Genomic DNA, 57,671 nt, shown 5'->3' on the forward strand with positions numbered 1-57,671 from the left:
GTCCACGGAAGGCTTCGCCCGGCTCGGTATCCAGACCAAGTCCTCCGGCGGCAGCAATCTCGATCTCGGCGCCCTGCCCGCGCCCATCGCGACCATCGTGCGCGCCGCCTACGGCGACGCGACCGGGCGGATCTTCCTCATCGCCGCGGGCGCCACGGTCGTCGCGCTCATCGCGGCGGCGCTGCTGCCCAACCGCCCGCTGCGCCGCACGATCGACATCGATCCCGCTCTCGACCCGATGCAAGCCGACACGCACCCGACCCGGCCCGAGTCCGAGGGTGCCGCGAAGCAGGACGGCGCCAGACAACCGGCTCTGCTCGACTGAGCCACCGATTCACCCGCAGAGCCCCGAAGCCATCGGGGCTCTGCTCGTCTGCCGGGTGCGACGGCGTGATCAGTACGGCGGACGCTCGGCGGAGCGCAGATCCACGGTCGTCGCCGAGGTCAGGGCCACGGCCAGGCAGCGCAACTCGCCGGGAATCAACACCGATCGGATCGCCCCCTGGAAACACTCGAGCACGGCGCCGTCGGGCCACCGCACGTCGTAGCGGTACCAGCACCGGCCCCCGCCTCCGGCGCGCTGGATGTCGCGCTCGACCCGGACGGCCAGTTCGCTGAGCGCGGCACGAACCTGCCCCGGCGCGCCGGTGCTCGCGATCTTCCACCACGGCCGATTGAAGTAACCTGGTTCGGAGATCTCGACCAGGTAGAGCAACGGCATCCCCACGACGTCGGAGGCGGTCATACCGCTCAGAGTGCCGCAAAACGGACTGGACGGATGGGTGAAACGCCGGAGGTGTATCAATGCGAGACCGACTTCCGGGCGCCGACCGCATCACGGCCCCAGGCGGTCCAGCAGCCAGTTCGGCCCCACCGTCTCCGCCCCCGCGGCCGCCACGCGGGCACGCAGTCCGCGGTCGGCCGTCACCACCGTGATCGGACGGCTGCTATCTTCCGCCCGAGCCGCTTCGACCAGGCCGACGATCGCGTCGTCGCCCGAGCCCTCCGCACGCACCACGCGCACGCCGCCGAAGCCCGGATTCGCCGCCGCGTCGACCGCGGCCTTCGCCGCTCCCTCGAGCACCACGATCACCTCGGCGGGCTCGGTCGGCTGCGCCCACGATCCGGTGATCCGCTCGAGCAATCGCCGGGCTGCGCCGGCCCGATCGCGCCACCACCCGTCGGGCCGTGCACCGACGACGTTCGCGGCGTCGACCACGATCAGCTGCACACCATCGGCCGCCACCGCCTCAGTCTCCCACGGTGACCACCGCACCGGTAGCGGACTCGGTCTCGGCGGGCCGAGCCGCCCGCACGGCGGCGAGCGCGTTCAGCCTGCCGTATCCGTACTTGTCGCTGTGCCCGTCCGCCCCGTACCCGCCGCCCGGCGGATCGATCTTGTCGCAGGAGTCTTTCAGCAGGTTCTTCACCTCGGCCGAAGTCAGGTCCGGATTCACCGACAGCATCAATGCCACTATTCCCGCGGCGCCCGGGCACGCGCTGGAGGTTCCGCCGAAGTCGTTGGTGTAGTCACCCGCCGCGTCGCCGGCCGCCACCGTGCCGGGGTTGTAGCCGTTCGCCCCGTGCCGATCCACCGTCCAGATCCCGGGCGTGAGGGCGTCGGGATGCCCGAAGGGCCGGTGCCCGAAGTCGCTGCTGGGGAACGCGCACCACACCGCTTTGCCGAAATCGCTGTAGACACTCCGCTTGCCGGTGTCGTTGCATGCCGCGACCGCGATCACCTTCGCGAAACCGGCGTAGCCGTCGTTGTCGACGGATTCGTTGCCGTTGCCCGCCGCGAACAGCACTACGCAGCCCTTGCCGCCGCGTCCGCTGGTGACCGCGTATTCGATCGCCAGCCTGGTACTCGCGGGCAGCGCCACCACCCGGTTGTGCGCCGGATCGTCCGGCTGGAACCACCTGCCGTCGGCCGGGCCCCAGCTGCACGAGATGACGTCGGCCCCGTGATCGGCGGCCCACCCGAACGCGTCCGCCTCCGCCTGCGATCCGAGGCCCGAGGCGAGCCGGATCGGCATCAGCGCGGCCTCCGGCGCCACTCCGGAGGCTCCGGCCGTGCCGTTGGCGCACGCCACGCCCGCACACGCGGTGCCATGGTTGTCACCGTTGTCGGGGCCGGTGCCGAAGGAGTCCTTCGGACGCGGATCATCGGTCTTCGCCGTGACATCCCGTGGCGCGACGATCTTCGCGGCACCGGCGAACTCGGGATGGTCGATGTCGACACCGTCGTCGATCACGGCGATCGTCACCCCCGCCCCGCGGGTGAGGGCATGCGCGGCTTCCACCGCAGCGTGCGCGTCGATCGTGACACCGCCGATGGTGGTCTTCTTCAGATGCCACTGCTGCGGGAAGATCGTCTTCCTGGCCCGGTGCCGGATCAGCTCCGGATGGCAGTACTCGACGTCGTCGCGATTCAGCAGGGCGGTGGCGATGTCGAAGACCCGCTGGCCGGTGCCCTCGGGCGCCGCCGTGAAGTAGGCGTTGGTTGCGTACGAAACCACCTGCTTCACAGTAAGATTCGCCGCGGCAAGGACGGCGAGACAATGTTCGCGGTCGACGTGGTCGACGAACTTCACGAAGATGTTCTCGGTATAGAGCACCGGCTCCCCGGTCACCGGGTCCACCAGCACATGTCCGGCGAAGCGCACCTCCGGCGCGGCCTCCAGCGCAGGCGTGCGTTCCTCCACCGATCTCGATCCCGCGGGCAGGCGATAGACCTCGACTCCTGCCTCCGGATAGGCCTGCACGAGTGTCGCGTCGTCGAGTTCACCGCTCAGCGGTGTGCGCACCGAGCCCGATTGCCGCCGGATCCCACGACCGCTGTGCGTGCGCACCACGATCAGATCGGGACTCTGCTCCAGCTCGAAACCAGGATCGTCCTTCGTACCGAAATTGGCGGTTGGCACCATGATCTCCTTAGCCGTGGGGACCCGAGCACCAACTATGAACTACATTCCGGCGAACGACGAAATATGAGCCGCCGACCCGCCAACTGTGCGACCGGGGTCGCGGGCCACCTCGACGGGATGACCGGCGACCAGGGGTCTCGCCGTGGATTCGGATTCGAATCCACGGCGAGAGAGCGGCCCGCGAGGATGATCAGCGGAAGGCCCGCCGGTACGCCTGCGGCGTGATCCCCACGGTCTTGCGGAAGACCTTCCGGAACGCGGCCACCGAGGCGAATCCCGTTTGGTCGGTGATGCACTCCATCGTGAGGATGGTCGTCTCGAGCAACACCTGGGCCTTGCGCACCCGGACGGTCTGGAGCCACTCGTTCGGCGTCATCCGGACCTGCTCGTGGAAGCGCCGGATCAGCGTGCGCTTGCTGACGCCGGCTCGCTCCGCGAGATCCAGCACGGTGATCTTCTGACCGAGCATCGTTTCCGCCCATTCCAAGGTGGGATTGAGCGACATGCTGTCCGCCTCCGAGCGCGGACGTTCCGCGATGAACTGCGCCTGTCCCCCGTCGCGGGTCAGTGGCATCACCGAGAGCCGGGCGGTATCCGCCGCCACGGCGGTCCCGTAATCCATCCGGACCATATGGAGGCACAGATCCAGCCCTGCCGCGGCCCCCGCCGAAGTCAGGATGCTCCCGTTGTCGACATACAGCACCGTGGGGTCCACGCGCACCCGCGGATAGCTCCTCGACAATTCGGTGGCGGCCATCCAATGCGTCGTCGCCCGCCTTCCGTCGAGCAGCCCGACCGAGGCGAGGGTGAACGCGCCGAGACAGATCGATGCCACCCGCGCGCCCCGCTCGTGTGCCCGCACCAATGCCTTTCGCAACCGCTCCGTTGGCCGAGACCGGTAGCTCATCGCTCCCGGAACGATGATGGTTCCGGCCTCCTCCTCGAGATATTCGATGTCACCGAGACACGAGATTTCGAAGAACTTCGACGGGACGTCGGAGTTCACCCCGCAGACATGGACCTCGTACGCCGGAGTTCCGTCCTCCTGCTGGGCCCGCCCGAAGATTTCCAGCGGCACCGAGAGATCGAACGGAATCACGTCGTCGACGGCCAGAACAGCCAATGATCTCATGCCCTCGACCTAGCCGGCCTGCTGTAGCGCTTCCGGCCCTGCCACCACCAACCCGGCGCGGAGCAAGCGCTTCAAGGCGCGTCCCTGCAGCACCGTCAACCGTGGCGCCAGCTCCGACCACCGTGCCGGACCGCGGTTCAGCGTTTCCCACAGCTCCTTGCCCCCGTCTCGATCCAGGCACCGCACCTCGTTGCCCGGATCGGACGCGGCGTAGATCCGGTGGCAGTCCACGGTATCGGCGAGCGGCGACGGCGCGGCCTCGCTGTTGGCGATGGGATCTCGCCAGTACGCGGCCAGTCCTTCGCGGGCTGCCTGCGGAATCTCGAACGGCGGCGACATCCCTTTGAAGCCCGGGATGTCGGCCGCCACACCGGTGCGGATGCGTGCGTCCGGGGACAGCGTCACGATGTCCTCCGGTGCCAGCTCGACCGCGTCGGCGGCGGTGTAGGCCCGCAGATAGGGCCCCTCGGTGGCCAGGTCACGCGGGTCGCGGGTGCCCTTCGTCATGATGTTCAGCAGATCGGGCACCAAGGCGGTGTTCAGCAGCGCCTGGAAGGTGCCCTCGGTGGCGTTGTCGACCTCCACCCGCCGGCCTTCCGCGCTCCAGTACGGGCTGTCCGGATGCGAGCGCGAGATCTCGTGATACCACTGGTCGATGCTCAGTGCCCAGGTCTCCGCCATCCCGCGCCACTCGACGTCGTAGTCACGCCAGAGGTCTTCCTTCGATTGCTCGTCCAAGTCCTTGTCGAAGGTCTTGCGCAGCACCAACGCGGCCGCCCAGGCCTGCGTGACGGCGAAGGACATCCCGGAGGAGAACAGCGGATCGACGAAGTACGACGCGTCCCCGACCGCCATCCAGCGATCCGCGTACGAACCGAAACAATCGCTGACCCGGGAATAGTTGGTCGCGGTGAGCATTTCCCGACGAATCGGTTCCGCGTTGGCCACCAGGTCCTGCAGCACCGGGATCGATTTGATCGTCTTCAGGAAGATGTCCGGATCTCGCAGATCCACGCGAGCGATCGACTCCGGATTGGTCACGATGCCGATCGACCACACGGTTTCCCGAGTGCCGTCGACCAGCCGCGGCGTCGGGATGTACCACACCCATCCGTGCTCGAAGGCCACCGCGTAGATCGGCGACAAGTTCTCCGCCCGGAAGACGTTCCAGTCACCGGCCGCGCGTTGTGCGGGTACGCAGTTGCGGTAGTGCGACCAGACGGCCACGTTGCGGTAGTCCGAGAGCCATTGCTTGTCGCGCTGCGATCCGCGGGCGGCCACCTGATTCGCCCGCCCGGACGCATCGACGAAATAGCCTGCCTTGACCTCGGTTCCGTCTTCCAGGACCACCGTGGCCGCACCCCCGTCGAGGAGGAAGCGCACCACCCGCACGCCCTGGAAGACGTGGGCGCCGCAGGACTCGGCGTGCTCGAGCAGCACGGTGTCGAATTCCGCGCGGTTGACGTGGACGGACCAGCGGTACACGCCGTCGGCCAGGTAGTCCGCGTGCTCGAAGAAGCCGACGAACGGCCGGTCGGTGTCCCACTGGTAGATGCCGCCGTACTTCTGGATCCAGCACTCGCTCGCGAGCACCTTCTCCAGCGCCCCGCTCGCTTGCAGGACGGGGACGAGGGGATGCGCGCCCGATTCGCCGATGTGCTCACGCGGGAACACCTCGCGATCGAAGATCGCCACGCGCAGATCGGTTTCGCGGCAGAGCATCGCGGCGAGCGTGGATCCCGCGGGACCACCGCCCATGATGACGACGTCGTACTCGGTTGCTGGTCGAGAGACCGGTGCAGCCATTGATATTCCTCTCTGATGGCCCATTGCTCAGATGATCTGAATGCGCTGGAGGTGTCGGGAAACCGATTCGGTGAACGCATTCCGGCCGTGCAGCAAAGCGTGGTTCTCGGCCACGACGATGTCGCCGGTCCGCCACTCGTGGGCGTAGCAGTAGCGCGGGTCGTGCAGCCGCTCGCGCAGGTCCTCCATCACTCGGACGCCGTCCTCGGCCGATATGCCCTCGACGGTCAAGAACAGCGGATTGGCGTAACGCGCGGGATCCAAGGGTTCGGCGTATCTGATCGTCGTCTCGCCGGTGGCCGGATGAGTGCCCAGCAGCGGCCATTCGGCCAGGCCGCCGTAGTGCGCGAGTTTGTCCGTCCGGTAGGTGATCGTGGTGCGGGCCCACAGCTCTTTCAGGTCTTCCGGCGCGTCCCGATAGACCTGGACGCTGTCACAGAACACGGTCTCGCCCCCCGCGCCCTCGCCCTGCACGCATTGGAACAGGAAGAACCGCGGTACGTGCTCGGCGAACGCGCCATCCCAGTGGAACGGGACATCGCCTTTGTCGAAGAGGTAGTTCTCGGCGGTGTCGCGAACCACCAGATCGAGGATCGAACCGAAGTTCCATTGCAGGATTTCTCCGGCTGCGCGGCAATAGTTTTCGAGTTCCGCCTTGCTGAGAAGGCCGAATCCGCGCAGTACAGACACTTTCGCGCCGAGTGTCAGTGCGAGCAGTTCCTCGATCGGCACTTCGGCGAGCGTCCGCCCCGGTACATCGGAGGCCACCAGACGGCCGAACGGCCGCAGCGGCTCGCCCTCGAGCAGTACCTCATTCAAGCTTTTCGTCATGAGTTTCCTAGGTCTTGCCGTGATTCGGTCTCTGCTGTTCGCCCGAGGACGAAATGACTGGGGCGACTGTTGCGCCACACCAAGCGAGCGCCCAGTTCCTCGGCATGCATCCGCTTGACCAGCGTGTAATTCGTTCCGTCGTCGAGCACCACGCCATGCCACGGAGTCAGCCAGCTGTCCTGGGTCCGCAAGAGATGGAATCCGATCTTCTCGGAGTGATTCGTCTGCGGATGGATCGACAGCCGCACCGCGTCCGGGAAGATCTCCGCCATCAGACGGCTCCACGCCTGACTGCGCTGCACCACTTCGTAAGCCGTCTCCTTCGATCGGTTCCGCCGCTGTGTGGCCGACAGCCCGGGCAGCAGCACGGCATTGTCCTCGACCATGAACCGATGGATTCCGTTGAACATCCGCCGGGCCGCCGCCTCGGTCCGGACCGCCTCGCGCAGCACGTCGATACCGTCGGAGTACTCCTTCAGCAGGCGCAGCCTGCGTTCGTCCCAGCTCATTTCCGGCATGGCGTCGCGCAGCCCGTACAGCCCGATCGATCCGCCGCCGGTCGACCGGATGATGCGGCGCAGCTCGTCACCGTAATGGTCGACGTGCAGGTCCGGGATGCCCAACGTGTCACTGAAGACATGCCCGTCGGAACAGATCGTGACGATGGCGCCCGGCCGGTAGACGGCCGAGACCTGGTCGCAGAATCCTTGCAGGGACTCGATCGCCAGCGTCTCCGCCATATCGGGCAGACGCCCCAGCGTCTTGCGGCGGTTGCGCGACTTCGCCGGGAACGCGGGGATGATGAAATGGACCGGCACACCGGCTTCGATGTACCGGCTCACCTTGCTCAGATGCGGTGCGAAGCAATCCGGGCACGGAGCCGAGTCGCACAGCGACTCCGGGTCGGCACTGCGCCGGCGCGCGAAGACCATGCGAAGTATCTGCGTGGCAACCGATCCGACATCATCGGCGGGATTCGGGTTCAGCTGTGGTTGTCCGAGCTCCTGAACATGCTCGGAGCCATTGTCGACAGTCGTACTCATCACTACCTTCCGGGCACACCAAACGAGCGCATGCAACCGGACCGCACGGCAAAAGTTCCGCAATCAGCGCGGATCCAGTCGGCGATGGTTGTCTGCGATCAGAACGTCGTAGTAGGACACGGATTCAGGCGTCGGATTCCATACGATATCCGGTATCGGCGAGCCCCGATGCTCACAGCCAGATCTGAATCACGTAGTCCATTCGATCGAACACCCCCCACGTTCACAACCGATTCTGTGGTTTATAACACTCCCAGGATACCTCCGAACAGACTGCCGGGCAACCACATTCCGGCACACCGCGACAAAAAAGAATCCGGAGGCCCGTGGCAACGCCACGAGCCTCCGAACAGGCATTTCGAAATTTGTCGGTCGTGCAGCTGGATCGCCTAGCCGGCCACCCTTTCTCCGACCACCGTCGACCGTTTCGGCCGGGCAAAGCGGCGCATCGCCGGAGATTCCACGAAAGTGAACAACAACCATGCGGCGAAGAGATTCAGGCAGAACAACAGGACGATCAGCAGCACCGCGACCGGAGCACTGAACGTAGCGGCGTTCATCAACCGGCGGACGTAGAACACGGTCACGCCTTGACAGATGTAGAAGGCGAACGAGATCTCGCCGAGCCGGATCGCGAGCCTGCTCGACAGGAACTTCGACGCGCCCTCGATGTCGGACTGGGCCGCGGCGCCGATCAGCAGCGCGAGCGGAACCGCGGTCGCGAGGACGAAGCCGACGTAGAACGGCGTGTACATCGCCACCACATATCCCGCGCCGACCGCCGCCACCGCCGTCCAGAGCGGAATGCGCGGCCAGCGCCCCTCCGCCACTATCCGGGCGATGAACACGCCGAGAAAGAATTCGAAGAGACGCGTCGGCGGAAAGAGGTATCCGAACCACAGTTGCAGCACGGGTATCGGCGTGAGTTCGGATTTCTCGGAACTCGGGATGACGAACGCGGTCAGCAGGACGATCACGCCCATGCCGGCCACCATGGCCGCAGCGCCGTACCACAGATATTTCGCGTCGATGCGCAGGACCGCCGGAACAAGGAAAGGAAAGAGTACGTAGAAGAGAAGCTCACAGGACAATGTCCACGACGGTGTGTTGACGCCCGCATTGATATAATTCTGCGGAAACCAGGCATGCAGCAGAAAAAGATTCGGCAGCCACGCCTTCCACGGTGTTATCGCCGCCGCGAACAACACCATCGACGCCACCCAGAGCGTCAGATGATTGGGAAAGATCTTGACCACTCGACGCCGGATGAACTGCAGCTTGCTCGCTCCCGGTTTCCACGACCAGGTCAGCACGAAGCCGCTCAGGATGAAGAAGAACGACACCCCGAGGAATCCGGCTTTGCCGACCACCCACGCCGCGTCGTACGCGATATCCGGATCGGAGAAGAGGTTCACCGGCTTGTACGGAGGTATCGGCGAGTTGGGCAGCATCACATGGAAGACGAAGACCGAGAATGCCGCGAAGAACCGCAGTCCGGTCAACGACGGCAGCCGTTTGCGCTTGTCGAGATCCATCGCGATCAGCCCAGTCCGACGACGAAGGGGAATTCCGGTCTGCCGCCCAGCACGAAGGCGCCCGTGGACTGGATCACCTGGTCGTGCGCGATGATGTGCCGGGCCATCGTGTTCGTGTCACGCAACCAGATGTCGAGCGGATTCGGCCGGTAGATCGATTCGGTGCCGACGAGTTCGCACAGACGGGTGACGATGCGCTGCGCTGCGCGGAACGCGTTGGTCCTCGCCAGCGCGCTCGCGATCCTGAGGTCGGCGGGCAGCTCCGCGAAACGCTTGCCGTCCAGCGCGTCCCACAGTTCCGTCAGCGTGTTGACGACGGCGCCGCGGGCGACGATGTACTCCATCTCGCACTCACCGAGCAGGTACTGGGCACGGTAGTTGTCGGCCCACTTCTGACCGGTGGCGGTCACCGTCTTTCCGTCCGCGATGCCACGGACGTAGTCCAGGGCCGCACGAGCCGTTCCCAGGGGTACACCCGGCATGATCCGGGCCAGAGCCTCCGGCTCGGACAGCTTTCCGCGACCGCTCTTCCTTTCGCCGAACGCGAAGGAATGATGCTCGGGCACGAAGAGATCCTCGACCGCGTAATCATTGCTTCCGCTGCCGCGCAGACCCGTGGTGTCCCAGGTGTCGAAGACCGCGACCTGATCGCGGCGCATGTAGAACAGCCGCACCAGCGGGCCGCCTTCCGCGGTCTCCTCCATCCGGCCGCCCGAGGTCACGAAAGCGCCGCCCATGACCAGGTCCGCGTGCGTGATCGCGCTGCCGAACTTCCACCGGCCCGTCAATCGGTAGCCATCGGCCACCCGCTCGGCGCGACCGGCCGGGAAGATCAGTCCCGCCGTGATCAGGTCCTGCGTCGGCATCAGCTCCGCGATGGCCCGCTCGTCGAGATAGCCGGCGTAGATGCCGGTCGCCGCGCCGATCATGGCGCACCAGCCGGTGGCCGTGTCCCCGTAGGACAACGCCTCGACGACCTCGAACTGCTCGAGCGAGGTCAGACCCGGGCCGCCGATCTCCGCGCTGAAACACATTCGATAGACGCCGATCTCACGAAGCCGCTCGACGATGTCCATCGGAAGCCTGCGCTCGGCGTCGATCTCACTGCGACGTGCCGCCAGGTCGGGCGCCAGCGAACGTACCGCCGACAGCAGGGAGGTGGCCGAAATTGTTGCTGCAGTCATGTCCTGATTCCTAAGCCAGAGAATTTGCCTGCGACTCGCACAGGAGAAGCTCGATCGCCGAAGTGGTCTGCTCGGGACCCAGCGCCGAATAGCCGCCGTCCACGGTCCACTCGGCGCCGGTGACGAAGCTCGCCTTGGACGAGGCGAGAAACGCGGCCACCTCGCCGATTTCGCGCGCGTCACCCGCCCTGCCCAGCATGTGGAACCGGGATGCGATCGCGTCGGTGCGGGCCCGGTCCCCCTCGGTGATCTCGTCCATCACCCGCGACCAGGTCCAGCCCGGCGAAACGCTGTTCACCCGGATTCCGTCGCCCGCGTACTCCAGGGCGAGACTGCGGGTCAGCTGCAACAACCCGGCCTTGCTGACGGGGTATCGAAGTCGCCCGGCTTGAGCGACACGTCCACTGGGAGAGGTGAAGTTCACGATGGACCCCGAGGTGTCCCGCAACGCAGGTCGCGCCGCTTCGCACAGCATCGCCGTACCGACCACATTCGTGTTCAGCACCTCGAGCCACGCTGCCCGCGCATCCCCGCCCGGCCCGTCGTCACCGTAGACGCAGGCGATATTGACCAGCGCGTCGATCCGTCCGTGCCGGTCGACCGCTTCCGCGACGAACGACTCGATCGACGAATCGCTGCGCAGGTCGACGGGCACGAAGACAGCTCGGTCGCCGATCTCGGCGGCCGCCCCCTTCCCCCGTCCGTATCGATGTCACCCAGTACGACATTCGCGGAATATTCGGCGAAGACCCGAGCGACTTCAGCGCCGATGATGGTTGCCGCACCGGTTACGAGTACCGTCTTATCTTCGAACAACGTCGACTCCCCTCGGCTGCGCCCTCGACCGGCGCACGCCACGGCTCGAAGTATTCCGAACGGAAAGAGCGACCAGCCAGTACCATTCGCGACAGAGATGCACCACTTTGCGCCAGTCGCCCCGGCACCATGACGGGCGTGGCGTAGATCACTCTGCACGCTCGGTCGCCGGGCGGATGCGATATCGTCTCAGTGCAGGCAGTCCATGTTTCGGGGGTTCCGCGCTGCGGTCGATGCGTGACGGCGATGTCCCGTGCGAGCATCGGATCCGGTCCCGCGATGTCCTCAATGTCGAACGGAGTCGAGGCGTTGCCGAGCGACCAAATGATCTTCTTGTTACTGGACCTCGTACTGATCGTCGGCGCGGCACGCCTGCTGGGCTGGCTGGCCGAGAAAGTGGGGCAGCCCGCGGTGATCGGCGAGATCGTGGCGGGCATACTCGCGGGGCCGACAGTTCTCGGGGCACACTTGTCCGAGACGGTCTTTCCGCACGACACTCGTTCGTATCTGACGGCATTCGCGAACGTCGGCGTGATGATCTTCATGTTCTCGGCGGGTCTCGAGATGGATCTGCGATCGGTCGCCGGACGGCGGCGGTCGGTCGCGGGGATCGCGCTCTCGGCCTATCTCGTGCCCTTCGCGCTCGGTTCCGTCATCGCGCTGTGGGCGCTGGCCCGGCACGACGGCGGCAACCGGCTGAACTTCGCGCTGTTCATCGGTTGCGCGTTGGCCGTCACCGCCTTTCCGGTGCTGGCCCGGATCCTGCACGACCGCAAGCTGCTCGGCACCCGCCTGGGTCAGTCGGCCATGACCTGCGCCGCGCTGGACGACGTCCTCGCCTGGTGTGTCCTTGCGGTGGTCATCGGCATCGCCCGGCCCGGACTCGATCACCACTGGCGGCTGCTGCTGTTCGTCCCGCTGGTCGTGGTGTTGTGGTGGGCGGTGCGTCCGGCGCTCGACCGGCTCGCGGGCGCCGGTTCCGAGAAGAACACGAGCAACATGGTCTTCCTCGGCGTCGCGGGCGCACTGTTGCTGGGCGCCACCACCGAATGGCTCGGACTGCATCTGATCTTCGGCGCGTTCCTGTTCGGGGTCGTGTTCCCCCGGCGGCTGCGCGCGGCCGTCGACAGCGGCGCCCAACTGCTGAGCAGCATCTTCCTGCCCGCCTTCTTCGTGGTGGCCGGCCTGCAGGTCGATCTCGGTGCCATCGATCGCGCCGGCATCGCCGAATTCGCCGCGATCATGTTCGCCGCCCTCGTGGGCAAACTCGGCGGCACCTATCTGGCCGCCCGGCTCGGCCGCAGCGACAGGGCGGAGGCAGCGGCCCTCGCGGCGCTGATGAACACCCGAGGCCTGACGGAGCTGGTGATCCTCAACATCGGGCTGACGATCGGCGTCATCGACGAGCGGCTGTACTCGTTGCTGGTCATGATGGCATTGATCACCACCGCGATGACAGCGCCGTTGCTGAAGCTCTGCGGTATCACCGCCCCTCGCGGCGACCGGCCGCCGGAGACGACGAAAGAACAGCGGCGCAGCGATTCCGCCGTCGAGGCCGAGGCCACGGCCCCATGAGGCAACGCGGAGCAACCACGGGCCGCACCCACACGGATCGGCCCGCGAGGCCGGGCGGCGGCGAGGAATGCACTGTCCCAGCGGCTTTCGTGGATGTCGACGAAACATTGGTCCGCTGCGTCACTTTCCTGTCCTTGTTCGTGTTCGACGCGCGGCGCCATGGGCGCGGCGCGCAGGCCGATGGCGTGGTCGAGGAGTTCCGGGCGCTGCGGGCGGCGGGGATGAGCCGTGCCGAATCCCATCGGTGGTTCTACCGGCAATGGGCCGGCCGCGACCTCGCCGACGTCCGACACGTCGGCGAGGACTGGTTCGCGAGCTGCGTCGCGGACCCGGCGTTCTTCAATCTCGCGGTACGACGCAGGCTGGACGAACTGTCTCGCACCGGGACTCGCATCATCCTGGTATCGGGCTCGTTCACCCCGGCGCTGCGCCCGATCGCCGAAGCCGTCGGCGCCACCGCGGTGCTGTGTACGACGATGGAGACGGCGGCCGGTAAGTACACCGGCGAGGTCCTGGCGACGATGGTCGGTGCCGACAAGTCCGCAGCCCTGCTCCGCTACGCCGAGCGGGCGGCCATCGACCTGTCGTCCTGCACGGCGTTCGGCGATCACCACTCCGACACCGCGATGTTCGAGCTGGTCGGTCATCCGGTCGTCGTCGGCGACTCCGATCCGCGACTGCACGGCTATCCCGCGCAGCGGCTACCCGGCTAGGTCCCCGGCATCCGCCGGTTTCCGATCGTGAACGTGCGCCGGTACTGCGCCGGACTGACCCCGAGGTGACGCTTGAACACCGCGCGGGTGTTGGCCGGATTTCCGAGGCCGACGCGATAGCCGATCTGGTCGACGGGCAGTTCGGTCGTCTCGAGCAGTTCCCGCGCCTGGTTCAGGCGGGCGCTGGTGATCCAGACGTGCGTCGAGGTACCGGTCTCCTCCCGGAATCGCCGGATGAAGCTGCGGCGCGAGAGATTCGACCGCTTGGCGAGATCTTCGAGCGAATGCCGGTGGTCGAGGTTGGCGAGAATCCACGCCCGTGTGTCGGAGAGCAGGCCGGTGGACGTCTGCTCCAGGAACTGCCGGGTGTACTGGGCTTGACCGCCCTCGCGCACCGGTGGCGCCACCAGGTCGCGGGCGCGTTCGTTGGCGGCCGCCGCGCCGATGTCTTTGCGCACCACGTGCAGGCAGAGGTCGATCCCGCTGGTCACGCCCGCGGAGGTCAGCACGTCACCGTCGTCCACGAACAGGCGATCGGCATGAACCTCGACGTTCGGATACCGGCTCTGCAACAGCGGTGCGGCCCGCCAATGCGTCGTAGCGGGCCGGCCGTCCAGCAGTCCCGCGGCGGCCAGAGCGAAAGCACCGGTACAGATCGACAGCATTCGCGCGCCTCGTGCGTGGGCGTCGCGCAGCGCTCGCAGCACCGATTCCGGCGGCGGCTCCCCGTACGACGCGTAACCGGGCACCACCACCGTGCCCGCGTGCCGCAGAGCCTCCAGCCCTGCCGTCGCCACGCAGGACAACCCCGGCACCGAGGTCGTCGCCATCGGCGAGACCGCGCACACCTCGAGCCGGTAGTTGGGGTCGGAGCCGAACACGTCGATCGGAATCGCGGCATCCAGAACAACCACTTCGTCGGGTATGACCACGGTGACCCGACGCGTTCCCCCATCCGCTTCCATGGCCCGATCGTAGCGGTGATCGGCACTCGGGCTACTACCCCGGCCTTCCGGCGCGCACATAGCCTCGCTTGAGCGTCCGAGCCGACAAGCCGAAAGAAGGGGTTTGATGTCCGATATCACGGACTTCTCCACCACCAACGGAGGGTTCCGGAGTGTGGTCGTCACTGCTATCGAGATGTCGACCGCTGTCGGCGCCGACACCGATGCGACTTGGAAAGGACTGCTCGCCGGGGAAACCGGGATCGCGAAGGTACAAGACCCCGACTTCGAGCGCTTCCAGGTTCCCGTCGACATCGGCGGCCAGTTCAAACTGGATCCGACCGACGAACTCAGCCGCGTCCAGAAGCGCCGCATGTCCTATGTCCAGCAGATCGCCTATGTCATGGGCAATCGGATCTGGGACACCGCTGGCAGGCCGGAAGTCGATCCGGATCGTCTCGGCGTCTGCATCGGCACCGGCCTCGGCGGCGCCGACACGATCATCGAGTCCAACGACCTGATGCGCGAGGCGGGCTACCGCAAGGTGTCTCCCTTCGCGGTGCCCATGGCCATGCCGAACGGCGCCGCCGCGGTGGTCGGGTTGGAACTCGGTGCGCGAGCCAGCGTGATCACGCCCGTCTCGGCCTGCGCTTCGGGATGCGAGGCGCTGGTGCACGCGTGGCGTTCGATCATCCTCGGCGAGGCCGACATCGTCGTCGCGGGCGGCGTGGAGGGCCGCATCAATCCGCTGGCGGTAGCCGGATTCTCGATGATGCGGGCGTTGAGCACACGGATCGACGAACCCGAAGCCGCGTCGCGCCCGTTCGACCGGGATCGCGACGGTTTCGTGTTCGGCGAAGCCGCCGCGTTGTTCGTGCTGGAGTCGGAGGAGCACGCGCGGGCACGCGGGGCGAAGCCCCTGGCTCGCCTGATGGGCGCGGGCCTGACCGCGGACGGCTACCACATGGTGTTGCCCCATCCGGACGGCGCGGGGAACATTCGAGCGATGCGCCGCGCGATCGAAACGGCCGGCGTGAGCGCCACCGATATCGACCACGTCAACGCGCACGCCACCGCCACTCCGTTCGGGGACCTGGCGGAAGCGAGGGGGATCCGAGCGGCGGTAGGCGACCACGCCTCGGTCTACGCGCCGAAATCCGCGTTGGGACACTCGGTAGGCGCGGTAGGCGCGGTGGAAGCCGCCCTGACCGTGCTGAGCGTCCGGGACGGGGTGGTGCCGCCCACTCTGAACCTCGACAATCAGGACCCCGAGATCGATCTCGACATCGTGCACGGCAGCGCGCGCACTCAGAACATCGAATACGCGCTGAACAACTCCTACGGTTTCGGTGGCCACAACGCGGCCGTCGTCTTCGGCCGCTGCTGACCGCAGCCATGCGTGGCCCGCCATCCGTGCGGGTCACGCATGGCGGGCGCGACTCCCGGAATCCTCTTCGCCGGGCCGACCGGCCCCGGCACCGCGGCGAGCGCGTTTCCCGCGGGCGATCTCCGTCGCGAGCGCGTCCAGCGGTTGAGCGAACTGATGCAGCGGGTCGACCAGTCCGGTGAGCCATGCCCTCGCGGCATCGATGCCCTCCGAATCGAGGGCGTACAGCCGTCGCGTGCCTTCGGCGCGAACCCGCACCAGCCCGGCGTCGCGAAGCACCTTGAGGTGCTGGGAGACGCCGGGCTGAGAGATCGGCGTGTGCTGCCGCACGGCGGCGACCAGCGCGCCCGCGGGCTGTTCGTCGGCCGCCACCACTTCGAGGATGAACCGGCGGACCGGATCGCCGAGCGCCTCGAAGATCTTCGCCGGAGAACGGTCCATCAGCCCTCGGAGCGGTGTGCGGGGTCGATGGTGTAGAAGTCGACGGTCCGCAGCGCCGCCGCGTTCGCGGCGGCCGGGTCGTCACCGTCGCCGACCGCCGCCTCCGCCCAGCCGAGCGCCGCCGTCCGCACGAATGTCACGCCCTCGGGCGTCGTCGGGAAGGCCATGCCCTCGGCGGGGTCGACCGGATCTCCGCTCGCCAAGTGCAGCCCGAGGCCCATCAGGGCGAGATCCCAGCCGACGCCCACCGCCCCCGGTCCGAATTGCGTCCAGAACTCCGGAGCGACCGGCGCCTCGTGCGCCAACTCCAGCTCGGTGCCGTCCTCGGCGGGGGTGAGACGGACCGTCAGCCAGGAGATCTGCGGTCCCATCTCCCAGGTCACGGCGAACCGTTCCGGCGCATCGCACTCTTCGACGACACCGTTGGCGTTGCCCTCCAGCTGGTAGCGCCCGCCGACGCGCAGGTCACCACTGACGGGCAGGAACCAGCGCGGGATCCGCTCGATATCGGTGAGCGCGTCCCACAGATCCGCCTGATCGGTCGGGTAGCGGCGGCGGGCGACGGCGATCCTCGTCGGCGCGCCGTCGCGGGAGCCGGTGCGGACCTCGCGGGTGACGAGCCCGGCGATGGCTGCGGGATCGGTCAACAGTGGCATGACAACCTCCTTGAATAAGTTTTGACTTATATTAGCGTCCTCGGGGGTGACCGCAACACCACTCCGGCGTTTGCACCCGCTCCCCGCCCGGACGGGACGCGGCGGCCACCGTCCGATCAGCCGTTCGGGGGCAATCCCGCGATGGCACGCAGTGCGGAGATCATCCCCGCGACGGGGATGCCGGGATCGATCGAGCGGAACAAACCCAGCCCCACGCCGAGCGCCAGCACCGCGACGGCGGCTTCGGCCCTCGGCATCGGGGTGTCGAGATCCTCCGTCGCCCGCAAGGCCGCGCCGACCATTCCCGCGATGCCGGCGAGCCTGCTCGCCAATTCGGCGCGGAGGTGCTCGTCGCGTCGCGCGTGAACGCTGAACTCGAGTTCGAGTTGCGTCCAGTCGGGGTCGCCGACCACCCGCTCGGCCCACTCCGTCATCCGCTTCAGGCGCGCGGCGGCCGTGGGCGCGGCGATGATCTCGGCGACCTCCGCCGCCCGCTCGGCGTGGATTTCATCGAGCACGGCCAGACACAAGTCGTCTTTGGTGCGGAAGTTCGAATACACCGCCCCTTTGGTGAAACCCGCGGCTTTCGCGACCTTGTCCAGAGTTGTCGCCTGATAGCCGTCCTCCAGGAAAAGCCGCTTGGCGGTCGTGATCAATACAGTGCGCGTCCGCGCTTGGCTCTGCGCTCGAGTCGGCCGCGAACGCCCTTCGCCCTGAAGCCGCCGACACTCATCGCTATTCCCGGACAATCTCTACCCCTTACAGATACTCTCAGTATCCGATTCTAGATGCCATGGGTATCCCAAATCGCAGGAAGGATCGCATCGTGAGGAGCCGAATACTCAGATTGGCCACAGCTTTGACGGGAACCCTCATCGTCGTCGGAGCCGGGGCGGTCGCCGCCCCCCACGCATGGACGGAACCGGCCGCGGAAGCCGTGGCCGGCGACGATTTCTACATTCCACCCGCGTCGGCGGACGGCGCACCGGGCTCCATCATCCGCACCGAATCGTCGCGACTGGCGCTTTCGGTCCCCGGACAGCCGGGACAGGTCCCCGCCACGTCCACGCGCATCATGTACACCAGCAGCGATACCCACGGCGAGCGGGCAGCCGTGGTGGGGACGTACCTCGAGCCCGCCCAGCCGTGGACGGGCCCGGGCGAGCGCCCGCTGATCGCCTACGCGGTCGGCACGAAGGGACAAGGCGATCAGTGCGCGCCTTCGAAACTGCTGGCGCAATTCATCCAATACCAGCCTCCGTTCGACGTAATCGTCGAATACGACGTGCTGGCGTTGTACACGCTGCTGGCCCGCGGCATGGCGGTGATGGTGACCGATTACCACGGCCTGGGTACGCCGGCGGTGCACGACTATCTGAACCGGAAATCTCAGGCCTACGCGCTGCTCGACTCGGCGCGAGCGGCGCTGCAATTGCCGGGCACCAGCGTGCATCCCGGCTCGCCCGTCATTCTGTACGGATACTCCCAGGGCGGCATGGCTTCGGCCGGCGCGGCCGAACTGCAGCCGAGCTACGCCCCCGAGTTGAACGTGCGGGGCGCCTACGTCGGCGGCCCGGTCGTGGACGACGAGTATTTCATCGGCTTCAACGACGGCCGTCCCGCGCTCGGACCCGCCTTCGCGTGGATTCTCAACGGCATCGCCGCCAATTATCCCGAAACCCGCCCGGTGCTCGACGCCGAACTCAACGACACCGGCAAGGCGATCCTGCGCGAGTCGCTGGACAAGTGCGCCGTACCGCTCGGACTGGCCCAGCAGTTCCCGAACACCTCGCAGTGGACCACCAGCGGGCAACCGCTCACCGCGGTGATCGATCAGTCCCCGATCCTGAAGGCGGCGTTCAACGATCAGCGCGTCGGGACGCTCACTCCGGGAGTGCCCGTGCTCATCGCCTCCAGCCCGATCGATGAGGGCGCGCCGTACGTGCCCGTCCGTGAACTGGCGGCCGGGTGGTGCGGCGGCGGCGCTCCTGTCCAGCTGAACGCGAACGGCGAGTTGCCCAGCGTCATCAGCGGATTGCGGGCCACCCACGTGCTGGCGTTCTTCCCGTCACTGGTGGCCTCCCAGCAGTGGATGACCGAGCGGCTCGCGGACCAGCCCGCTCCGACCAACTGCGGTGCGCTGCCCTGATTTGCGAAAGCGTGACCCGCTCGGATACCGTCGGTATCTCGATCGGAGACTCGGCACGGCGCCTCGCGCAGCGATTCGGCTCGTAGTGCCATGATCTCCATGCACGGTGGTCGGCCGCGGTTCGGTCCCACGACCGAACCGCGGCCGACCTGCCTGCCCGGCACAGCACAGATCCCCCGTGCGGCGGGCGAGTTCCACCCCCACGATCGTCCCGCGGCTCCCGACCCCGGGGCCGGCGAGTCTACTTGCACCGAATTTGCTGTCTCACCGTTCGTCAGCTAGGTCGATTTCGGTACAGAAAGGTTCGAATGTCGGAGTTGGCTCATCCCCGCCTGCCCGAGCCGCTCAGGTGCGCGCAGCGGTGATACTCGCAGATCCGGCACGGATCGTTTCGTACCCGACGCGGCGGCGCCTGCCTCGAAGGCGCGGGCCGATCCGCTCAGCGGTGCGCCATCGCCGGGCGGACGTCGCCAGCTCAGACTACGGTTTCGACGGTTCGACCCTACATAGCGAACTTCTAGCTATCCTGGATAGACGTGCACGTTGTAGGTGTTGTCCGCAGTCGGAACTGTCGGTTGAGTGTCGTCCTGACGGATCGGCGAGATGACTATGACAATCTTCGAGCACACGCGAGCCCGCGACCCCAAGCGCTACCTCTGGATTCTGGGCTTGATCGCCCCTGGTTGCGCGCTACTGCCCTCACAGCTGGTGTTGTACACCGGGCTGGAATTGTTCTGGTGGATCGGCCCGATCATCATCCTCGGGGTGATCCCGCTGCTGGATTTCGCCATCGGCGACGATGGGAGCAATCCCCGCGACGAAGACTACGAAGCGCTGTCCAACGATCGCTATTACCGCTGGTGCACCTTCCTCTTCCTGCCCATGCAGTTCATCGGGCTGCTGATCGCCAGCTACCTGTGGGCAAGCCATGAGCTGAGCCTGGTCGACAAACTCGGCTTGGCCGTCACACTCGGCTTCGTCTCCGGGATCGGCATCAACGCCGCGCACGAACTCGGCCACCGCGCCGAACGTCTCGAACGCTGGCTGGCCAAGATCGCACTCGCCCAGTCCGGTTACGGGCACTTCTTCGTCGAGCACAACCGCGGTCACCACGTTCGCGTCGCCACCCCCGAGGACCCCGCCAGCGCCCGTTTCGGCGAATCGCTGTGGCAGTTCCTCCCCCGCACCATGACGGGCGGGTTCCGCTCCGCCCTGACGTTGGAGCGCCAGCGCCTTGCCCGCAACGGCAAACGATGGCTGAGCCCCAGCAACCATCTCCTGCAAGCCTGGGCGATGAGCGCGACGTTGTTCACCACCTTGATCGTGGTGTTCGGCCCCGCCGTCATCCCCTACCTCGCCCTCCAAGCGCTCATCGGCGCGGGCCTGCTGGAGACCGTGAACTACGTCGAACACTACGGATTGCTGCGCGCCCGCCGCCCGGACGGCCGTTATGCCCGCTGCTCGCCCCGCGACAGCTGGAACAGCGACCACTTGGTCACCAACATCTTCCTGTTCCACCTCCAGCGCCACAGCGACCACCACGCCAACCCCGGCCGCCGCTATCAGACCCTGCGCAGCTGCGATGTGGCGCCCCAGCTCCCCGCCGGTTACGCCACCATGGTCCTGCTGGCCATCATCCCGCCGCTGTGGCGCGCGGTCATGGATCCCCGGGTCCTGGCCCACTACAACGGCGACATGACGCTCATCAACACCAAGCCCCGTAGACGCAGGCTCACCCTGCCGATCCGCAATCCACGCCCGCGCGAGAACGTACGGCGGGCCGCGCAGCGCCGCACCCACAGCATGAGCCCGTCGACCGGCGCGACGGAGGTCCGGTTCTGATCAGAGCGGATCGCTGACGCGTCGGTCCGCGACTCGCCCGGGGCCACAGCACAGTGCGCGGTTTGCGCTCGACGCGTCGGGCAGATGCCGTGGCGCCATGCGCCACCGCCGGCGGGTGGACTCAGCGCAGCAGCGGCGACCGGTACCGTGCGTCGGGTTTGAGGCAGGCGAACTGTATGACGTCGATATGCCCACGACGGAAGTACTCGGCCGAGCCGGTGAGATACCGGATGTAGGCGTTGTAGGTGTCGCGCCCGGCGAGCTCGATCGCCCGGTCTCGGTGTTCGTGCAGGGCGTCGGCCCAGCAGCCCAATGTGGTGGTGTAATGCGGTCCCAGCGACTGGACGTCGGCGACGGTGAATCCGGCGTCCTGCGCGTATTCGGAGATTCCTTTGGGGTAGTGACCGGACGACAGCGGGAGCTGACCGCCGGGGAAGATGGTCTCGCGCAGGAACCGCAAGAAGGCGAAGTCGTCGCCGGTGATCCGGGTGCCGTGCGCCCGAAGATGCTCGCGGCTGTGGCTGACCACCGTCTGCAACAGCAGCACTCCGTCCGAGGGCATGATCTGGTAGGCGAACTCGAAGAACTCCCCGTAGCGGTCCACCGGCAGGTGTTCCATCGCCCCGACGCACACGATCCGGTCGGCACGCCGGTCGAAATCCTCCCAGCCCTGTACTCGCACCCCGCCGTAGGGGCGGCCACGGATCAGCCGGTCGACGAGCATGTCCCGCACGTAGCGGTACTGGTTGCGGCTGCGGGTCAAACCGATCGTGTTCACCCCGTAGGTGTCCATGGCGCGCAACATGGTCGATCCCCAGCCGCAACCGACGTCCAGCAAGGTCATCCCCGGATGGAGATCACATTTCGCCAAGGCGAGATCGATCTTCGCCGTCTGGGCTTTTTCCAGGGTGTCGTCGGGGTGGGTCCACAACGCGCAGCTGTAGGTGCGGGTCGGGTCGAGGAAGAGTCCGAAGAACTCGTCCGGCAGTTCCTCCCGCGACAGGACCTCGTGGTAGAGGGGGGCGTGCACACTCATGACGGCGGATCTTCCTCGCGAACCAGCACTGCTGCTCAGCGGAAGCCTCCGGCCTGACGACTTCCGGCCGGAACGACCACGAGGTTCCGAAGACGCACCGACAACGCGCTGCCGCCACGGCCGCCACGCCGTCGATCACGTAGCCGACCCCGGCCGACGCCTTCATGTTACCTCGCCCACTCCGCGCAGTCCTCGCGAACCAGCCACCCAGCAAACACGAGGACAGCAGCAGCTCGATTCCCCGCTGCGCGGACGCCGAGCCTTACCCTGTGCGGCCGAGCGATGCGCAGTGGCAAGACCTGCGCGAGTATGCGCGACCGGGCACACCCACGCCTGACCGACGACCGCCCAGGTCGGGTAGCGCACTACTCGGGTCACGATGCCCACAGATAGCTAGGTTTGGCCGTACAACACGAAGTCCGCAGCGCCTGGCACCCGGCCTCGGACGGGTAGGTCGGCACTCGGCGCGGAGTTCGGCACGCCACCGCGACAACGTCGTCACGGCGTGCGCGCGCGACCACCCGGCAGGCGCTCGGCACGAATTCGACCGCAGGGTTCCTTCGATGCCCGCGCAGCCCACGCCCGGGCAGGCCGAGGTATTCATGACGTCAGGAACGCGCTCGCCAGCTCATTGAAAAGCTCCGCGCGCTCCCACTGCACCCAATGGCCGGTCTTGGCCGCCATGTACAGATCGGAATTCGGCATCCTCTCGGCGAGCATGCGCCCACCGGCGGGCCGGTTCACCTTGTCTCCGGCGCCCCAGATCACCAGCGTGGGATGGCGCACCTGCGACAGCCGCGAGTCGCGGGTGCAGTCCGTCCGCCACAGCGTTCGCAACGCCGACGGGCCAGAAGGTCGCCGCAGGGGAGGGTCGGCCACCACCTCGGGATCGAGACTGGTTTGATAACGGCCGTCGATGATCTCTTCGCTGACGCCACTGGCGTCGAAGACCAGATACTCGCGGATGAACTCGGCCAGCTTCTCCCGGCTCGGACCGGTACCGCTGTAGTAGGAAAGCAGCGATTGCAAGCCCTTGGTCGGCAATGCGCGCGTAGTACCCACCCCACCGGGTCCCATGAGGATCATCCTCCCCACTTTCTCGGGCCGGTCCATCGCCAACCGCAGCGCTGCCGCTCCCCCGAGGGAGTTCCCGACCAGGTGTGCCGAGTCGATGCCGAGAGCGTCCAGCAGGCCGCCGACCGAGGCGGCCAAATCGCCGAACGGGTCGGCATGGTCGATGTGTTTTGCCGACCGACCGTAACCGGGCATGTCGGGCACGATCACGCGGAACCGCCGGGCCAACGCCTCGGTGTTGCGGGAATAGTTCGACATGCCGCTGGCACCGGGGCCGCCGCCGTGCAAGAGCACCACGGCGTCTCCGGTGCCGGTCTCACTGAAGAAGATCTCCCGATTGCCGACCCGGATCATCCGCCCGGTCTCGGCGGCGTTGTCGATGGCCACTACTACCTCCCAGATCGCCGTCTATCTGATGCAATCATCAGTTATGCGGATTCACTCTGTCAAGCAGAAATGATGAAACCATCAGGATTGGTTGGTAACGAGCCGGGCTGCGCCATGCGGGTTCGGACCTCTTCGGCGCGGCGTCGAAGGCGGCTGGCCCGGAGAAAGGACGGCTTCATCAACCGTGCAGACGTGCATGAGCACCTGATACCGCCGGACTACGCCGAGGCACTGCGCGCCGCTCCGGGAGGGCGCTGCCCGCGAGTGGACCCTCGAGGCGGCGCGCGCTGATGGCACAGACCGGGATCACATCGGCGGTGGCCATCCCACCGCGTTGTCGGCTAGCGCGGTGGCGCTGCTCGCGTTCGCCGAACGCGGGCTCCACGGCAGTGACCGGTCCCGGCAGCCATAGCGGTCAGCTGCTCAGGCGCTCGAACTCCGTCGCGCAATGCGCGGAGAACACCGTCACCGCGTCGCCGTGGTCGCTGACGAGTTCCCGGAGCCGCTGCTGGTTCTCGATGCGGGCCCGCCGCCCGGTGTCCACGTACCACTGGAAAACCCGCGTTCCCAAGGGCATCGACGGTTTCGCACGCATTTGGCCGTGGTGGGTGTAGGCGTCCCCGGCGTGCAGCAGCCAGCCGTCCCCGGTGTCGACGGCGACGCCGACGTGACCGCGCGTGTGGCCCGCCAGCGGAACCATGAGTATCTCCGGGGGCAGGCCCCGCAATTCGCGCACCGCCTGGAAATCGAACCAGCGCTCCGCGCGAGTGTCGGACTCTCCGTAGACCGACCACTCGGGTCCGTGCTCGAACTGCACCGGTCGATACCGGAACTTCTCGCGACGGCCGAAGGGCCCTTCGACGGCGTCCAGCTCCGCTCGGTGCACATGCACGGTGGCCCGGGGGAAGTCGGCGAGACCACCCGCGTGATCGAGATCGAGGTGCGTCACCACGATGTCCCGGACGTCATCGCGGGAGAAGCCCAGCGCCTCGACCTGCCGGGCGATCGGCAGGTCGAGAACCGGGTGCGATTGCCGGATGAGTTGCCGCCCCACCCACACATCCGGCCGGACCAGCGCCTGCTCGCCGTAACCTGTGTCGACCAGGACCAATCCGGCGGAGTGCTCGATCAACAAGCAATGACACGCCCCGGCCGCGTTGCGCCGAAACCCCGGCCTGCCGTCGAACAAACGGCCTCCGAAAGGACGGGTTCCCCCGGCATCCAGATGATGGACACGCACCAGTCCCGCTCCTATCCGTGCCGTCCGGCCACCCTACCCGTCTACGCTTCCGGCTGCGACTCACTCCTACCACGTTCGCCCCCTCGAACGCTAAGGGCACGAACGTATTCCACGGCGTCGCAGCCGGAACGCGAAGACTCCCCCGGCAGCCGAATTCAGGCGATCTTCAATGTGCCGCCGTCGATGACGTAGTCCGCACCGACGATATTGGCGGCTTTGGGTGATGCGAGGAAGGCGACGAGGGCGGCGACCTCCTCCGGTTCGCTGATCCGGCCGGAGGCGATGCCGAACTGCTCCGGCACGGCCGCGAGCAGCTCCTCCTGCGAAAGGCCCTGAGCGGCGGCGAACTTGGCGCCCACGCCGTGCGGTCCGCGCCACATCGGCGTGCCGACCACGCCCGGTGAGACGGTGTTGACCCGCACCCCGCGCGGCCCGAACTCCTCGCTGAGCCGCTTGGTCAGCGCGGTCAGCGCGGCCTTGGCCTCGCTGTAACCGACCGGCCCCGCCGCCGGAAGATGTTTGTTGATCGACGAGATGGTGACCACCGCGCCGCGCCGCTCCAGCAGGCTGGGCAGTGCCGCGCGGGTGACCCAGATCGCGCTGAACAGATTCAGGTCGAACAGCTCTCGCCATTGCTCATCCTCGACGTCGAGGAAGCCGCCCAGTTCCAGACGCGCGGCGTTCACGGCGCCGACGTTGTTGATCAGGATGTCGATGCCGCCCAGTTCGTCGAGTGCGGCGCCGATCAGCCGAGCCGCTCCCTCCGAGGTGGAGAGGTCGACGGGAACCGCTGCGACGCTCGCCTTTTCGAGCTCGGGCGTAACGGTGCGCGCGGCCCCGACCACCCGGACGCCCTCGGCGGTCAATGCTTCCGCGACGGCCAAGCCGATGCCTCGGCTGGCACCGGTGACGACGGCGGTCTTGCCGGACAGTTCTAGATCCATGATGGAACCTTTCTTTCTTGAACTACAGGTCAAAAATATGGGCAGCGAACGAGCCCACGGCGGGCAGTTCGATTCAGAGGGTGGTCAGAGCGGTGTCGATGATGCGACGCAGAGTGGGCGCATCGTAGGTCTTGGCCATCACCCGTAGGCCGACGACGGTGTTCATCAAGAATTCGGCCAGCGATCGCGGATCGGCGTCGGCGCGCACGTCACCATCGCGTTTCCCCTGATCGATCCGGGTCTCCAACGCGGCGATCATATGATCCTGTGTCGCGCGGACCGCCCGGGCGATCTCCGCGTCGTGCCCCGCCATCTCCACGGCGGTGTTCACCGCCAGGCAGCCGCGCCGAACGGGCTGCGCGAGATCGGAGTCCGCCAGTGCGCACAGGAAGGCGGTCAGGCAATCGCGAGTGACACCCGGTCGGGTCAGGATATCCGCGGCCAACTCGACGCCCAGCCGGTCGTAACGGTCGAGAGCCAGGTCGAACAACGCACGCTTGCTGCCGAAAGCGTTGTACAGACTACCTTTTCCGATGCCGGTGGCCTCGGCCAGCTGCGCGGGCGAGGTGTTGGCGTACCCATGGGTCCAGAACGTCTCCATGGCCCGGTCCACCACCGTGTCCGGATCGAAGTTGCGCGGCCTGCCCATGACCCGAACCGTAATCGTTTTAGACCGACAGGTCAAGAAGACCTGCAACCGGCGAGCCGCAGCTCCGACGCCCCGGCAGGCAACGGTGCCGGAATCTCGTTGAGCGCAACCCGTGCTCGTCGGTCGTGCGTCTCGCTAACGTTCTCGGGTCGGACGCTGTTGTGGAGGAGTGCGCGGTGACCACTGAGTCGACCATCGACGTCGATACCTCGCTGCACCCGCTGGACGACCCGGTGCGGGCGTCGTTGCGCGGCGAGCACCGCCGGTTCGCCGGCTGGGTGGGGCGGATCGGCCGCTACGACCCGGAGGTCGCCCGGTTCGTCGGCCACCCGCCGGTGCTGGACGAACAGGACTGGGCCGACCTGGCCACCCTCCTCGGACCGGGCGGCAGCACCGCGTTGCGCGGCCACGGCCACGTGCCCCCGGACGGCTGGACGGTGCTCGACGAAGTGGACTCGGTGCAGATGGATGGCACCGCCCTGCGCGTCGCGCACGACCCGGAACTGGAAGTCCTCACCGCGGCGGACGTGCCCGAGATCCTGGCGCTGATCGCCCGCACCGAACCCGGCCCCTTCGCGCCACGAACCATCGAAATGGGCAACTACCTGGGCCTGCGGGTCGGCGGCCGACTGGTGGCGATGGCCGGAGAGCGCTTGCATCCGCCCGGCTGGACCGAGATCAGCGCCGTATGCACCGACGCGGACTTCCGTGGCCGCGGCTTCGCCACACGCCTGGTCCGCGCGGTCGGTGCGGGCATCCGCGCGCGCGATGAGACACCGTTCCTGCACGCGCTCGCCCGCAACGCGACGGCGATCGGTTTGTACGAGACGCTCGGGTTCACGCTGCGCAAACGTTCGACCTTGACGGTCGCGCAGGCGCCGCCCGTCCGTCGCATGCCATGATGCGCGGCGGCTGATGCTGCGTCGCAGGTCGCGGAGCACGTGATTGCCCCATTCACGGGACGCGCGGCGCCCGAAGCGAGTAGTTCACCACGCATGCCGTTCTGTCGGGAAATGTTCGGCTGGACAACGCCGATCGACTTTCACCCCACCTCGGCGGCCACCGGTATGTCGCGCGATAGCGCCGTGTCGCCCGCTGATCGCCCGGCCGAGAATTCGACGTCGGTAACCACCTGACTCCAATAAGAGCGGATGCGTCGATCCGCGCGTTTTCGACCGGCAATAAGTTCACGCACATTTCACGTCCCGTAAAGGAAAATGTCGTGTCGGATCGAATTCTGTTCCACGGCGGGCCAACCGGGCGCGGGATCGGCGACTCGACCGACGACACCATTCAGGATGACCGAGTCATACCCGAGGACCGATTCGCCTGGAACCGACCACCGGGCTCTGACCGAGCAGGCCCTGATACGGCGGTGGCAGGGCACGCCAACGTGCCCGGTTGACGTTCCCGGCGGCGCGAGACCAGTTGTGCCGCTGCCTCTGCCGGATGGTCACCAGATCTTTGCCGTCTCAGATAGTTCGCGCTGCGAACGATGACGGAGCTGAGTATGCTTCCTCAAAGTTAGTCGAATTACGCTGCGATCGAACACTTTTGGTAGACCGGTCGGTTCGACGGCCGGGTTGGATCGTGGCGCCGAATGCCGGCGACGTACGCAGGGGAGTTCAAACGTGTCGAGGTGGCACCGGACACACGGATCGCCAGGAACGGCCTGGCCGGTAGGCCCGCGACTATTTTCGCCTCTCGCGTGTCACCGGCCGCTCCCCCGCACCTTCCTTCGGTAGCCGACCCGGCTATTCGCCCAGAGTCGATCCGCCTACGCCAGAGCTGCCGTGCGGATCCCGGCGTCGATTTCACATCCCGTTCCAGGAGCTTGTCTTGATTATTTCCCCACGTCTTGTATTGCCCTTCGATCGCTACGGTGCGCGCGGGTGAAGCTGTATTCCGACGAGTTCGCAGCCGACCCCCACGCGGCATATCGGCGGATGCGCAGCGATCACGGCCCGGTCGTCCCGGTGGAGGTAGCGCCGGAAGTGTCCGCGACATTGATCATCGATTACCGCACGGCGTTGGACGTTCTCACCGACTCCGCGCATTTCTCGGCCGATCCGAGCGAGTGGGAACAAAGCGCGCCGACGCGGTGTCCGGTGCCGTGGGCGATGCGGTGGCGGCCGGACGCGTCGCGGACGGCGGGAGACGAGCATGCCCGCTACCGGAACGCCGTCACCGCCGGCCTCGATCGGATCGATCTGCACACACTGCGCGACACGGTGGAACGCACCGCCGTGTCGCTGATCAACGGTTTCTGCGCGGCCGGATCGGCGGATCTGCTCAACGAGTACGCGATCCCGCTCACCGTCCGGGTACTGGAGCAGGTGCTGGGGTTCCCGCCCGAGGTCCGAGAGGACGCGTACACCGCGATGATGAGCCTGCGCCACGCCGTCGACGCGGCGTCGGCGGAAGCGGCGCATCGAACGCTCAGCGCGGCGATGCTCGAGGTGGTCTCGGCCAAACGGGCCGCACCGGCGGGAGACGTGGCCTCCTGGCTGGTCCAGCAGCCGGCGCGGCTGAGCGAGACCGAACTCGTCCATCAGATGGCCATGCTGTACACGACGGGCGCCGAACCGACATGGAATCTGATCGCGGGCACTGTGCTGCTGCTGGTGACCGATGAGCGGTTCGGCGGCGAGCTGCTCGGCGGAGCACTGTCCACTCGCGACGCGATCGACGAGGTGCTGTTCAGCGATCCCCCCGCGACCAATTCCTGTGTCAGATATCCGATTCAGCCGCAAATCGTCGGGAATGTGTGGCTGCCGCAGCATCAACCGGTGCTGATCGGCTTGGCGGCGTGCAACAACGACCCCGCAGCGGTGGCCGGTGACCGCCAGGGCAACCGTTCCCACTTGGCCTGGGGCGCCGGCCCGCACACCTGCCCCGCACAGTCGGTCGGCATGGTCATCGTCCAAGAGGCGCTCGACCAACTGCTGGATGCGCTGCCGGAGATCCGACTGGCGATCCCGGCTGCGGAAATGAAGTGGCTCCCGAGCTCGTTCCACCGCGCACCGGCTACGGTCCCGGTCACCTTTCCGGAGTCCCCGCCCCTGAGTCTTCTCTGAGCCGGGCGCGAGGGTGGTCTGTTGCACTGCGGACCACCCACTACTTTTCATCTGTCTAAAACAATTAGCCATTTGTAAAACCGGGACTACCCTGGGGCAGGTGCCGACTCATCGCACCCCGGATCCCGCCCATCGCGTTCGCGACGCCGGACGCACCAAACGCTGCCTGCTCGAGGCGGCCTTGGACGAGTTCGCCGCGAAAGGTTATGCGGGGGCACGGGTCGGCGACATCGCCGACCGGGCCGGCGTCAACAAGCAGTTGATCACCTACTACTTCGGGGGAAAGGAAGGGTTGTATCGAGCGCTCCAGCAGAGCTGGCTGGAGCGCGAGGCCACCTTCAGCGATCCGGCCCTGCCGCTGGCGGAGGTGGTCACGAGCTATCTGCGCGATGGGCTGCGCGATCCGCGCGGCATCCGACTGCTCATGTGGCGGGGATTATCCGATGCCGCGCCGTCGGGTGAGCAGCCGACCTCGGAGCACGATCTCGCCGAGACCAGACGCCGTCAGGAGCGCGGTGAGATCGCCGCCGACCTCGACCCGGCCGCCTTCCAGCTCGCGGTGATGGGCATGGTCGTCGCCCCTCTGCTGCTACCGGTCCAGGTGCGCGAGCTGTTCGGCATGGAAGCCCAGACCGCGGAATTCGAGCGACACTACGGCGAACAGTTACGCCGGATCCTGACCCATCTCACCGATTCTCGTTCCGAAGAGATTCCATGACCTACCTTGTCACCGGCGTTCGCGGCATCGTCGGCCGAGCTGTCGTCGATCAACTGCGCGCGGCCGGAAAACCGGTGCGGGCGGCCAGTTCTCGGCCCGCCGACACCACCGTGCCGGACGGTGTCGAACTCGTCGGGCTCGACCCGACCGACCCCGGATCGGTCACTACCGCCCTCGCAGGTATCGAGAAAGTCTTCTGCTACGCCGCCGCCGAGGGCATCGATAACTTCATCGACGCCGCGAAGGCCGCCGGAGTCGCCCACATCGTGCTGCTGTCCTCCATCGCGGCGGCGAACGGGCACAATCCCATCGGCGCAGGCCATCTCGCGGTGGAGAACCCCCTGCGCGCATCCGGACTGCCGTTGACCGTCCTGCGGCCGGGCGCCTTCGCCGCCAACGCCCGCACCTGGTTTCCCACCATCAGAGCCGACCGCGTCGTCCGCGTTCCCTTCCCGGGCCTGCAACTGACGCCGATCCACGAAGACGATATCGCCGCCGCAGCCGTCACCGCCCTCGACGACCCGTCCCACGCGGGCAAGATCTACCCCCTCACCGGCCCCGAATCCCTGTCGCATCGCCAGCAGGTCGCCGCCATCTCCGCCGCCTTGGGCGAGCCGATCGAACTGATCGAGCTGAGTTACGAGGAAGCAGCCGACATCTACTTCCGCCCAGTCCTCGATATGTGGGCCGAAGCCGGAACGGAGCCGAGCCCGGTGGGCCCCACCTCGCAGTCGATCACCGGCACACCCGCCCGCACCTTCGCCCAGTGGGCGGTCGACCACGTGAACGACTACCGCTGAGAACATACCTATCCCCCTCCACCCCGCACCCCCTCTGACCAGGCGATTAGCACCGCTCCAGCCTCGTGCGGTAATCTCTTCGAGCGCCCGCACAGCGGACGCAACGGGCTGTGGCGCAGTTTGGTAGCGCACTTGACTGGGGGTCAAGTGGTCGCAGGTTCAAATCCTGTCAGCCCGACACAGAAAAATCCCCTCCGACCTGCATCGGAGGGGATTTTTTCCTTACGGTACCGCCCGCAGAGTTGGGGCCAATCTGGGGCCAGACTTGCCCCGCAGGTGCCGCGACAGCTGATTGCCGTCCTCCTGCAATGCCGCGATATCCGGGTGTAGGTACCGCTGCGTGATCCTGGGATCAGTGTGCCCGGCGATCCGCTGAAGCCGATGCAGCGGAACCCCGGCATCCGCGAACCATGTCAGCCCGGTATGCCGGAGATCGTGACGCCGCAGATGCTCATATCCGAGCTTCGTCACAACCTCGTCCCAATGGGTCGCATCCCGCAGCACTCCCGTTTGGATGCGACCTCCCCGAGGCCCGACGAACAGCCGAGCATCCAACAGCGCCTCTCGCCGCTGCTTCTCGCTCGCCTCCTGCGGGCCACGTTCAACGCGGGCGCGCGCCTCGTTGATCCGCCTGAGGATCAGCGGACGAATCTCCTCGATCAACGGAATCGGACGTGACCGCTTGCCCTTCGTGCCCTTGTCTTGCAATCCACCCGGCCCCGGCGTTGTCTGCCGCCGCAACGTCCACACCCACTGCTCGGTGTCGATATCCCGGACCCGGCAACCCGAAACCTCCCCGATCCGGGTCGCCGTGCAGGCCGCGAACATCACCACATCGCCCCAGCCGCGAAATCGGCCGGCCGATGCTTCCGTGAGCGCCGTCGTCAACTGCTCGAGCGTGGCCCAATCCGGCAACGCCAACGCGCGCGGATCGTCGAGCTCGTCCTCGCGCCGCGCCAGCTGCCGACGCCACCCGCTCACGTCGACCCGGTTGCGATCGATCACTTCGTCGCGCACGGCTTGATCCAGGATCCGCGCCAGTGGATGCTGGCCGCGCCGCAAGCCACAGCCCGAAGCCGCCAGCATGGTGGCGCTCGGCGCAGCCCGCCGAGTTCTACCTACTCGCCGGCAGCCGCGACGAGTTCTGCCTGCCCTGTCGAACGGGCGACGGCGTACGGCCCTTTACCGCCACGACATTCATGCACCAAGCGGCCGACCTGTTCGTGCTTCCACCCCGAGAACTCGGTTCCCGCTGCCGCCTCGACCCGAGCCGATTCCCTCCTGGTGGCCGCGCCGAGCGTCGCGCCACTCGTCTGCTGGACCGTGGCGGCCAATTGGTCTGGCACAAGCCGGGCTTCGCCCCGGCAGAGATGTGGGCGAAGTGGTGGTTGGTATTTGCTGACCGTGTCGCTGCGCCGGTCACCTGGGAGCCCGAGAATGCCCGCCATCCACTGCTCGTGCTAGGCCTGGTGGACGCCCGTCCCTGGTGGCGGCGTCTGCTCAGCTAGCAGCGACGCCAGCTCGAGCAATGCGACGCCCATGCACGAGAGGGGACAATGCAGAAGGCCGAGCCGCCGACCGGCAGTGCCAGAGAACAAGCGCCAACCGGGCGTTGCGCTGCACAGCCGCAACGGCCGAGGCGGCAGCGCGTATCACGGGGTCGTAGCCAGCCCAGGTGGGCAGGTAGCGGCCCCGTTTCGGTGCGGCCGAGATGATCGTGGACCCAGTGCCCGGTTCGTGGGCGTGCAGGGCGTTGAATCTCACGGCAACCGCCGCACGATGGGCAAGTCACAGCCGCTATGCGGGTTTGGCGGGTTGTGTAGTGCAGCAACCCGCGCGGGCGACCGGTTGATTCATTGCTTTCAATGAGGCTCGGCAACGTCCATGCCGAAAATCAGCGAGCGCTTTCGCCACCACAGTTGCGGAGGCCGCAGGCAGCGCCCGCCGTGACGACGTCGCGTGGTCTGTCAAGGGGCGCAAATCTACCGCAATGGCTTCGTGTACGTTATCGTCCGCAGCTGTGGAACCCGAGGCCGACCCGTTTGCCGGGATGACAAACGAACAGCGCAAGCGCATACAAGAACGCATCATGCTGGAGTTCGTCTACCACCCAGACCACTTCGCCGTGATCCAAGAGCAGGAGCGCCCCGACTTCGCGCTCGCTTTCCGCGATGACTCCAAATGCTTCGGTGTCGAGGTCACCCAGCTGTTTCCCAACGAGACATACGCGCGGCTTCACTCGATGCCCGGATACATGCAATCGCTATGGGACAAGACTCGATCGCCAATCAAGGAAGACGCGGCTGTACTTGACGTGACCGATGTAAGGGTCACAGGCCCTGATGGAGTCGTCAAGTACGAGGCCATGCCTGTCATCATCACCAAGCCCCATACGCGCGCGGACTTCCACGCTGGATTGGCGAAGATCATCGAGCACAAGTCTGGGCTAGATTACGACTTCAGTGACTTTTCGCACATCAATCTCGTCGTCCTCGACTGGTTCCACGTGGATTTCAACGCGCAGAACTACTCGACGGACTTGCTCCTCAACAGCAGGGTCCGTTCTGCCTTGCGCGCCACGCCATTCCGCGAGGTCCACCTGCTCATCTATGACACCGGCCCCGACGGCAGGTCGGCCGAACCCGCGGCGGAGGAATCGGTATCGCCAACTCACCGGCGTCAGCCCATTCTCAAGCGGGTAGCACTAAAGAAACTCCTGCTTGTCGAGCAGTTCTGTTTGGCCTATCTGCTGATCACCGAGCGCATGGCAGGAACCGGCCGCGAGCAGGACGCTGCCTACATCAACGAACTCACCTGCGGCTTAGTGACCCGATCCCTGGGGATCGGCACCGCCGTAATCCTGAGAGGCATTCCGCACGTCCGATTCGGCGCTGCTGCGATTGGACTGTCTGAAAGTGGCATTACATTGCTCGATGACGAAGACTGGCCCCTGACGAATGCCGAGCCCGCCGACATTGCTGAGCGCTTGCTACCTGAGCAGGAGACAGAGTTGAGAGAGAGCCTCGCACGGCTTGCATTTATGCCAGGTACCTCGATGGACACGCACGAACCACCTTCGCGAGCACGTCTCCTGCGGCATCCGCCCGACTAGGAATGATCAGCGACCTTCCGCGTGCGAGGCGGGGAATAAGAGCCTAGTGCTGGACTCAGCCTGGCACTGCGTTCGCGGTGGCCTCCATAGCGACCCCTGAACCGACAAGCGCAGTTGCGGACAACACGGCCTTGAAGTTGCGAGAACTGATCATCCCCATCACCTTCCCTCCTGTGCGACCGACCCGAAATCGGGCCGCCAAACGCGGAACGAGGTAGAGCATCACAGCCAACGCGAACATAGGCAGTGCCAGAACCGGGCTAACCCGGCTCAATCCAGCTACGGCAGAGTCTATCTCATGGACCTTCAACTCATCCGGGTACCTCGTCGGTGTTGCCACGCAGGACTCCTTCCTGGCCCTATCGAACCATGCTCAGAGCCCCTTCTAAGAAGCGGGGAACCTCAGTGCGCCTAACCGACTAAGCCGCCGGAAAACCCGGCGGCCCTCTCGCGTATGCCATCGACATCGTGACGCACCTGATATCGCCACACGTCGGCGGACGGACGCAAACCCACCGTTCGGCGGAACACACGCAGATCTCTGACGGATCCACGCACGATCCCCGCAAGCGGCGCGGTGCACCGTGATCATGCCGTACAGGTTCCGATTTCATGGTGGTGATCGTCGGTAACGTGCTGTACTGATCAGTCGATGGGTTTGACGAACGGCACGCTCTCAGCCGAGCCGTCTGATTACTAACCAGGGGGATGTGGTTGACGATGTCGCAAGACACTGCCCTTGTGGCGGAATCATCAGCCGCGGGAGTGCCTGCTGGCGAGGCACGCATCAACTTCGCCGCGCATCAGGTACGTGCCAACGCGCATGGTGCCAGGCAGGACTTCGAGGAAATGATCGGCCAGCTGGTCCGAGCGGTCCGACCAGGAGTGGTGGTGCCCAGGGTGGTCGCGGCGAATCCTGGCGATTGGGGCATCGATGTCTTCGTCGGCGACCTCGGCGGCGCGGTGACGGTATGGCAGTCGAAGTACTTTTTCCCGGAAGTTACCAAAAGCCACCAAGCAAAGATCCGCGAATCCTTCGACTCGGTTGTCAAAAACGCCGCGAAGGAGGGCTTCACGCTGGCGCAGTGGATCCTGTGCGTCCCGTCGAGCATGGACGGTCCCACCACCAGTTGGTGGGACAGGTGGAAGAAGAAGCAGGAGCGCGAGTTCCAGATCGTGGTCGAGCTCTGGGATGAGACGGAGTTGCGTAGCTTGCTGATCTCTCCTGATGCCGGGGCGGTGCGCAGGCATTACTACGAGCCAGTCCAGGCGGCACGGCCCGGAGCTGAGGTCGTTGGCCTTGCCGACGAGGACGCCGACAGGTTGGAGACGGCGCTGTTCGTCCGCCAACTGCGGGAAGCTGGCCACGTTGAAGTCACGTCGTCCAAGCAACAGTTCTTCAACGCCGAACTCATGGCGCGGGAGGTAGTGGACAAGGGTGTCCCCGTCGAAGTCGCTGCGCTCGCATCGGCCGACGCCGTAGTGCACAGTCTGTGGGAGGACCACTTCAACGAGGCATGCCAAGCCCACGAAGACGCGCGTCTGCCTGGTTTGCACAAGTCGGTGATGGGCGAAATCCGGGCGCAGCACGCGACCCTGGGAGCTGGTCTCCCAGGCGGTCCTGTACACACCTGCGGATTGATGCACCGTGTGGTCGACAACCGCAGAGCAGGCTGGGTAAGGCACTGGCGTCAGGTCGCCGATGAACACGGGCGGGCCGACGAGGCGCAACCACTCGATGACACCACCAGCGCGTCCAAACCATCTGCGACGGAGACGTCATGAAGACACCTCATGTTCTCGCCGAAGATGCCAGAGATCCCGCACCGGTGGTCGTGCCCGAGGACGACGTCGTCTTCCGTCTGGCGCAGTTGCTTCTCCTGCTCGCGGCGTTGCAGCGTCTGCGACAGCCTGGTATCTCGTTGGAACGGTTGGGCTGTTACGACTTTTTGGTCGCCAACCCTCTTCTCGTGCTCACCGATGAGGACGACGCCGACCGCAAGCGCCTGCTGATGGCTGGCTTCGATGGTCGCGCATTGAGCTACGCGAGTCCGGCGCACCGCTTCACCACACGCCGAGAACGTCTCCAGCATGATCTGGCGCTGCTCATCGCCTACGGTTTGGTCGCGCCCGCCGTTGACAAGAGCGTCCTATACCGGATCACTCCCGCCGGGCTGGACCTCGCAGGGAGGTTCACTGCCGTCTATGCGCGGTCCTACCGCTTGTCGGCGGACCTCCTCATCCGCAAGCTGGCCCGCTTGAGCGACAAGCGCCTCCGTGAAGCAATCCGTGCATGGACCACGGTAGGAGCCGACGGCCCGCGACCCGAGGCGCTCAACCTCCTCGACGCCGTCGATCTGTTGCAAGATCGCCGACCGATCGAGCCGTGGCTTGAGAGCACGGCAGCGTCGAACTCTGTCGACGGACAGGCCACATGAGCACAACAGACGAGCCGGCAGAGACCGACTCCACCAAGCCCGTACCAGCAGAGGTCGATGCAGAGCCAACCTCCGGCACACGTCTGGGACAGGGCCAGAGGCAGGGCATCCGGGTGCTACGACTTCGCCTGAAAGGCATTGATCGGGACTACGAGGTCGACTTCCAGGACAAAGAAGTGGGCGGCCCGAAGTCCCTTTCAGTGATTGCTGGAGCGTTCAGTACGGGTAAGTCCTCCGTACTGGAGTTCATCGCCTATTGTCTTGGCGCCGGAAGTCACCCCCAGCACCCAGAAATCCTGCGCAAAGTCAGGTCTGCACTGCTGGAGGTAGAACTCGGCGGCCAGCCGCACGTCATCGAGCGCGCTGTGGGCGAAGCCTCGACCGCTGCCTTCGTCCGGCCGGGACGTCTTGGCGAAATCGAAACCCCGCCGATGGAAAAGCGTGTGATCAAACCCGCTGGCGATCCACAGAGTCTTTCCAGCCTGCTGCTTTCCTACTGCGGCCTCGAGGGAGTAGAGCTGCGGGAAGCACCCACGCAGGCAGATTCCGATACCGACCCGCTCAGCATCCGAGACCTGCTGTGGCTGTGTTACATGCCCAACGAACGCCTCGATGACAAGAACCTCTTGTTCGAGAAAAGCGCTCACATGAAACGGTTCAAGCTACGTCAGGTTGTGGACGTGGTGTTCGGGGTTCACGACGACAAAGCCATCGAACTCGGTCGCCGCGTTAAGGAACTGGAAACGAGGCTGAGTCGCGCACGCAACGAGTACGACACGAACCAGGCATTCCTCGATGAGCAAGAGCTCGGTACACGTATCCAACTCGAACTGACCCGCGACGAAGCCGAGAGGGCGTTCGCAGCAACGATTCGCGCGCTGAACGAGCTGGACAGCCAGATCCGTGCCGCCTCCAGTTTCGCTACGGAGTTGCGTTCAAGGCACCGCGACGCCGCGCGCCGCGCCCAACAAGCCGCTGCCTTGCTCCGCGACCGCGAGACACAGCTGCGCAGGTTCATCCCCCTACGCGCTCAATACGCGGACGACATCACCAAACTCACGATGCTCGCCGAAGCGCGGATGCTCTTCGACCCCCTCCAGGTAAAGGTGTGTCCGGCGTGCCTGACCACTCTGCGGGAAGCGCCCCACATCGCCGACGGCCACTGCACGCTGTGCACCTCCGAGGTCACAATGCAGCAAACCGAACAAGTCGAACCGGACAACGCCCAAAACGGGAACACCCAGGCAGCCCCCACCAGCTCTGACCGTGCCATGACGGAGGCTAAGTTCGATGTCTCGTCGGAACTGAGGGCAACGAAGAGCCGTCTGGCGGAAATCACTAAATACGTCGAGGAACTCGACGCGGAGCTAGGTCGGCTGCGGACCGCCGCCGAGGTAGCCGATACCGCCGAGGCCGAACTGGCGCGCGCAGTCGATGCGGCCACTAACAAGGCCGTCAGCCCGTTCCTCAGTCAACGCGATGACCTGATGCGCCAGCAACAGGCCGCAGCCGCCAACCTTGAACGGGCACGAACCGCCATCAAGATGCTCGACAGCCTCGACCGCCGCGCCACGGCAGTCACACGACTCCAAACCGCCCTCAACGCCCTCCGCAGGGAGCTGGAACAAGCCACAGTGCAACCCGACCGAAACGACGTCATCCATCGCATCAGCGAACGGTACGCGGGGATCCTTACCTCCTGGCGGTACCCCAAACTCGAACAAGCCTTCGTCGACAACAACCTCGTCCCCCACATGCGAGGTGCGAGCTACATCCACACCTCATCAGGTGCGCGGACCTTGATCTCTCTGGCCTGGATTTTGGCCATCTTCGAGATCGCCTGGGAGACCGGCAGCGCCCACCCCGGTTTCCTCATGATCGACAGCCCCCAGAAGAACCTCGGCCAAGGCGGCGACCGTGACGCCGAGTTCGCCGACAGCGTCGCTGTTGCGGACTTCTACAAGCACCTCCACGACTGGCTGACAGGGCCGGGCGAAGGCGCTCAAATCCTCGTGGTCGACAACGCCCCACCGACCTCAGCCGACGACGACGTAGTCGTCCGCTTCTCCCGACGAGCAGACCAGCCACCATACGGACTAATCGAAGACGAGGTGGCCTGAGTCCCACGGGTGGTTCCATTTCGAGGATGTTCATGCAGGGTGAGCACGGGTGGGTCGACTCGCCCACGGACAGCCCGTCAATGAAAATGGACAGTGCCAACCGACACTCGCCACCAGGCCGTCCATGTGCAAGCCACCACCCGACAGGGCCGACCTCTCGTCTACACGTATGAGGTGTCGGCCCTTGGTGGCACACTCATCTGCACTAGCTATGCAAGGATGCTGTACGGACGGCCGGTGCTTGCCGCACAGCAGCCAGACCTATGAGGTCGCTGATAAATATCGCGATAAAGGAAATCATGACCAAGCGTCCACGCAGCCACGAGATTGCTTCCCTTGCCGTAGCTGCGGTATCCAAAATGTGGATAGAGCAGGGCGCAGCAGTCGAGGAGATCAGGAATGATTACGGCGATGATTTGCTTATTCAGACATCATGGAAGGGCGAGATGGATGAGTCGCGAATCTGGGTACAAGTAAAGGGGCACGATTACGTCACCCTCTCAAGCAAAACGCCCGCTCCCCGCTCCCTTCGAGTGAGTTCAGGTCACGCGTTCAGATGGGCAAACACCTCTGACCTCGTAGTGATTGCGCAGTGGGATGTCCACACCAATACCGGATGGTATACGCTACCTCAGTACTCTATCAGCTCGCACAGCCTACTTCAGTCCAGGCGGGAAAATATTAGCTTAAGGTTTCCCGCTGACCATATCCTCGATTCAGCGTCCGTACGGCGAATAATCTGGCAGTCAAGATTACGGAGTGCCAATCTCCTGGTATCGTCTTTGCGATTTGCGCACTTAAATAGTTTTGAATCCCCAACCAAAGAAAGTGCAGTTCATTTTCATAATGAAGCTGTAGCGGTTATCTTCATGCTGTGGCTGAAGTTGGGCGCTTCGTTTGACGACGACGGCCGTCCCTGTGGCGAGTTCCACGATCTGGTCTGCGATAGTTACGACAACCTTTGCGACCCAGACGATGAACTTCTCCGCGATCCACCAGAGAGGCTGGCTGGTGCAATAGCACTTTCACTACTTAAGAGATTGGATGATCTAGGTGAGATCCCCATTGAAGAAATCCTGCTGCTCGAAATGAGCGAGGTAATGATCGATATATACGAGGGGGCATACGCTAATACATCGGAGTGGGAGGACTATCTCCGGCACAGGAAAGCTGTCAACTACTGACTGCTGTCCTCCCAGCTCGAACTACATCGCGCGCGCCGCTAACACTGCCGCGACCTGGAACGGGGAAGCAACCTTAAACTTGCCACGGTCGGACAGGGGCATTTCATCGGGCTTGGCTGACAGACGGGTTGCGGTGCAACGTCGCCGCAGACAACCGTCCGCTACCCGACGCCACCCCGGCGCGCGGGCGGTTGATGCCGGAGAATATCGATGGGCGAGCTAGCTATGACCGCAACACACCTCACCGGCGCGCGGTCGCTGGTAACGTCGATCAGCTGACAATTTCGCAGAGCAAGGGGCTGATGCATGACCCTCATAACGAGAATATCACCTGATGACTGGAGAGACCTTGAAATCTCAGTCGCGGGCATCCTGGCCGAATGTGGTATGGCCGTGCAGCGAGGGGTTCGACTTCAACTGCCGAGGGGTCATGTGGATGTCGATGTCCTTGCAGAGGAGACGACGCAAGGTATTAAACATAGCATCATCTGTGAATGTAAGGACTGGAGCAGCAATGTGCCACAGGAGAAGGTGCATGCGTTCCGCACCGTAATGCATGAGACTGGAGCCAACCGGGGATATATTATTACGCGCAAGGGCTTTCAGAGCGGCGCGATCGAGGCGGCGGCATCCACCAATATTGAACTCGTGACCTTTGAGCAGTTCCAGGAGCGTTACTTCACAAATTGGTTCAACAGCCGCATCCGGTCGATTGAGAACTCAATAGGAAACTTCAATGTCTACTACGAACCGAGCCCCTGGGCTAAGGTGGGATATGACCTGCTCACAACCGACAGCCAACGCGCCGAGTACGACACCGTATGGAACAAGCACTTTTTTGCTGGCGCGCTGTTGACAGCCTTTTCCCCCTATCTCTACATGATTGGGAACTATCTGCCACCATCGCTGCCAATGGATGTCAGTAGAATCGAAGGCGAAGGGTTCTTCGTCCCGGATGATATAAAGGGAGCAACCGGATACCGGGAGGTATTGGCATTATTGGAGGGATACGCCCGAGTCGGGCTCAACGAACTGCGGGCTCTCAATCCACGACGAAACGGGACGCCAGGAGTTGAGCAAGTCGATGAACTGGACGCACCGGTCCCACGATCTGAGTAACCGAGCGAACAACGCTGCCAGTCGCTACCCCGAACCCGAAAAGGGTGCACCGGAGTTGTCACGCGGCCGTCACATGTCGCGCAGACGACCCGGAGGCGGACGAAACTCCTGCGGAGAGTCTTCGGCTTCACGTAGGGACACGGACGTAACCGGACCATGGGCGGCGCGGGTCTGGACCGAAGCAGCGCATGGGGACGACCAAAGGCATGCACCACGCCCCCATCACCTCTCCGCACAGGAAGCCCGGCAGAACGAGCAGATTGTTGCCGATGCCGTCGATGACGGACGCGTCAGTGGTATTGGTCGTACCTGCCGAGACCCAGCAGAACAAGAGGCGCCACACGCTACTACAGCTGGTACCGCTTCGAAAACCAGCCGCCCACCCGAAACCGCATGTCGTCCGGTTCTTATGTTCGACGTGCCCCAGCCCTAGAGTTGGGGCCGATTGACCAACGCTCGCAGGGCATCGCGATCCTTCAGAGGGGATATGTACCCACGATACCAGGCGTTTTTCAGTTGCGTGTCCTGCCGAGCACCGGTACCTGCGACTCTCTGAACCCCCTGACCGCGGCAGGTGCAGTAGACATTCCAGAGTCTTCGGATACCACGGCCCCGCGTCGGTGAACGCCTGGGCGGTCGTCCAGGTGGCCGTCCAGCGTTCGCGCAGAGGTGAATATCAGTAGTGCCCGCTGCCACGGCGGCTCGGGCGCGTCCTCGCCGCCGACTTACTTGTTTATTTCCTGTTCTCGCTGGACCCTTGTCGCGCTCGCGGCAGCCCATCGGCGAGGTCAGAGACCGTATCGATCGCGCCGACGCGGTCGGTGTATCCGGCCACGATCGCATGCGCTTGGCCTTGGTTGTCGACGATCGATCCGCCGTGGGGAGCTCTGGCCGGAGCACCGAAAACACTGTGGTGGCCCACACTCGACTCGTTGCAGGATTTAACCGCGCAGTGCGGCGGCGACGATGCCGGGCAAGGCGGCCAGACCGGGTTTGCTCGCGAAGGTTGTCATCCGCTGCAGAATGGTGGCCGCGTTGGGGTGGGTCACGAACCACGGTGGCTTCGGCGACAAGGTGAACTCGCCGTGCAGGATCGACCGTGGTGTCGGCCGGAACGGTCCGCGGAGCACGGTTCGTTCGGGTGATTCGATCAGTAACGCGTTGTGTACCAAGCCGATTCCGCTTTGGATGTCGTCGAGGGTGTGGCCTGGGAACGCGCCCCAGCTCGCCTGCGGAGTCTGGTAGCCCAGAGCGGTCCAGGCGTTGATCGCGATGGTGCCGTATCGCAGTTGCTCGATGGCGGTGTCGAAGTCGTCTCCGAGGGTTGTGATCGTGTTGGGGTGGGCGATGATGTTGACGCCGAGCGTGCCCTCGAACTCGGCATTGCACACCCGCACCGCCTCGGCGAGGAATTCCCGTGCGGAGCCGGGGAGTTCGAGGACGCTGAGTACCGGCGCGAAGTACTCGGTGTGCAGTGCGGGCTCGTCCTTGTTCGGAGACAGACCTTCGATCAGCGTCCGCGGGCCGACCACCTGCAACTCGACAACGCGACATCGAAGGAAACGAACAAGCGGATCAAGCAGTTGTTCACGATCCGGGACGCGGCGGTGCATCCGGGTTCGGAGTTCAAGGTGCCGGTGTACCGCCCGGACGTCGATGCCTCAGTCGATTGGCACTTCGGGGTGTTTACGGCTAACAACGCCGTCGCGTGCGTCGCCATGATCGTTCAGTTGATCGACCAGTTCGAACCACGACTCCAACGCGGCAGCGACGAGTTGGCCGCGTTCCGGTCGAAGGTGCGGCCCGCGATGGACCGGGTCCTCGATCAGTACGAGGCCGTGGACGGCCTCCCTGCGATCGGGCGCACGGTATACCCCCGACGGCGGAACCGGTCCCCTGCTGACACCTGAACCACGAAAAGAGGAGCGCCGCCCCACGAAATCCGACGCGAAAAGAACTCAGCGGCTGGGCTGCCCGCCTCGTCGACCTCGACCTCTTCACAGCCCAAAGGCCGAGCACACGAGGTCGGCCTCGGGCATCCGTCGAGGACAGCCTCGCCGCAGTGACGGGCGAAAGACCACCTGCCCCTTTGTATCGGCTGTGAGGTGCTCCCCCGGACAGTGCCCTCGGTGCCCGCCTCGCGAAATGCCGAACCGTCTGCCCCGAGATCGGGGTCAACCGACCGAGCCGGTCTTGGCGCGCCACCGACTGCGACGTCGACTTTGAGGCCGTCCACCACTTCCTGTCGGAGGTGTCTGGCAAGCTCTGCGATCTCAGGTATCACCGTCCCGAAGTTCGCGACACCCAACACCAGGGCTGTCCGACTTTTCGCATCGGATACCTCAACACACGCGCTACCCCCCTTGCCCGCCTACCACTGGTAACCGGCGTCGACAACCAGACGCCCACACGAAAACCGCAGGTCATCCCGGTTCCCATGTTCGATGTGCCCTGCCGAAGGCATGTCGAACATGGGAACCGCGAAAGATCAACGTGACGGCGGCGCGATGCTTAAATTCGGTAAACACCCACGACGACCAGGCGTTTTCCAGTTGCCCATGGCTTGTGTGTCCTGCCGAGGGCACCAACCTGCGACCGCGTTTCCGCAGCCCAGGGCGGTTTTTGGCGTCGCAACTTCGATTCCCCATGGGCACCAATCGCCGTTCATCCGCGATTTCGCGCACACTGGAAATGCTCAGGTCAAACAGCGCACCAGTTGCCTAGCTCTCCGCGAGGAATTGCGCGGCAATCGGTGCGAACTGCTCGTGGTACTGGAAGATGCCGCCGTGGCCGGAGTTGGGGTAGATGATCAGTTCCGATCCCGCGATGCGCCGATGTAAGTCTTCGGACAGCACAGAGGGCACCATGCGGTCGTGGTCGCCGTTGGCGATCAGCGTGGGTTGGGTGATCTTCGACAGATCCGACGGCGTTGACCGACCGAAAGCCTTGATCGCCGCGAGTTGGGATCGGAAGGCACTGATCTTGATGTCCTTGTCACGGTCGGTGGTGCGTTCCCCGAGGCGGCGCACGAACTCCTTACCGGCACGCTTACCCACTGCGTCACGGTTGAAGAACAGGAACTCCTTGGGGTCCGAACGGGTCACCGTGGCCCGCAACATGTCCCAGTAGGTGACGCCGGCTACCTTGTCCATGTCCTTGCCGCCACGCGGACCGGTCCCGGTCAGGACGAGCTTGCGTACCAGGTCCGGATGCTCGAGCGTCAGGTCCTGGGCGATCATGGCGCCCATCGAGAACGCGAACACATCGATCTTGTCGAACCCCAACGCTGCGATGAACGTGTAGGCATCATCGGCGGCCTCCTCGATGGTGGCGGGCACCTTGCCGGTGGACGCTCCGACCCCCTTGTTGTCGAAGGCGATCACGTGGCGGGTCTTGGCGATCGGGTCGATGATTCGCGGGTCCCAATTGTCCAAGGTCGCCGCGAGGTGCACGAAGAACACCACTGGGATGCCGCCTGTGGGGCCCAGCTGGCGGTAGGCGTAGGTGGTGCCGTCGGCGATCACGGTGCGAGTGGGCGCGTCGGCGTAGGACGTGATGATGGGGTCGCCGCCGTTGGTACTCATTAGGTCCTCGTTTCTTCGAAGCGGTTGCGGGGGAACAGATTCGACACCGCCGGGCAGTGTCTTAGTCTGCGAGGAACCGAAGTGCGTCGGGAACGAAGGTCAAGTGATGCTGGAATATCCCGCCGTGTCCGGAGCTGGGGTAGATCTTCAGTTCCGCGTTGGGCAGTCGGCGCGCCATGTCCGCCGATAGGCTGCTCGCCACCATGAGGTCGTCGTCCCCGTTGGCGACCAGGACCGGCACCGTGATCTGTGACAGATCGTCGGGTGCAGACTTGCCGCCGTTGACGATCGCCTCGACCTGGGCCAGCCGGGCCTGCGTCGAGATCGTCTTGTCGCGGTCGAAGGTTCGCTCCTGGAGCCGGGCGAGGTAGTCGGTCGCGGCGTGCTTGCCTTCGGTGGTGCGGGGGAAGAACAAGAACTCCCGTGGGTCCTTACGCGAGAGGAATGCCTTGGTATAGGCGATGGCGACGATGGTGCGCATCTTGGCGATACCGCCGCCACCGCGTGGTCCGGTACCGGCCAAGATCATTCGCCGGACCAGATCCGGCGCTTTGAGCGCAATCAACTGGGCGACGCCGCCGCCGAGGGAGAATCCGACAAGGTCCACCTTCTCCAACCCGAGCGCGCGGATGAACGCGATCGCGTCGTCGGCCATCTGCTCGATCGTGCCAGGGACGGCCGATCCGGAGGCTCCGACACCGCAGTTGTCGAATGCGATCACACGGTGGTGCGCCGCGATACCGTCGATCACCCTGGGGTCCCAGTCGTCGAGCACGGCGGTGAGGTGGTGCAGGAACACGACAGGTACGTCGGACCCGGCACCGAGTTCTCGGTACGCGAACGGCACCGAGTCGACATCGATCGTCTTGGTCGGCGTGTCTTTCCAAGTGAGCATTGTGGGCCTTTCCGCGATGGCCTGTGGTTCGGGATTCATGGCGTCGAGGCGTTGGTCCGGAGTGCGGCCTTGTCGAGCTTGCCGACCGCGTTTTTGGGCAGCGTCTCCATCGAGCGAATGGTCTTCGGCCGTTTGTAACTGCTGAGATTGTCCTTGCAGTGGGCAGTGAGCACTTCGAGGTCGATTGTTGTGCCGGGACGAGGTTGGACGTAGGCGATCACGATCTCACCCCACTTCGCGTCGGGGACCCCGATGACGGCGGCTTCGAGCACGTTCGGTGCTGATGCAAGAACGTCCTCGATCTCTTTCGGGTAGATGTTCTCGCCTCCGCGGATAATCATCTCTTTGCTACGACCGACGATCGTGAGGTAGCCGTCGGCGTCGAGGCGGCCGATGTCCCCGGTGTGTAGCCAACCGTCGACAATGGTGGCGGCGGTCTCTGCGGGACGACCGAGGTAGCCGCGCATCACGTTCGGCCCGCGGACGACGATTTCCCCGTCGACTCCCTGCGGCAGCGGTTGACCATCAGTGCCGATGACACGGAGCTCCTGGCCCGGGAACGGGACTCCGACGGTCCCTGCCTTCCGCGGACCGTCGATGGGGTTGATGGTCGAGCCGCAGGTGCCCTCGGACAGCCCATATGCCTCGATGATCGGGAATCCGTACCGGCGCTCGAACCTGGTGAGCAATTCGGCAGGCGCGGGGGCTGCTCCGCAGACGGCGAATCTGATCGATGAGGTGTCGGGACTCAGTTCCTCGGGCAGGGCCGCAAGCATGCTGTAGATCGTGGGCACTGCGGAGAAGTACGTGGGTCGCACCTGCTCGACGGTGTCGAAGAAGGTCCGTGGGTCGAATCGGTCGGCGATGGTGACGCTCGCTCCGACCAGGAGCGGGCAGAGGACACTGACGATGATTCCATTGACGTGAAACAGTGGCAGGAGCAGAAGGCACCGGTCGGTAGAGCCGAGTTGCAGTGCGCCGCGACCCATTCCGGTCATCGCATCGAGGTTGGCATGATCGAGCATGACACCCTTGGGAACCCCGGTGGTGCCCGAGGTGTAGATCAGGAGTGCGAGGGCATCGGGATCGTCGACGGGCTCGTGCTCCGCGACGAGGTCGTAGCGCAGATCGGACACGGCAAGTGACCTGAACCCGGGGACAGCGTCGGCGCCGTCTTCGGTGACCAGGATTCGGGCGCTGCAATCGTCGAGTTGTCGGGTGACCTCCGTGTGGGTCAGCGCCGGGTTGACGGGCGTAATCGTGGCGCCGATGCGCCATGCCGCGAACAGCAGGACGACGAACTCGACACGGTTGATCAGTCGCAGGGCGACGACGTCGCCGCTGGCAACGCCGCGCTCGGTGAGTTGGGCGGCGACCGATTTCACTAGGCGGTGCAGTTCAGCATTGGTCAGTGACTGCCTGGAATCGGAGACCGCTAGAGCTCCGGGCGCGGAGGTGCTGCGCTGATCGGGCAAGGTGGAGAACGTCATTGTTCAGGCCTTCAGGTGTCGGGTGAGGAATTCGGTCTGGTCGGCGACCACAGCCTCGAACGGCTCACCGAGGTAGATGTCGAAGTGGCCTGCGTCGTACCGCTTGATCTCGTTCTTGGGTGCGGTTAGGGCGTAGGCGATCGTCTCGTCGGGCGGTGTGACCGAGTCGTGGTCGCAGATGCAGAACAGAATCGGCATCTGGACATCTTTCGCCGCCTTACCCGGGCGGTGCCAGGTGATGGTTGGCGCGACCCGGGCAGCGACCTCGTTGACGAACGTGCCGCCCTCGGGCACGAGTGCGAGGTAGCCGGGCAGCGCGTCGGGCGCGGTCATCAGCGCCTTGTCGCCCGGCGCACCGGCGAGGGTGAGCAGAACCGGAGCCTTGCCTCTGACATGGGCGACAAGGTCGGCCGCGACGGCGGGAAGCACCCGCATCGTGCCCTTCGGGCCGAGCGCGCGTGCTGATGCGAGGCCGTCGGTGAAGGGGCACTGGGCGATCGCGGCGAGCAGCTCGGGGTGGCGGGCGGCAACGATGACGGCGTGACCTCCACCGAACGAACTGCCCCACACGGCAACTCGGGTGTTGTCGACGTCGGGTCGAGTCTTGACGTGGGCGATGGCGGCGTCCCAGTCTGCGAGCTGGCGTTTGATCGACAACAGCTGGCGAGGTCGGCCGGTGGAGTCCCCGAAATGCCGGTAGGTGAATGCCAGTGCGGCAATGCCTGCCTGAGCGAATCGTTCGGCAAACGCGTCGAGGCGCATTTCCCGGGTAGCGCCGAGACCGTGGCCGAGAATGACGACGGGCGGGTTCTGGACACCGTCAGGCAGAAACAGCCAGGCCGCGCAGGTGTCGCCGCCCGACCCGAAGGTGATGTCGTGGCGGGTGACGGTATGGGATGTCATCACTGCTCCCGCGTGGTGGTTGCGGTGGGTGCGCCGGCACCACGGGTGTTGCCGTGTTCGAGCACCTGCTCGAAGACGCCGGGCTGGTACAGCGGGAGTTCGCCGCTGGCGTCGGTGTTGGCCATGTAGTCGAGCATCAGTTCCTGGCCGATCTTCGACAGCGCGGTCGCGAGGAATTCCGCACGTTCGATGTGCAGCCCGTCTTCGAGATTCGACGAACCGCCGAAATAGACAGCGCGTTTGATCGCCGCGCGTGACGACTTGGGCCGTGCCCCGAAATATTCGGCTAGCTCGAACGCTCGATCGAGCAGTTCCTCAGGGGCGGTGACATCGTCAACGGCGCCGATCTCCAACGCCTCTGTGGGGGTGAAGGGTTTGCCGGACAGGATCGCCGTGAGGGCCCGGTGATTGCCGACCAGCCGGGGCAGGCGCTGGCTGCCACCGCCCCCGGGCATGATGCCGAGCAGGATCTCCGGCTGCCCGATGAAGTAGTCGCCGTCCGCCATGACGCGTAGGTCGTTGGCCCAGCAGAACTCTGCGCCGAGCCCCAGCGCGGAACCATTGAGTGCGGCGATGAAGATGACCCCGCTCCGGTTCATCTTCAAGAATGTCTGATGAACTCGTTCGAGCTGAACAGCCGGCCAGAGCGGACTCTTGCCGAGCACTGCCTGCATCCCGCCGACGTTGTTCACTCCCCTGGCCGCGCGTGCCAATGTCGCGGCGCCACGGACCCCGACGGGTGGCACTGCGGCGCCGCCCTCCTGTAGCCACCGGACTTCGGCGTGACTGACGAAGCGGCCGGGATGGGTGCCGGTGAAAACGACCGCGTTGATGTCGGGGTCCGCGTCGGCCCGGTCGACGAGTTTGTCGAGATGATCAGCGATGTCATTGCCGAACAGCCCGAGTGGTCCACCATCGACATGGACCAACAGCGCTGAACCACGGTGCTCGATGTCGAGGCGTCCTCGTACTTCTTCAGTCATCGCACCGTCCCTACTTCCTTGTCGCGCCGGTCCACTACTGGGCCGGCGAGCTGGGGGTAGACGACCTCGAGCGGGGCGCTGAGGCCTTGCTTGAGCTGCCGGGAACCTTCGTCGGCCAGCACCTCGTACTCGCCGGCTTCGGTGGCGTCGAAGACTTGGTTCACCAGATCCGCGGGGTCGAGTTTGGGGCCGGTGGCGTGCGCGGCCATGGGGGTATCGACATAGCCGACGTGGACTCCGACGACCTGGACCTCGGCCGGTTGCAACTCCAAGCGCAGGGAATTGGTCGACGACCACAGGCCCGCCTTGGTGGCGGAGTAGATCCCGGCGACTGCCCACCACGACAGCGCAGAGTGAATGTTGATGATCGCCGCATTCCCGCTGTGGGCGGAGAGAATCGGCGCGAATCCGCGAGCGAGGAACAGCGGGCCGAGGAAGTTGGTCTCGACGTTGCTTCGGATCTCCTCGTCGGTGTGGGTGAGGATGCCCGGCGTGGATACGGATGCGCCCGCGTTGTTGATCAGGATGGTCACATCTGGTGCTACCTGGACCGCCGCCTCGATGGATTGCTGGTCGGTGATGTCCAGGGCCAACGGGACGATGCGATCGTCGTCCCAGTCGCGTGGAGTTCGGGCTGTGGCGTACACCTTCGCAGCACCGCGAGCAAGGGATTCGCGGACGAAGTGGGTACCGATGCCGCCGTTCGCACCGGTGACGAGGACGACGGCGCCTTTGAGTGACGTCATGGTTGTGCGCGCTCCATCTATCGAGTCGTGAAGTGCATCGGTCGCGAACATGCGACCGGATGGCCGAGCACATGCGATCGACTTCGCACTGTGGACCACCTTCCGCGTCCTGTGTCCGGGCGCCTACGGATGGCTTGCCACTCGACGATAACGAAGTTATCGTAAGCACGCAAGCATTCCCGCAGGAGGAGTCCATGGATACGTCGGCACCGGCCGAGACCGATACCGAGCGCCGAGGGCGCGAGTTCGATTTCGACTGGGTGGTGGTCGGCTCCGGTTTCGGCGGCAGCGTGGCAGCGCTACGCCTGGCCGAGAAGGGATACCGTGTCGCGGTCATCGAGCGCGGCCGTCGGTACGCTGACGCCGATCTCCCGACGTCAGCCTCCGACTGGCGGCGGTTCCTGTGGGCACCGGCCATCGGATTGCGCGGGATCATGCGCAACATCCTTCTGCCACATGTGTTCAGCTCGAGTCAGACCGGCGTGGGCGGCGGCAGCCTGGTGTACGGGGGTGTGCTGTTTCGTGCTCAGCCCGGGTTCTTCGCAGACCCACAATGGCGGGACCTCGGAGACTGGGATCGCACCCTCGCACCCCACTACGCGACCGCCGAGCGCATGCTCGGCGTGCAGCAGACCCCCTGGGAGTCGGTGGCGATGGACCTGACCCGTGCGGTAGCAGCGCGCTTCGCGAGCCCGGACAACTTCGCCCCCGCTCCCGTCGGGGTGTTTTTCGGCGAGCCCGGCAAGACTGTGCCCGACCCGTACTTCGGCGGCGAAGGGCCCGCACGCACCGGGTGCACGCGATGCGGCGAGTGCATGATCGGGTGTCGCGTCGGTGCCGCCAATCGACTGACGAAGAACTACTTGTGGTTCGCGGAAAAGCGCGGCGCGCAGATCATCGCCGAGCGAGAAGTCGTCGACGTCGCCCCGCTCGGGCCTGCCAGCAGTAGCGACGGTCGCGACGGGTACCGCATCACGACCCGTCGACCAGGAGTCGGGCCGCGTCGCAATCACCGCACACTCACCGCCCGCGGCATCGTTTTCGCGGCAGGGACAGTCGGGACCAACGAGCTGCTCGCGGACTGTAAACACCGCGGTTCGCTACCACGGATCAGCGACCGACTCGGCGAGTTGGTGCGCACCAACAGCGAAGCGGTCCTGACTGTTCTGCTACCCGAGGACATGCAGACCTGGCGCGATGTCACTGCCAGCAGTCGGGTCCTCATCGACGGGGACACCCAGATCGAGTTGCTCACCTACGGGCGCAATGGCGACTTCATGCGACTGCTCTTCACCGTGCTGAGCGGGCACGGCGACGGCCGCCGCCGGGTCATCGAGTGGGCCGGCGAAGTGCTGAGCCACCCGAGACGATTCGCGGCGACACTGCGTCGCGGGTGGAGCCGACGCACGCTCATGATGCTCGTCATGCAGGCACGCGACAATGCGATCGCGTTCACCCCGGTCAGACGCCGCTTCGGTCGCGGCTACCGGCTCACCACGCGGATCGATGCGAAGCGGCCCGCGCCAACTCATCTCGCTATCGGTCACCAGGTGGCGGCCTGGCTCGCCGAACGGACCGGCGGCATCGCGCAAGCCAGTGTTTTCGAAGTTCTCGGCAACCGCCCTATGACTGCCCACGTGGTCGGTGGAGCCGTTATCGGGTCAACGGCCGAAACCGGCGTCGTCGACCCGCACATGACGGTATTCGGCTACCGGAACATGATCGTGTGCGATGCCGCCGCATTCCCCGCCAATCCCGGCGTGAACCCGGCGCTGACGATCACAGCCCTGGCCGAGCATGCCATGCGACATGTATCGCATGCGCCGACCGCGAACCAGCCACATTCTGATCAACCCTCGCGAATGGGACAATGACCGACTATGGCCGAAGCACCGCACCCGAAGGGCTCCCCGTCGAACGGCATCGCCGAACGCTTGATCGATGCCGCGATCAGGCTCCTTGCGACCGAAGGTCCGTCGGCGATCAAAGCACGCACAGTGGCCACTGAGGCCGGCATGTCGAGCATGGTCGTCTACAACTACTTCGGCGGGGTACCCGAGTTGGTGAAAGCCGTCACCGACCACGGGTTCGACCAGCTCGGTACCGCCTTCGCCGAACTGCCCAGCACCGACGACCCCGTCGCCGACCTCTTCGCGATGGCGCTCATCACTGTCACCTACGCCCGCGCCAACCCACACCTCTACGACGCGATGTTCGGTCTGTCCACTCGATCGACCTACCGCCCCGCCTCCGACAAAGACGTACGCCTGGCAGGCCACTCTCCAGCCTTTCGATCGGCATACGCCCACATCACCGACGCCTGCACCCGGCTGATCGGTTCAGAGCGCGTCGCAGCGACCGATCCCAAGGCCGTAGCGGGCGCACTGTGGAGCTACGTCCACGGCTACATCATGTTGGAGCTGGCCAATCATTTCGACGAGTTCGATGACCCGGTCGGCCAGATTCTCGTGCCGATGGGCGTCACCTTCTGCGTCGGCCTCGGCGACGAGCCCGAGGCCGCGACAGCCTCTCACCAGATCGCGCTCACCCGGTCACGGACTACCTCGCCAGGCTCCTGAATCGGCCGCCGCTCATCTCTGCCGCCGAGGCTCGCGCGCGGCAATCTCCCGTTCGACCCGGGGCGCCCAGGTCGACGCGAAACGGCGCGCCCACAACCACCCAGCAGGTGAGGCAAGCGCGGCCTTCCCCCACCCGACCACACCGACCGCGCGCGGCACGTACACACGTGGACGCCGCATAGACAGGCCATCGACAATGGCGACCGCGGCCTTATCGACACTCGTCGTGACATTGCCCGGATACGGCAGCCTGCGTCGCATCGCCGGAAACGACGGAATATCGCTGTCGATACTCCGCACAAGATCCGTTTCGATCCACGAGGGATGCACCAAACCGACCGAAATTCCGAGGTGAGCGACTTCTTGCCGATACGCGAGGGCGAGCATCTCCACACCGGCCTTGCTGGCCGAGTACGCCGACATCGACGGCAACGCCAGAAAGGACAGCGCGGATGCCACAACGCTCACGTGCCCGCCTGACCTCGCAAGATGCGGTGTTGCGAGCTTCAGCGTCCTGAACGTGCCGGTCAGATTCACGTCCAGCACTCGCGCGAACGCCGCATCCTCGGTCTGGCGTACAGTGCCGTAATCGACGATTCCCGCATTCGCGACGACCAGGTCGATCCCACCGAGGGACTCGGCGGCACCGTCGATTGCCCGCCGCAGCTCATTCCCGTCGCACACGTCAGCAGCAAACCATCGGCCATCGATGTCGTCGGCCAGGGTCGCGAGTTGGTCGGGCTCGAGGCCGAGTACCGCGACTCGCGCGCCACGCGAGGCCGCGATGCGTGCCACATGCTCGCCGATCCCTCTTGCCGCACCAGTTACCACCAGCCGCTTGTTCGTCAGATCCTGCTTCACACCCACACGATAACTTCGTTATCATGTGGGTGGCAACATCCTCAACAGTCAGGAGACCACCAATGAAGGCATTCGCGGTGACTGAATACGGACCCGATGGGCTGAAATCCGTCGATGTGGCGGTCCCTGCAGTCGGAGCCGACGACGTTCTCATCGACGTACGGGCGGCGAGCATCAACCCGCTCGACAAGATGGTCCGCAACGGGGAGTTCAAACAGCTCCTCAGGTACAAGACACCATTCGTTCTCGGTCACGACGTTGCCGGTGTTGTCACCGCCCTCGGATCTGCGGTCCGCGACTTCAGTATCGGTGACGCGGTCTATGCCCGACCCCGCGACCTGCGCATCGGCACCTTCGCAGAGTTCATCGCCGTCAACCAAGCTGACGTAGCCCACAAACCCGTTTCGCTCTCCTTCGCCGAGGCAGGCGCGGTTCCGCTCGTCGCACTGGCCGCGTGGCAGGCACTTGTCGACGTCGCCGACGTCAAGCCAGGACAGCGGGTCCTCGTACACGCCGGCGCAGGCGGTCTCGGCTCGACGGTCATCCAGGTCGCGAAGCACCTCGGCGCGTACGTGGCAACGACCGCGAGCACTGCAGACATCGACCGGGTCCGCGACCTGGGCGCAGACGAGGTGGTCGACTACACCAGCCAAGACTTCACCGACGTGATCGCCGGATACGACGTCGTCCTCGATTCCCTCGGCGGCACCAACCTCGAGAAGTCCTTGACCGTTCTCAAACCCGGTGGCCTTGCGATCAGTGTCGTCGGCCCGCCCGACCCTGACTTCGCTTCGCAGTTGGGCAAGAAATTGCTTCGCCCCATCATGAGCATCTTGAGCCGCAAGATCCGAGCGCAGGCCAAAAATCTCGGCGTTCGTTACGCGTTCTTCTTCATGAGAGCCGACGGCGCCCAGCTAGAACACCTCACGTCCCTGTACGACAGCGGCGAGCTGAGGCCCGTTCTCGATCGCACCTTCCCGTTCGAGTCGACACTTGACGCCATGGCCTACGTTGAGCAAGGCAAAGCCAAGGGCAAGATCGTCATTACCCAGGACGGTGCGGCATAGCACCTCAGGACTTGTCGGCCGACCACCAGCAATCGCAATACTGACCGGCGGCAGATGCCGCAAACTTTCGATGACTATTCGACCGACGGGCGACAGACCGCAACCGAATACCTCTGTCTGTCCGACTCGAGTGAGCGTAGCGACACCCCGCCCGCTTAGGTTTGCCCGAGGCGGGCATCAAACCCCTTCCCATCACCTTCGGCGCCGCCACAAACACGCCACGCTGTCGACGATCCTGCCCGGCTACAGCGGGAAATTGGATTCGGTCACCAACTGCCCATCTGAATTCGCAGGTCGTCCGCGATCCCATCTCGATGTGTCCCGCCGTAAACACATCGAGATGGGAACAAAACCAGGCCGTACCGGCGGAACTGCACCGTCAGATCGGATAGGAATCCGCGATGACCAGCCGTTTTCCAGTTGCCCATGTTTTGCGTGCCCTGCCGATGAAACGAACCTGCGACGGACGACCGCCAGGCCGTTCAACTGATTGGAAGGTCGGCCCGGACACTTTGGTGTATTCCTGGTTACATACCGAGAAAGAAACAGGTCAAGCCCGATTAGCGCACTTGACCTGCTGTTTCTGCTCCCCCATCTGGACTCGAACCAGAAACCTGCCGATTGACGTTCGGCTGGCCGTCGAAAGCTGGGGCCAATCTGGGGCCACACGCTATGCGCGGCCGAGAACGACCAGCACGTTTCGAATGTTGCCGCATGCTCGAATACCGGGTTTGACGTGTGCAAATGACATTAGCCCAGAGCTGGGGGTCAAGTGGTCGCAGGTTCAAATCCTGTCAGCCCGACATAGAAATCCCCTCCGACCTGTATCGGAGGGGATTTTTTCTTACGGTACCGCCCGCAGAGTTGGGGCCAATCCAGGGCCAGACTTGCCCCGCAGGTGCCGCGACAGCTGATTGCCGTCCTAGGAAATCGAAGCCGCCGAGCTCGCCGGAGCGCTGCTCATACCAGTTGAGCAGGCCCGACGATCTGCGATGTACGGTCACGACCCGTCTGCAGTGGCTGCACGATTCAAGGTAATCATCGAGATGGCGACATGGCGCATGCGGATGTCAGGTGGCGCGAGGATCGCCCAGCGATTCCACGCGAAGCGCCAAGCCAGGGCAGCCGGCAGCTAGCTACCAGGGCACCTGAGGAAGGTGACCGAGCGCGCTGAAACCCGGCACGGCGGACCGTTCGGAAAACGGTGAGCGCGCGCGGCGTGGACCCGATCTTCGTGCTCACCGCACCGATTCCGGCCACCAAGTGGGCGTTGGAGAAAAGCGGTCTCACACTGACGAGCACTCGTACACTTCGTTGGTGATTTCCGACGTACCGGCTGAACACCCTGCCGGGTACGACTTCGACTTCGACTACAGCTACTGGTTCGACTGCGAGTGTGGACGGCGCGTTCAGGTGTCGGCCACTGCGTATGATTTGCAGTGCAAAGGTGACGAACAGTACCCATTGTGCGACTGCGGTAGGACCATCGATATTGCCGAGGCGCATCCAGCCCTTCGCGACCTTGGCGACATCGATTGCCAGGATGTACAGGTCGACCAACATCTAGCGAAGACCTCGCTGGCTCTTCATCTGGGAACCTACGCCGCGGCGATCGAGAACATGCTCCGGCGCATGCGCGATCAGGACTCTCCAAGCCACCAGTACTGGCTTCATCAGGTGCAGATCCGACTTCAGCATGCAGATCTGGCACAAGGTATCCACAGCGAATTTTCCGGATGGTTTGGAGATGTGCCGATGACGGCGCTTGCCGATCTCGACGCGCGGGCGGCCCGCTACGTCAACGTCCACGAAGCTCCGGGGTCGATTTCGCTCGCCGTTAACCCGCAGGTGATCATTCGAGTGCGGACGATCCCGCTGTCGATGACGACTGCAGTGCTGCCTGCCACCGAAGCGGGCGAGCAGGCCGTCGAGCACACCGACGCTGATCTCGCTGCTGCACAACAGCTTCGACCTGATACCACCGGAATCCCGGAAGATCAGGTCTTCGAATCAGAGTTGGACATCTTTTGCGCGGAGGTGAGGGGCTGCGCTGTCAGTGACAAGGCGAAGGAGTTCACCGAGCAGTTCGCGCCGCAGTTCAGGAAGTATCACGATCGGCAACGTGAGGTCTGGTCGAACCTGCGAACCACGCTCACCGACGTATATCTGGCCGGCGTAACTCCACAGCAGTGTGATCGACTGCTCAGCGTCATTCCCGCCGATGTCGAGCCCGAACAGTTTCACCGACGGTTACGTGAACTGGCTGGCCGGCTTCGTGGCGAACGCTCGAACCAACGAGCTACTCCGGACTCTCGAAGCCGGATGATGTGGGTGCCAGCTAGACCAGAAATGAGGTTGCGGTCTCGTCGTAGCCCCTCGGGGCGATCGCAGTAACGCCGGTTGGCAGTTCCACGCACCAGTCGATCTCATGTTCTCCGCGTATGAGGAGCTAGCAGATCGGGTTTTGCGTTGGACCTTCGCCAATCGGGATTGGATGGCACTACGTCGGCACTGCGGCGTCGCCGTTGGCACCAGCATCCGGGAGTCGCCGACAATGCATCTGGTTCGGTCCAGGAGTGATGCGAGCGGAGTTCGCGTCGGCAGCTGACGGGCCGACTCGACAGCTGTGCCCCTGGTTGGCAAGAATAGGCGCATGAGTCCCGTTCATCGGGCCGAAGGGGAGATCTCCGCGATCGGCCGCACCACCGAGATCCTGAAGACGTTTCGGGAAAGCTCAGGGGTCCTCAGCGCTGCGGCACTCGTACGCCGCACGGGAATGGCGAAGACGACGGTGCACCGGATGCTCGACGACCTCGTGCGTGTGGGACTGCTCGAACGCGACGGCAAGGACTACCGTCTAGGCCTACTGTTGTTCGAGCTCGGTGAATCGGTCCCCCGCCAGCGGGGCCTGCGGGAGGCGGCACGACGCCATCTGTCGGCGTTGCGGGAGGCAACCCGGCACAACGTCGGGCTCTGTGTGCTCGACGGGTTCGACGTCGTATACCTCGACGTGTTCCGCGACGATGATGGTCCGCGACTGCCGCAGCAGATCGGCGGCCGCTGGCCAGCACACGCGAGCTGCTCTGGGAAGGCGATCCTGGCGTACTCCGACCGCACTGCGACGCCTCGGCCCGACACGCTGAAGCCCTGCACCGAACACACCATCACCGATCCCGACGAACTGGAGCGCGAACTGGATCAGGTCCGCCGACGCGGCCTCGCCTTCGACCGCCAGGAGGCAATCCGGGGCATCGTCGGCGTCGCCGCACCGATCTTCGGGCCCGGTGGTGTCGTTCTCGGAGCGGTCTCCTCCTCGGGGATGGTCGGCCGGATCAACCTGACCCGTATCGACGCGGCAGTCCGCACCACTGCGGTGTCGATCTCCAAAGATCTGTCCCGGGCGCAGTCGGTCGTCCGTCCGGTACTACAACGCCACTGAAGCTGCACCTATGGTCAGCCCCGCCCGGCGAACGGCATCCGGTTGGCCATGATCGTCATGAACGGCACGGTGACCTCGAGTGGGAGCTCGGCCAGCCGGACGACGGTGTCCGCCACGTGCTTCGGGTCGAAGGTCGGCTCGGGGCGCTGGCTCCCGTCGGGCTGCCGCGCTGCCACTCCGACACCTTCGGTCATGGGGGTGGCCGCGTTTCCGATATCGATCTGAGTGCAGCAGATGTCGTACTC

The 57,671-nt window shown here is 65.1% G+C and carries 50 protein-coding genes, 1 tRNA gene and 2 pseudogenes (1 of these 53 running past the window's edge); 24 read left to right on the forward strand and 29 right to left on the reverse strand.

The window, feature by feature from the left end; translation table 11 throughout:
• Positions 1-325: pseudogene (locus tag ON29_RS11420) on the forward strand (MFS transporter); the annotation flags it as partial.
• Positions 326-394: 69 nt separating this feature from the next.
• On the opposite strand, the gene ON29_RS11425 reads toward ON29_RS11420, so the two are convergent.
• The 10 genes from ON29_RS11425 to ON29_RS11470 form a co-directional block, all read right to left on the reverse strand.
• Positions 395-745, reverse strand: coding sequence for a hypothetical protein (locus tag ON29_RS11425; protein ID WP_040866199.1), 351 nt, complete (start codon positions 743-745; stop codon positions 395-397).
• Positions 746-835: 90 nt separating this feature from the next.
• A complete protein-coding gene (locus ON29_RS11430; RefSeq protein ID WP_040866200.1) occupies positions 836-1,246 on the reverse strand; it encodes a PIN domain-containing protein in 411 nt (136 codons plus the stop codon).
• Positions 1,247-1,250: 4 nt separating this feature from the next.
• Complete coding sequence (locus tag ON29_RS11435; RefSeq protein WP_217999132.1) at positions 1,251-2,924, reverse strand: S8 family peptidase; 1,674 nt, start codon at positions 2,922-2,924, stop codon at positions 1,251-1,253.
• Positions 2,925-3,117: 193 nt separating this feature from the next.
• On the reverse strand, positions 3,118-4,059 hold the full coding sequence (locus tag ON29_RS11440; protein WP_040866201.1) for a GlxA family transcriptional regulator: 942 nt from the start codon (positions 4,057-4,059) through the stop codon (positions 3,118-3,120).
• Between the two features lie 9 nt (positions 4,060-4,068).
• Positions 4,069-5,865, reverse strand: a complete 1,797-nt coding sequence (locus tag ON29_RS11445; protein ID WP_051175101.1) for an NAD(P)/FAD-dependent oxidoreductase — start codon at positions 5,863-5,865, stop codon at positions 4,069-4,071.
• Between the two features lie 27 nt (positions 5,866-5,892).
• Entirely contained in the window at positions 5,893-6,696 is an 804-nt protein-coding gene (locus ON29_RS11450) for a TauD/TfdA dioxygenase family protein (protein WP_040866202.1), read from the reverse strand.
• Entirely contained in the window at positions 6,693-7,739 is a 1,047-nt protein-coding gene (locus tag ON29_RS11455) for an L-tyrosine/L-tryptophan isonitrile synthase family protein (protein WP_083863374.1), read from the reverse strand. Before ON29_RS11455 ends, ON29_RS11450 begins: the two co-directional genes overlap by 4 nt.
• Positions 7,740-8,128: 389 nt before the next feature.
• Complete coding sequence (locus ON29_RS11460; RefSeq protein ID WP_040866203.1) at positions 8,129-9,274, reverse strand: acyltransferase family protein; 1,146 nt, start codon at positions 9,272-9,274, stop codon at positions 8,129-8,131.
• A gap of 5 nt (positions 9,275-9,279) precedes the next feature.
• Entirely contained in the window at positions 9,280-10,458 is a 1,179-nt protein-coding gene (locus ON29_RS11465) for an acyl-CoA dehydrogenase family protein (protein WP_040866204.1), read from the reverse strand.
• A 10-nt stretch (positions 10,459-10,468) separates the two neighbouring features.
• A complete protein-coding gene (locus ON29_RS11470; RefSeq protein WP_245548910.1) occupies positions 10,469-11,113 on the reverse strand; it encodes an SDR family oxidoreductase in 645 nt (214 codons plus the stop codon).
• Between the two features lie 440 nt (positions 11,114-11,553).
• On the opposite strand from ON29_RS11470, the gene ON29_RS11475 reads away from it, so the two are divergent.
• Both ON29_RS11475 and ON29_RS11480 read left to right on the forward strand, forming a co-directional pair.
• On the forward strand, positions 11,554-12,849 hold the full coding sequence (locus tag ON29_RS11475; RefSeq protein WP_157172746.1) for a cation:proton antiporter: 1,296 nt from the start codon (positions 11,554-11,556) through the stop codon (positions 12,847-12,849).
• Positions 12,850-12,938: 89 nt separating this feature from the next.
• A complete protein-coding gene (locus ON29_RS11480; RefSeq protein ID WP_051175104.1) occupies positions 12,939-13,562 on the forward strand; it encodes an HAD family hydrolase in 624 nt (207 codons plus the stop codon).
• On the opposite strand, the gene ON29_RS11485 is transcribed toward ON29_RS11480, so the two are convergent.
• Entirely contained in the window at positions 13,559-14,527 is a 969-nt protein-coding gene (locus ON29_RS11485) for a GlxA family transcriptional regulator (protein WP_040866205.1), read from the reverse strand. The genes ON29_RS11480 and ON29_RS11485 overlap by 4 nt on opposite strands.
• Before the next feature lie 115 nt (positions 14,528-14,642).
• Between ON29_RS11485 and ON29_RS11490 the strand changes: the two genes are divergently transcribed.
• A complete protein-coding gene (locus ON29_RS11490) occupies positions 14,643-15,893 on the forward strand; it encodes a KasA/KasB family beta-ketoacyl-ACP synthase (protein ID WP_040866255.1) in 1,251 nt (416 codons plus the stop codon).
• Positions 15,894-15,926: 33 nt separating this feature from the next.
• Here ON29_RS11490 and ON29_RS11495 read toward each other — a convergent pair whose 3' ends face one another.
• The 3 genes from ON29_RS11495 to ON29_RS11505 form a co-directional block, all read right to left on the reverse strand.
• Positions 15,927-16,334 carry an ArsR/SmtB family transcription factor gene (locus ON29_RS11495; protein WP_040866206.1) on the reverse strand — a complete coding sequence of 136 codons (408 nt, stop codon included), beginning with the start codon at positions 16,332-16,334 and terminating at the stop codon, positions 15,927-15,929.
• Positions 16,334-16,990: an SRPBCC family protein gene (locus ON29_RS11500; protein ID WP_040866207.1), complete on the reverse strand. Its 657-nt coding sequence runs from the start codon at positions 16,988-16,990 to the stop codon at positions 16,334-16,336. Before ON29_RS11500 ends, ON29_RS11495 begins: the two co-directional genes overlap by 1 nt.
• A gap of 116 nt (positions 16,991-17,106) precedes the next feature.
• Positions 17,107-17,646, reverse strand: coding sequence for a TetR/AcrR family transcriptional regulator (locus ON29_RS11505; RefSeq protein ID WP_040866208.1), 540 nt, complete (start codon positions 17,644-17,646; stop codon positions 17,107-17,109).
• A gap of 191 nt (positions 17,647-17,837) precedes the next feature.
• On the opposite strand from ON29_RS11505, the gene ON29_RS11510 reads away from it, so the two are divergent.
• Together ON29_RS11510 and ON29_RS11515 are read left to right on the forward strand one after the other, a co-directional pair.
• The gene (locus tag ON29_RS11510) at positions 17,838-19,139 is read left to right on the forward strand and encodes a lipase family protein (RefSeq protein WP_040866209.1); all 1,302 of its coding nucleotides are present in this window, start codon (positions 17,838-17,840) and stop codon (positions 19,137-19,139) included.
• A gap of 603 nt (positions 19,140-19,742) precedes the next feature.
• Entirely contained in the window at positions 19,743-20,981 is a 1,239-nt protein-coding gene (locus ON29_RS11515; RefSeq protein WP_085994866.1) for an alkane 1-monooxygenase, read from the forward strand.
• Positions 20,982-21,102: 121 nt separating this feature from the next.
• Here ON29_RS11515 and ON29_RS11520 read toward each other — a convergent pair whose 3' ends face one another.
• From ON29_RS11520 to ON29_RS11540, 5 genes are all read right to left on the reverse strand, one after another.
• Positions 21,103-22,017 (reverse strand): class I SAM-dependent methyltransferase, encoded by a 915-nt coding sequence (locus tag ON29_RS11520; protein WP_040866210.1) that lies wholly within the window; start codon positions 22,015-22,017, stop codon positions 21,103-21,105.
• A 600-nt stretch (positions 22,018-22,617) separates the two neighbouring features.
• On the reverse strand, positions 22,618-23,445 hold the full coding sequence (locus ON29_RS11525; protein WP_040866257.1) for an alpha/beta fold hydrolase: 828 nt from the start codon (positions 23,443-23,445) through the stop codon (positions 22,618-22,620).
• 448 nt (positions 23,446-23,893) lie between these two features.
• Positions 23,894-24,718 carry an MBL fold metallo-hydrolase gene (locus tag ON29_RS11530; RefSeq protein ID WP_040866211.1) on the reverse strand — a complete coding sequence of 275 codons (825 nt, stop codon included), beginning with the start codon at positions 24,716-24,718 and terminating at the stop codon, positions 23,894-23,896.
• A 155-nt stretch (positions 24,719-24,873) separates the two neighbouring features.
• On the reverse strand, positions 24,874-25,662 hold the full coding sequence (locus ON29_RS11535) for an oxidoreductase (protein ID WP_040866212.1): 789 nt from the start codon (positions 25,660-25,662) through the stop codon (positions 24,874-24,876).
• 73 nt (positions 25,663-25,735) lie between these two features.
• Entirely contained in the window at positions 25,736-26,311 is a 576-nt protein-coding gene (locus tag ON29_RS11540) for a TetR/AcrR family transcriptional regulator (protein WP_040866213.1), read from the reverse strand.
• A gap of 176 nt (positions 26,312-26,487) precedes the next feature.
• Between ON29_RS11540 and ON29_RS11545 the strand changes: the two genes are divergently transcribed.
• The 5 genes from ON29_RS11545 (at position 26,488) to ON29_RS11565 (ending at position 31,084) form a co-directional block, all read left to right on the forward strand.
• Positions 26,488-27,213 (forward strand): GNAT family N-acetyltransferase, encoded by a 726-nt coding sequence (locus ON29_RS11545; RefSeq protein WP_040866258.1) that lies wholly within the window; start codon positions 26,488-26,490, stop codon positions 27,211-27,213.
• A gap of 990 nt (positions 27,214-28,203) precedes the next feature.
• On the forward strand, positions 28,204-29,388 hold the full coding sequence (locus ON29_RS11550) for a cytochrome P450 family protein (RefSeq protein ID WP_245548912.1): 1,185 nt from the start codon (positions 28,204-28,206) through the stop codon (positions 29,386-29,388).
• 100 nt (positions 29,389-29,488) lie between these two features.
• Positions 29,489-30,106: a TetR/AcrR family transcriptional regulator gene (locus ON29_RS11555; protein WP_040866214.1), complete on the forward strand. Its 618-nt coding sequence runs from the start codon at positions 29,489-29,491 to the stop codon at positions 30,104-30,106.
• On the forward strand, positions 30,103-30,906 hold the full coding sequence (locus ON29_RS11560) for an SDR family oxidoreductase (protein WP_040866215.1): 804 nt from the start codon (positions 30,103-30,105) through the stop codon (positions 30,904-30,906). The genes ON29_RS11555 and ON29_RS11560 overlap by 4 nt, the downstream gene beginning before the upstream one ends.
• Positions 30,907-31,010: 104 nt before the next feature.
• Positions 31,011-31,084: transfer RNA gene (locus tag ON29_RS11565), tRNA-Pro, on the forward strand.
• A 44-nt stretch (positions 31,085-31,128) separates the two neighbouring features.
• Here ON29_RS11565 and ON29_RS11570 read toward each other — a convergent pair.
• Positions 31,129-31,992 (reverse strand): tyrosine-type recombinase/integrase, encoded by an 864-nt coding sequence (locus ON29_RS11570; RefSeq protein WP_051175107.1) that lies wholly within the window; start codon positions 31,990-31,992, stop codon positions 31,129-31,131.
• A 934-nt stretch (positions 31,993-32,926) separates the two neighbouring features.
• Between ON29_RS11570 and ON29_RS11575 the strand changes: the two genes are divergently transcribed.
• From ON29_RS11575 to ON29_RS34630, 6 genes are all read left to right on the forward strand, one after another.
• Complete coding sequence (locus ON29_RS11575) at positions 32,927-34,018, forward strand: hypothetical protein (RefSeq protein WP_040866216.1); 1,092 nt, start codon at positions 32,927-32,929, stop codon at positions 34,016-34,018.
• Positions 34,019-34,759: 741 nt separating this feature from the next.
• A complete protein-coding gene (locus ON29_RS11580; RefSeq protein WP_174371808.1) occupies positions 34,760-35,803 on the forward strand; it encodes a serine/threonine protein kinase in 1,044 nt (347 codons plus the stop codon).
• Positions 35,800-36,456, forward strand: a complete 657-nt coding sequence (locus ON29_RS11585) for an ABC-three component system middle component 2 (RefSeq protein ID WP_063825296.1) — start codon at positions 35,800-35,802, stop codon at positions 36,454-36,456. The genes ON29_RS11580 and ON29_RS11585 overlap by 4 nt, the downstream gene beginning before the upstream one ends.
• Positions 36,453-38,576 (forward strand): hypothetical protein, encoded by a 2,124-nt coding sequence (locus ON29_RS11590; RefSeq protein WP_217999133.1) that lies wholly within the window; start codon positions 36,453-36,455, stop codon positions 38,574-38,576. Before ON29_RS11585 ends, ON29_RS11590 begins: the two co-directional genes overlap by 4 nt.
• A 299-nt stretch (positions 38,577-38,875) precedes the next feature.
• Positions 38,876-39,760, forward strand: coding sequence for a DUF4365 domain-containing protein (locus ON29_RS34625; RefSeq protein ID WP_157172747.1), 885 nt, complete (start codon positions 38,876-38,878; stop codon positions 39,758-39,760).
• Between the two features lie 306 nt (positions 39,761-40,066).
• The gene (locus tag ON29_RS34630) at positions 40,067-40,879 is read left to right on the forward strand and encodes a restriction endonuclease (RefSeq protein ID WP_083863380.1); all 813 of its coding nucleotides are present in this window, start codon (positions 40,067-40,069) and stop codon (positions 40,877-40,879) included.
• Between the two features lie 941 nt (positions 40,880-41,820).
• Here ON29_RS34630 and ON29_RS11600 read toward each other — a convergent pair.
• A pseudogene (locus tag ON29_RS11600) lies at positions 41,821-42,405 on the reverse strand (aldehyde dehydrogenase family protein); the annotation flags it as partial.
• A 57-nt stretch (positions 42,406-42,462) separates the two neighbouring features.
• On the opposite strand from ON29_RS11600, the gene ON29_RS33785 reads away from it, so the two are divergent.
• A complete protein-coding gene (locus tag ON29_RS33785; RefSeq protein ID WP_157172748.1) occupies positions 42,463-42,789 on the forward strand; it encodes a hypothetical protein in 327 nt (108 codons plus the stop codon).
• An 810-nt stretch (positions 42,790-43,599) separates the two neighbouring features.
• Here the strand turns inward: ON29_RS33785 and ON29_RS11610 are convergent.
• From ON29_RS11610 to ON29_RS11630, 5 genes are all read right to left on the reverse strand, one after another.
• Positions 43,600-44,463: an alpha/beta fold hydrolase gene (locus ON29_RS11610; protein WP_040866219.1), complete on the reverse strand. Its 864-nt coding sequence runs from the start codon at positions 44,461-44,463 to the stop codon at positions 43,600-43,602.
• Positions 44,464-44,524: 61 nt separating this feature from the next.
• Positions 44,525-45,358: an alpha/beta fold hydrolase gene (locus ON29_RS11615; RefSeq protein ID WP_040866220.1), complete on the reverse strand. Its 834-nt coding sequence runs from the start codon at positions 45,356-45,358 to the stop codon at positions 44,525-44,527.
• 35 nt (positions 45,359-45,393) lie between these two features.
• The gene (locus ON29_RS11620; protein WP_040866221.1) at positions 45,394-46,848 is read right to left on the reverse strand and encodes a class I adenylate-forming enzyme family protein; all 1,455 of its coding nucleotides are present in this window, start codon (positions 46,846-46,848) and stop codon (positions 45,394-45,396) included.
• A 3-nt stretch (positions 46,849-46,851) separates the two neighbouring features.
• On the reverse strand, positions 46,852-47,751 hold the full coding sequence (locus ON29_RS11625) for an alpha/beta hydrolase (RefSeq protein WP_040866222.1): 900 nt from the start codon (positions 47,749-47,751) through the stop codon (positions 46,852-46,854).
• On the reverse strand, positions 47,751-48,425 hold the full coding sequence (locus ON29_RS11630; RefSeq protein WP_245548913.1) for an enoyl-CoA hydratase/isomerase family protein: 675 nt from the start codon (positions 48,423-48,425) through the stop codon (positions 47,751-47,753). The genes ON29_RS11625 and ON29_RS11630 overlap by 1 nt, the downstream gene beginning before the upstream one ends.
• 108 nt (positions 48,426-48,533) lie before the next feature.
• On the opposite strand from ON29_RS11630, the gene ON29_RS36985 reads away from it, so the two are divergent.
• The gene (locus tag ON29_RS36985; protein ID WP_245548914.1) at positions 48,534-48,689 is read left to right on the forward strand and encodes a hypothetical protein; all 156 of its coding nucleotides are present in this window, start codon (positions 48,534-48,536) and stop codon (positions 48,687-48,689) included.
• A 41-nt stretch (positions 48,690-48,730) separates the two neighbouring features.
• Here the strand turns inward: ON29_RS36985 and ON29_RS11635 are convergent, their stop codons facing one another.
• Positions 48,731-49,480, reverse strand: coding sequence for an SDR family oxidoreductase (locus ON29_RS11635; protein WP_051175109.1), 750 nt, complete (start codon positions 49,478-49,480; stop codon positions 48,731-48,733).
• A 194-nt stretch (positions 49,481-49,674) separates the two neighbouring features.
• Between ON29_RS11635 and ON29_RS11640 the strand changes: the two genes are divergently transcribed.
• The gene (locus ON29_RS11640) at positions 49,675-51,354 is read left to right on the forward strand and encodes a GMC oxidoreductase (protein WP_051175110.1); all 1,680 of its coding nucleotides are present in this window, start codon (positions 49,675-49,677) and stop codon (positions 51,352-51,354) included.
• 6 nt (positions 51,355-51,360) lie between these two features.
• The gene (locus ON29_RS11645) at positions 51,361-52,059 is read left to right on the forward strand and encodes a TetR/AcrR family transcriptional regulator (RefSeq protein ID WP_040866224.1); all 699 of its coding nucleotides are present in this window, start codon (positions 51,361-51,363) and stop codon (positions 52,057-52,059) included.
• Between the two features lie 12 nt (positions 52,060-52,071).
• On the opposite strand, the gene ON29_RS11650 is transcribed toward ON29_RS11645, so the two are convergent.
• On the reverse strand, positions 52,072-52,920 hold the full coding sequence (locus ON29_RS11650) for a short-chain dehydrogenase/reductase (protein ID WP_040866267.1): 849 nt from the start codon (positions 52,918-52,920) through the stop codon (positions 52,072-52,074).
• A 62-nt stretch (positions 52,921-52,982) separates the two neighbouring features.
• Between ON29_RS11650 and ON29_RS11655 the strand changes: the two genes are divergently transcribed.
• From ON29_RS11655 to ON29_RS11665, 3 genes are all read left to right on the forward strand, one after another.
• Positions 52,983-53,987 (forward strand): NADP-dependent oxidoreductase, encoded by a 1,005-nt coding sequence (locus ON29_RS11655; protein WP_040866225.1) that lies wholly within the window; start codon positions 52,983-52,985, stop codon positions 53,985-53,987.
• Positions 53,988-55,304: 1,317 nt separating this feature from the next.
• On the forward strand, positions 55,305-56,381 hold the full coding sequence (locus ON29_RS11660; protein WP_083863381.1) for a hypothetical protein: 1,077 nt from the start codon (positions 55,305-55,307) through the stop codon (positions 56,379-56,381).
• Positions 56,382-56,640: 259 nt separating this feature from the next.
• Positions 56,641-57,426, forward strand: coding sequence for an IclR family transcriptional regulator (locus tag ON29_RS11665; RefSeq protein ID WP_040866227.1), 786 nt, complete (start codon positions 56,641-56,643; stop codon positions 57,424-57,426).
• 14 nt (positions 57,427-57,440) lie between these two features.
• Here the strand turns inward: ON29_RS11665 and ON29_RS11670 are convergent, their stop codons facing one another.
• A protein-coding gene (locus ON29_RS11670; RefSeq protein WP_040866228.1) for an SDR family oxidoreductase crosses the window boundary here: on the reverse strand, positions 57,441-57,671 show its final stretch. 510 nt of this gene lie beyond the right edge of the window; only the last 231 of its 741 coding nucleotides appear in the window; the start codon falls outside the window, past its right edge; its stop codon occupies positions 57,441-57,443.

Origin of the sequence: Nocardia exalbida NBRC 100660 (assembly GCF_000308575.1) — a bacterium.
In the GTDB taxonomy this organism is placed as follows: domain Bacteria; phylum Actinomycetota; class Actinomycetes; order Mycobacteriales; family Mycobacteriaceae; genus Nocardia; species Nocardia exalbida.

Bases quoted from the DNA above. Each gene is read 5' to 3' on its own strand.
- ON29_RS11665 (WP_040866227.1), top strand. From the start codon at position 56,641: ATGAGTCCCGTTCATCGGGCCGAAGGGGAGATCTCCGCGATCGGCCGC.
- ON29_RS11640 (WP_051175110.1), top strand. From the start codon at position 49,675: ATGGATACGTCGGCACCGGCCGAGACCGATACCGAGCGCCGAGGGCGC.
- ON29_RS11475 (WP_157172746.1), top strand. From the start codon at position 11,554: ATGTCCTCAATGTCGAACGGAGTCGAGGCGTTGCCGAGCGACCAAATG.
- ON29_RS11425 (WP_040866199.1), bottom strand. From the start codon at position 745: ATGACCGCCTCCGACGTCGTGGGGATGCCGTTGCTCTACCTGGTCGAG.
- ON29_RS11460 (WP_040866203.1), bottom strand. From the start codon at position 9,274: ATGGATCTCGACAAGCGCAAACGGCTGCCGTCGTTGACCGGACTGCGG.
- ON29_RS11645 (WP_040866224.1), top strand. From the start codon at position 51,361: ATGGCCGAAGCACCGCACCCGAAGGGCTCCCCGTCGAACGGCATCGCC.
- ON29_RS11655 (WP_040866225.1), top strand. From the start codon at position 52,983: ATGAAGGCATTCGCGGTGACTGAATACGGACCCGATGGGCTGAAATCC.
- ON29_RS11450 (WP_040866202.1), bottom strand. From the start codon at position 6,696: ATGACGAAAAGCTTGAATGAGGTACTGCTCGAGGGCGAGCCGCTGCGG.
- ON29_RS11570 (WP_051175107.1), bottom strand. From the start codon at position 31,992: ATGCTGGCGGCTTCGGGCTGTGGCTTGCGGCGCGGCCAGCATCCACTG.
- ON29_RS11455 (WP_083863374.1), bottom strand. From the start codon at position 7,739: ATGAGTACGACTGTCGACAATGGCTCCGAGCATGTTCAGGAGCTCGGA.
- ON29_RS11515 (WP_085994866.1), top strand. From the start codon at position 19,743: ATGACTATGACAATCTTCGAGCACACGCGAGCCCGCGACCCCAAGCGC.
- ON29_RS11495 (WP_040866206.1), bottom strand. From the start codon at position 16,334: ATGGACCGTTCTCCGGCGAAGATCTTCGAGGCGCTCGGCGATCCGGTC.
- ON29_RS11625 (WP_040866222.1), bottom strand. From the start codon at position 47,751: ATGACATCCCATACCGTCACCCGCCACGACATCACCTTCGGGTCGGGC.
- ON29_RS11560 (WP_040866215.1), top strand. From the start codon at position 30,103: ATGACCTACCTTGTCACCGGCGTTCGCGGCATCGTCGGCCGAGCTGTC.
- ON29_RS11445 (WP_051175101.1), bottom strand. From the start codon at position 5,865: ATGGCTGCACCGGTCTCTCGACCAGCAACCGAGTACGACGTCGTCATC.
- ON29_RS11590 (WP_217999133.1), top strand. From the start codon at position 36,453: ATGAGCACAACAGACGAGCCGGCAGAGACCGACTCCACCAAGCCCGTA.
- ON29_RS11540 (WP_040866213.1), bottom strand. From the start codon at position 26,311: ATGGGCAGGCCGCGCAACTTCGATCCGGACACGGTGGTGGACCGGGCC.
- ON29_RS11465 (WP_040866204.1), bottom strand. From the start codon at position 10,458: ATGACTGCAGCAACAATTTCGGCCACCTCCCTGCTGTCGGCGGTACGT.
- ON29_RS11610 (WP_040866219.1), bottom strand. From the start codon at position 44,463: ATGAGTACCAACGGCGGCGACCCCATCATCACGTCCTACGCCGACGCG.
- ON29_RS11535 (WP_040866212.1), bottom strand. From the start codon at position 25,662: ATGGATCTAGAACTGTCCGGCAAGACCGCCGTCGTCACCGGTGCCAGC.
- ON29_RS34630 (WP_083863380.1), top strand. From the start codon at position 40,067: ATGACCCTCATAACGAGAATATCACCTGATGACTGGAGAGACCTTGAA.
- ON29_RS11585 (WP_063825296.1), top strand. From the start codon at position 35,800: ATGAAGACACCTCATGTTCTCGCCGAAGATGCCAGAGATCCCGCACCG.
- ON29_RS11440 (WP_040866201.1), bottom strand. From the start codon at position 4,059: ATGAGATCATTGGCTGTTCTGGCCGTCGACGACGTGATTCCGTTCGAT.
- ON29_RS11525 (WP_040866257.1), bottom strand. From the start codon at position 23,445: ATGATCCGGGTCGGCAATCGGGAGATCTTCTTCAGTGAGACCGGCACC.
- ON29_RS11500 (WP_040866207.1), bottom strand. From the start codon at position 16,990: ATGCCACTGTTGACCGATCCCGCAGCCATCGCCGGGCTCGTCACCCGC.
- ON29_RS11630 (WP_245548913.1), bottom strand. From the start codon at position 48,425: ATGCAGGCAGTGCTCGGCAAGAGTCCGCTCTGGCCGGCTGTTCAGCTC.
- ON29_RS34625 (WP_157172747.1), top strand. From the start codon at position 38,876: ATGACCAAGCGTCCACGCAGCCACGAGATTGCTTCCCTTGCCGTAGCT.
- ON29_RS11520 (WP_040866210.1), bottom strand. From the start codon at position 22,017: ATGAGTGTGCACGCCCCCCTCTACCACGAGGTCCTGTCGCGGGAGGAA.
- ON29_RS11615 (WP_040866220.1), bottom strand. From the start codon at position 45,358: ATGCTCACTTGGAAAGACACGCCGACCAAGACGATCGATGTCGACTCG.
- ON29_RS11485 (WP_040866205.1), bottom strand. From the start codon at position 14,527: ATGGAAGCGGATGGGGGAACGCGTCGGGTCACCGTGGTCATACCCGAC.
- ON29_RS11620 (WP_040866221.1), bottom strand. From the start codon at position 46,848: ATGACGTTCTCCACCTTGCCCGATCAGCGCAGCACCTCCGCGCCCGGA.
- ON29_RS11635 (WP_051175109.1), bottom strand. From the start codon at position 49,480: ATGACGTCACTCAAAGGCGCCGTCGTCCTCGTCACCGGTGCGAACGGC.